Source organism: Micromonospora desertarenae, from assembly GCF_056150265.1.
Window position 1 is genome coordinate 169,351 of sequence record NZ_JAXCFQ010000010.1, and the last position, 55,461, is coordinate 224,811.

Here is a 55,461-nt window from a genome sequence, read left to right on the forward strand (position 1 = left end):
ACCCCGGCACCGGCCCGACCGACCTGGCCCGCCCCGGGCACGTGGTGCCGCTGCGCGCCCGAGAGGGCGGCGTGCTGCGCCGGCCCGGGCACACCGAGGCCGCGGTCGACCTGACCCGGCTGGCCGGCCTGCGCCCGGCCGGCGTGCTCTGCGAGCTGGTCAACGACGACGGCACCATGATGCGGGTGCCGGACCTGGAGAAGTTCTGTGCCGAGCACTCGCTGACCCTGATCACCATCGCCGACCTGATCGCCTACCGGCGGCGCACCGAGAAGCAGGTGGAGCTGGTCGCCGAGGCCCGGATGCCCACCGAGCACGGGGTGTTCCGGGCGCTCGGCTACCGCAGCGAGCACGATCCGGCCGAGCACATCGCGATGGTCTACGGCGACCTCGGCGACGGCCAGGACGTGCTGGTGCGGGTGCACTCCGAGTGCCTCACCGGTGACGTGTTCGGCTCGCTGCGCTGCGACTGCGGGCCGCAGTTGAACGCCGCGCTGGCCCGGGTGGCCGCGGAGGGCCGGGGCGTGGTGCTCTACGTGCGCGGGCACGAGGGGCGGGGCATCGGCCTGCTGCACAAGCTGCAGGCGTACCAGTTGCAGGACCTGGGCCGGGACACCGTCGACGCCAACCTGGACCTCGGCCTGCCGGCCGACGCCCGCGACTACGGCACCGGCGCGCAGATCCTCTACGACCTCGGCGTGCGGTCGATGCGGCTGCTCACCAACAACCCGGCCAAGCGCGCCGGGCTGGAGGGCTACGGGCTGACCATCACCGGACGCGAGGGGCTGCCCATCCGGCCGCACCCGGAGAACGTGCGCTACCTGCGGACCAAGCGGGACCGGATGGGGCACCTGCTCGACGAGTTGGACGAGGTGACCGAGGCGCCGGCGAGCCGGCTGGCCTCGGGCGACGAGATCGGAGCGTAGCGATGGCGGGATTCGGCGAGCCCGGGGTCGGCGTGGTGGACGCGGCCGGGATGACGGTCGGCATGGTCGCCGCCCGCTGGCACGGCGAGCTGACCGACCACATGCTCGACCGGGCGGTGGCCGCCGCCGAGGCGTGCGGGGCACGGCCGGTGGTGGCCCGGGTGGCCGGCTCGGTGGAGCTGCCGGTGGTGGCCCAGGCGCTCGCGCGCCGGTGCGACGTGGTGGTCGCGCTCGGCGTCGTGGTGCGCGGCGCCACGGCCCACTTCGACTACGTCTGCCGCTCGGTCACCGACGGGCTGACCCGGGTGGCGCTGGACGAGGGGAAGCCGGTCGCGCACGGGGTGCTCACCGTGGACACCATCGAGCAGGCCCGGGACCGGGCCGGGCTGCCCGGCTCGGCCGAGGACAAGGGCTGGGCGGCGACCGTCGCCGCGCTCGACGCGGCGCTGGCCATCCGCGGCCTGGCCGCCGGCAACGGGCACCGGGTCGGCTTCGGCGGCTGACCCGGGTGACCCTTGAGTTCGCCGCCCTGCCCGGGCTGCGGATGGCGTACCGGACGTGGGGCCCGCCCGACGGGCGGCCGGTCGTACTGCTGCCCGGTGGCGCCGGCGACGGCGCCAGCTGGGCGCCGGTGGCGGCCCGGCTGTCCGACACCTTCCGGCTGTACGCCCCGGACCCGCGCGGATTCGGCGCGAGCGACCGCCCGGGGCGGTACGGCCTGGCGCTGTACCGCGACGACGTGCTGGCGCTCTGCGACGCGCTCGGCCTGGCGCGACCGGTCCTGGTCGGGCACTCCTCGGGAGCGGTGGTGGCCGCCATGGTCGCCCGGGCCCACCCGACCCGGGTGGCCGCCCTGGTGCTGGCCGAACCCCCGCCGCCGGTGCCGCTCGGGCTGCGGCTGCCCGCCCGGCCGGACCCTCCACCGGATTACGACTGGGCCGCCCGGGAGGCGGTGGTCGCCGAGCTCAACGCGCCCGACCCCGCCGGATGGGACCGGCTCGCCCGGATCACCGCGCCGACCCTGGTGGTCGCCGGCGGCCCGACCAGCCACCTGCCGCAGGATCAGCTCGCCCGGATGGCGGCGCGGCTGCCCGCCGGGCAGCTGGTCACCATCGACGCGGGGCACGCCGTGCCTGCGTCCCGGCCGGCGGCGTTCGCCGCCATCGTACGGGCCTTCCTGGCCGGTCCCGGTGGGTGAGCGGAAGCTGACCCGGCGCACGTGCCCTGGTGGGGCGACTGGAAGAATCGCGGCGTGAAGACGTTCGAGGAGTTGTTCGCCGAGCTGCAGGCCAAGGCCGCCGCCGGCACTCCCGGCTCGGGCACGGTCGCCGCGCTCGAGCGGGGCGTGCACTTCATCGGCAAGAAGGTCGTCGAGGAGGCGGCCGAGTCGTGGATGGCCGCCGAGCACGAGGGCCGGGAACGGGCCGCCGAGGAGATCTCCCAGCTGCTCTACCAGACCCAGGTGCTGATGCTCGCCACCGGTCTCGAGCTCAAGGACGTCTACCGACATCTGTGAGTGCGCCCCGTCGTTGATCCGAATCGACTGCTAGGAGCACTCCGTCATGCTGCGTGTCGCCGTACCCAACAAGGGCACCCTGGCCGAGCCGGCCGCCCAGATGCTGCGCGAGGCGGGCTACCGCCAGCGCACCGACCCGAAGGACCTGGTCTGCCGGGACGAGGCCAACGACCTCGAATTCTTCTACCTGCGCCCGAAGGACATCGCCACCTATGTGGGCTCCGGTGACCTCGACCTCGGCATCACCGGCCGGGACCTGCTGATCGACTCCGGGGCGCCGGCCGAGGAGGTGGTCGACCTGGCCTTCGGCCGGGCCACCTTCCGGTTCGCCGCCCGCCCCGACGACATCGACTCGGTGCAGGAGCTGGGCGGGCACCGGATCGCCACCGCGTACCCGGGCCTGGTCGAGCGGCACCTCGCCGACCTGGGCGTCAAGGCCGACGTGATCCGCCTGGACGGCGCGGTGGAGAACGCCGTCCGGCTCGGCGTCGCCGACGTGGTGGCCGACGTGGTGGAGACCGGCGCCACGCTGCGCCAGGCCGGGCTGGTGGTCTTCGGCGAGCCGCTGCTGCGCTCCTCGGCGGTGCTGGTCCGCCGCGCCGACGCCACCGGGCACCCGCAGGCCGAGCAGCTGCTGCGCCGGCTGCACGGGGTGCTGGTCGCCCGCCGCTACGTGATGCTGGCGTACGACGTGCCGGCCGGGCTGCTCGACCGGGCCAGCTCGCTGACCCCGGGCATCGAGTCGCCGACCGTCTCCCCGCTGCACCGGGAGGGCTGGGTCGCGGTGCAGGCGATGGTGCTCCGCGACGACGTGCACCGGATCATGGACGAGCTGTACGAACTCGGCGCCCGCGCCATCCTGGTCACCAACATCCACGCCTGCCGGCTGTGACCCGGCCGGCGCCGCCGCCCGGGCACGGTCCCGCCGACCCCGCCGGGACGCCGACGGCCGGCGATCCGTCGGCGCCGGTCGGTGTCGGGGCGCCCGCGGGCGGGGCCGTTCCGCCGCAACGCGGTGCGGCGCGCCCGGGGGCGGCGCGGCGACCGATGCCGCCCTGGCTGGCGCTCGCCCTGGTCACCCTGGCCGGCGTCGCCTCGGCGGCGCAGGGAGCGGCCAACGGGGAGTTGGGCACCCGGGTCGGGCACGCGACGCTGGCCGCGGTGGTCAACAACCTCGGCGGCACCCTGCTGGTGGTCCTCGGGCTGGCCGTCCTGCCCACGATGCGGACCGGGTTGGCCGCGCTGTGGCGCCAGCGGCTGCCCTGGTGGTCGTACCTGGGCGGGCTCGGCGGGGCGGCGATCGTGGTGCTCGGCGCGTACCTGGTGCCGGCGCTCGGGGTCGCGGTGTTCACCATCGCGCAGGTCGCCGGGGGCAGCCTCGGCGGGTTGGCGGTGGACCGGGCCGGGCTGGCCCCGGTCGGCCGGCTCGCGCTCACCGGCCCCCGGATCGCCGGCGGGCTGCTCGGGGTGGCGGCGGTGGCGCTGGCCCAGTTCGGCCAGCCGGTCGGGGAGCTGGCCGTCGGCCTCGTCCTGCTCGCCGTCGCCGGGGGCGTCGCCGTGGCGCTCCAGACCGCGCTCAACGGCCGGATCTCCGCCGCCAGCTCGGCCGCCGCCGGGGTGGCCGTCAACTTCGCGGTCGCCACCCCGGCGGTGCTGCTGGTCGCCGCCCTCGCCGGCGCCCTCGCCGGGCCGGATCCCGGCTGGCCCGCCGCCTGGTACCTCTACACCGGCGGGCTGCTCGGGGTGGCCATCGTCGCCGGCCTGGTGATCGGGGTGCGCGCGGCCGGGGTGCTGCGCACCGGGCTGGCCCTGGTGGCCGGCCAGCTCGGCGGGGCGCTGCTGCTGGACGTCCTGCTGCCGGGTGGTCCCGGCGCCCGGCCCGCGGTGCTGGCCGGCGCGGTGCTCACCCTGCTCGCGGTCGTGGTCGCCGGCCGCGCGCCCCGCCGCCCGGCCCGGCCCGACGGCCGCCCGGGCTGACCGGCCACGGCGGGCCCGGTGGCCGCGACCTGGCCCGGGTTCGGCGATCCGGGTCGGGTGGGGTGACCGGGCCGGCGAGCCGCCCGCCGGCATCCGCCCCCGGGGCGGTCGCGGCTGGGGATCCGCGCCGCGTGTGGCGGCGGAGCACCCGCCCGGGGCGGGTGGCAGACTGGTGGGGTGAGCGACACCGAGCTGATCCGTCTCCGGCCCCGCCGCATCCGGCTGGTCTGCTGGACCTCGGCGGCCCTGCTGCTGATCGTCTTCAGTCTGGTGGCCACCTCGCTGAGCGGCCCGACCGGCGACGGCTACGGCACGTTCCAGCGCGGCGACCAGATCGCCATGATCGGTCTCGGCGTGTTCGGTGCGCTCGGCTTCCTGCTCTTCACCCGGCCCCGGGTGGAGGCCGACGCGCGCGGGGTGCGGGTGCGCAACGTCCTCGGCTCGTACGACCTGCCGTGGGAGGTCGTCCGGGGGGTCCGGTTCGACCGGGGCGCCCCCTGGGCCAGCCTGGAGCTGCACGACGACGACCTGGTCCCGATGGTTGCCCTGCAGGCCGCGGACAAGGAACTGGCGGTCGACGGGGTGCGCGCCCTGCGCCGCCTGCACCAGGCCCACCAGACCCGCCTCGCCGAGCGCGCCGCCGGCCGCTGACCCCGCCCCGACGTCCCGGACCTCGCGCCAAGATCCACGCTCGTTCGCTGAAAGAGTGGCTGTTCCGTCCCGGATGACGCCTCGTTCTCCGAACGGGCGGCCCGCCTCCCCGGACGGCGGAGCGGGGCGCGGGGGGAGGGGTGGGGCGTCCGGTTTGGGGGTGGGTCGGCGCAGGGTGTAGTGTTGTCGAGTCGACCAGGCTGTCCGCGCGTGCGCGGGCGGCCATGAAAGTGGAGCGCCTGCTCCCACCCGAGTCGCCGCGACGGTGGCCGGGTCCGGTCCCCGGTTCCGGGCATGTCCCGGTGCCGGATGCGCGATCATGTGATCGTGCCGACCGGTCGAGCGGGCCCTGGCATGCGCCGGGGCCTTCTGCTTTCCGGGTCGGTTCCCACCCGGGAGCCGCGGGGTCGGCAACAGCAGATTCTCGACTCGAGGAGGCCCCATCAGCGTCGAACCACGCGTGAACGAGCAGATCCGGGCACGTGAGGTCCGACTGGTCGGCCCTGAGGGTGAGCAGGTGGGCATCGTCCCGCTGGAGCGCGCCCTTCAGCTGGCCGCGGACGTCGACCTGGACCTGGTCGAGGTTGCGCCGATGGCGCGCCCGCCGGTGTGCAAGCTCATGGACTTCGGCAAGTTCAAGTACGAGAGCGCACTGAAGGCGCGCGAAGCGCGGCGTAACCAGCAGCAGACCGTCATCAAGGAGATGAAGCTCCGGCCGAAGATCGACCCGCACGACTACGAGACCAAGAAGGGTCACGTGGTGCGGTTCCTCAAGGCCGGCGACAAGGTCAAGGTGACGATCATGTTCCGCGGTCGCGAACAGAGCCGCCCGGAGCTGGGCTACCGGCTCCTGCGCCGGCTCGAGTCGGAGATCTCGGAGCTGGGGTACGTCGAGGCCGCGCCGAAGCAGGACGGCCGAAACATGATCATGGTGCTGGCACCGCACCGCGCCACCAAGGCCGCCGCGACGGCGGCCCGCGGCAGCGCGCTTCCGCGGGGCGAGCGGGAATCCGGCGCCCCCGAGGCGGCGCCGCCGGCCGAGGCCGGGCCCGCCGGGACCACCGGCGAGTAACAGGGGAGAAGACGTTCCACATGCCGAAGATGAAGAGCCACACGGGGATGGGCAAGCGGGTCCGGCTGACCGGCAAGGGCAAGGTCGTTGCCCAGCAGGCCGGCCTCCGGCACAACCTGGAGAAGAAGCCCTCCACCCGGACCCGCCGGCTGACCGGCACCGTCGAGCTGGCCAAGGCCGACGTGAAGCGCATCAAGAAGCTGCTCGGCCGCTGACGCGCGCCACCTGACGTAAGAAGGAGTTGAGATGGCACGCGTCAAGCGGGCTGTGAACGCCCAGAAGAAGCGCCGTACCCTGCTGGAGACCGCGAGCGGCTACCGCGGCCAGCGCTCCCGGCTGTACCGCAAGGCCAAGGAGCAGGTGCTGCACTCGATGCAGTACGCCTACCGGGACCGTCGCGACCGCAAGGGCGACTTCCGGCAGCTGTGGATCCAGCGGATCAACGCGGGCGCCCGGGCCAACGGGATGACCTACAACCGCCTGATCCAGGGTCTGAAGCTGGCCGGCGTCGAGGTCGACCGCAAGATCCTCGCCGACCTGGCGGTCAACGACGCCGCCGCGTTCGCGGGGATCGTCGAGGTCGCCCGGGCCGCGGTCGCGGCCGAGGGCACCGGCGGCGCGGCGGCCCAGGCCGCCTGATCCACCGGCAGCTGAGCGAGGCGCCCCGGTCCACGAGACGGGGGCGCCTCGTCCATGCCTGAGGACACCATGCTCTTCACCCCGCGTACGCCCCGGGTGGTGGCCGCCCGCCGGTTGCAGCGCCGCCGGGACCGCGAGGCCACCGGCCGGTTCCTGGCCGAGGGGCCGCAGGCGGTCCGCGAGGCCCTGGCCCGGCCCGGGGTGGTCGCCGAACTGTTCGGCACCCCGGCCGCGCTGGACCGGCACGCCGACCTGGTCGCCCTGGCCACCGGCGGTGGCGTGCCGGTCTCCCCGGTGACCGAGGACGCGCTCACCGGGCTCGCCGAGACCGTCGCCCCGCAAGGGCTGGTGGCGGTCTGCCGGCACCTCGACGTGCCGCTGGACCGGGCGCTGGCCGCGGCGCCCCGGCTGGTCGCCGTGCTCGCCGAGATCCGCGACCCGGGCAACGCCGGCACCGTGCTGCGCACCGCCGACGCCGCCGGGGCGAGCGCGGTGGTCTTCGCCGGCGACGCCGTCGACCCGTACAACGGCAAGTGCGTGCGGGCCTCCGCCGGCAGCCTCTTCCACGTCGACGTGGTCCGCGCGGCCGACCCGCCGGCCGTGGTCGCGGCGCTGCGCGCCGCCGGGCTCACCGTCCTCGCCACCACCGGCTACGGCGCGGACGACCTGGACGACCTCGCCGACGCCGGCCGGCTGGCCGCACCCACCGCGTGGCTCTTCGGCTCGGAGGCGCACGGGCTGCCCGAGGCGCTCACCGCCGCCGCCGACGCCCGGGTGCGGGTGCCGCTGCACGGGCGCGCGGAGAGCCTGAACCTGGCTGCGGCCGCGGCCGTCTGCCTGTACGCTTCAGCGAGAGCACAGCGGCGGCCGTGACCCGGCCGTCCGAGGCACAGATCGCAGGGGAGAGCGTCCGCCCATGAACGCGCCACGGCGTTCGTTTAGCCAGCCCGCCGGTGTCGGCGGGCGGCGGGCCTGACCTGCTCTCCGCGCAACTCCCACCGGCGGGCTGCGGCACAGCCGCGCGTCCGTAGACTCGCTTCGCCGGCCCGTGAGGGCTGGCGCCGCCGTGAGGGAGTGCCCGTACGCCATGAGCTACCGCAACGATCCGTACGACCCGAAGCAGGTCGCCCTGCTCGACCCGGCCGCCCTGGCCGAGGCCGTGGCCGCCGCCGAGAAGGCGTTCGGCGCGGCCGGTGACCCGGACGCGCTGACCGCGCTGCGCCCGGCGCACCTCGGCGACCGGGCCCCGGTGTCCCTGGCCCGCCGGGAGATCGGCGCGTTGCCGCCGGCCGCGAAGGCCGACGCCGGCAAGCGGGTCAACGAGGCCCGCCGCGCCATCGAGACCGCGTACGCCGCCCGCCAGGAGATCCTGGAACGGGAGCAGGCCGAGCGGGTGCTGGTGGAGGAGCGCGTCGACGTGACGCTGCCCTACGACCGGCGTCCCCGCGGCGCCCGGCACCCGATCAGCACGCTGATGGAGCAGATCAGCGACCTGTTCATCGGGATGGGCTACGAGGTGGCCGAGGGGCCCGAGATCGAGCTGGAGTGGACCAACTTCGACGCCCTCAACATCCCGGCCGACCACCCGGCCCGCGGCCTGATGGACACCTTCCACATCGCACCGGCCGGCGGATCCGCCCCGGCGGCCGGCGATCAGGCGGGCTCCGGTCTGGTGCTGCGCACCCACACCTCGCCGGTGCAGGCGCGCACCATGCTGACCCGCCAGCCGCCGATCTACGTGGTGGTGCCCGGCCGGGTCTACCGCACCGACGAACTGGACGCCACCCACGCGCCGGTCTTCCACCAGGTCGAGGGCCTGGTGGTGGACAAGGGCATCACGATGGCGCACCTGCGCGGCACGCTGGACCACTTCGCCCGGGCCATGTTCGGCGAGGGCGCGAAGACCCGCTGGCGCCCGCACTACTTCCCGTTCACCGAGCCGTCCGCCGAGTTCGACGTCTGGTTCCCGGAGCACCGGGACGGGCCGCAGTGGGTCGAGTGGGGCGGCTGCGGCATGGTCAACCCGCGGGTGCTGCGCGCCTGCGGCATCGACCCGGAGGTCTACTCCGGATTCGCGTTCGGCATGGGCATCGACCGGACGGTGATGGTCCGGCACGGGGTCAGCGACATGCGGGACCTGGCCGAGGGCGACGCGCGGTTCACCCGCGCGTACGGGGTCGAGGCGTAGGGCGATGCGGGTACGAGTTACGGAGACGGTGGTCTGAGTCATGCGAGTTTCTGTCAGTTGGCTGCGGGAGTACGTCGACCTCCCCGCCGACCTGCCCACCGGCGACCTGGAGCAGGCCCTGGTCGACCTCGGCATCGAGGTCGAGTCCGTGGTGGACCTGCGGGCGAGCGTCACCGGCCCGCTGGTGGTCGGTGAGGTCCGCGAGATCGAGGAGCTGACCGGCTTCAAGAAGCCGATCCGGTTCTGCCGGGTCGACGTCGGCAACGCCAACGGCACCGGCGAGCCGCAGGAGATCGTCTGCGGGGCGACCAACTTCGCCCCCGGCGACCGGGTCGTGGTGATCCTCCCCGGCGGCGTGCTGCCCGGCGGCTTCGCCATCGGCGCCCGCAAGACCTACGGCCGCAACTCCAACGGCATGATCTGCTCGGCCCGGGAGCTCGGGCTCGGCGACGACCACTCCGGCATCCTGGTGCTGCCGCTGGACAGCCCGGCCAAGCCGGGTGACGACGCGCGGCCCGTGGTGGGGCTCGACGACGTCGTGGTCGAGGTGGAGATCACCCCGGACCGGGGGTACGCGCTGAGCGTGCGCGGCCTGGCCCGGGAGCTGTCGCACGCGCTCGGCGTGCCGTTCCGCGACCCCGGCCTGGCGCCCGCGCCCGGCGGCACCGAGGCGCCGGCGTACCCGGTCCAGGTGCGCGACACGGTCGGCTGCGACCGGTTCGCCGCCCGGATGGTGCGCGGCGTCGACCCGACCGCGCAGAGCCCGGAGTGGATGCAGCGCCGGCTCACCCAGGCCGGCGTGCGGGCCATCTCGCTGGCGGTCGACATCACCAACTACGTGATGCTCGAACTCGGCCAGCCGATGCACGCCTTCGACGCCGACCGGATCACCGGTCCGCTGGTGGTGCGCCGCGCCGAGGCCGGCGAGAAGCTGACCACGCTGGACGGGGTCAACCGGGTGCTCGCCGCCGAGGACATGGTGATCTGCGACGACACCGGTCCGATCTCGCTCGCCGCCGTGATGGGCGGCGAGACCAGCGAGGTGGTGGCCAGCACCACCAACGTGCTCTTCGAGGCGGCCCACTGGGACCCGGTGATGGTCGGCCGTACCGCCCGCCGGCACAAGCTGTTCAGCGAGGCCGCGAAGCGCTGGGAGCGGGGCGTCGACCCGGCGCTGCCGCTGGTCGCCCTGGAGCGGGCGGTCCGGCTGCTCACCGAGCACGGTGGCGGGACCGCCGGTGCGGAGATCCTGGACATCGACCACGTCCGGCCGCCCGCCCCGGTGGTGCTGCCGGTCGACCTGCCCAGCCGGCGGGTCGGCGTGACGTACCCGCCGGCGCGGGTGGTCGCCCTGCTGGAGCAGGTCGGCTGCACGGTCATGCGGGGCACCGACCGGCTGGCCGAGGATCCGGGCGAGGTGGGCGTACCGGCCGGCGACGGGGCGGCGCTGACCGTCACCCCGCCGAGCTGGCGGCCGGACCTGCTGCACCCGGCCGACCTGGTCGAGGAGGTGGTCCGGCTCGACGGGTACGACCGGGTGCCGTCGGTGCTGCCGATGGCGCCCGCCGGCCGTGGGCTGACCTGGCAGCAGCGGCGCCGCCGGGCGGTCTCCCGGTCGCTGGCCGAGCGGGGGTACGTCGAGGTGCTCGCCCACCCGTTCGTCGCCCCCGAGCTGCCCGACCTGCTCGGCCTGCCCGCGGACGACCCGCGGCGGCGCGCGGTGCGGCTGGCCAATCCGCTGTCGGAGGAGGAGCCGCTGCTGCGCACCACGCTGCTCGGGCCGCTGCTCGGCATCGTCAAGCGCAACCTCGGCCGGGGCCTGCGTGACCTGGCGCTCTACGAGATCGGCGCGGTCTTCCAGCCGCGTCCGGGCGCCGGCCGGCCGCCCGCGATGGGGGTGGAGCACCGGCCCACCGAGGCCGAGTTCGCCGCCGCCGACGCGGTGCTGCCGCACCAGCCCCGGCACGTCGCGGTGGTGCTCACCGGTGACGTGGAGCCGGCCGGCTGGTGGGGCGCCGGGCGGGCCGCCGGCTGGGCGGACGCGATCCAGGCCGGCCGGGACGTGCTCGCCGCCGCCGACATCCCGGAGCACCGGATCGAGGTCCGGGCCGCCGAGTACGCCCCGTGGCACCCCGGTCGCTGCGCCGAGCTGCTGGTCGACGGCGAGGTCGTCGGGCACGCCGGTGAGCTGCATCCGGCGGTGGTGGCGGCGCTGGAGCTGCCCCGGCGGACCAGCGCCATGGAGCTGGACCTGGACGCCCTGCCGCCGGCCCCGGTGGCGCCCGCGCCGACCGTGTCCGGCTTCCCGCCGGCACTGATCGACGTGGCGCTGGTGGTCGACGAGTCGGTGCCCGCCGCGCAGGTGCAACGGGCTCTGGTCGAGGGCGCCGGCGAGCTGCTGGAGGGGGTGCGGTTGTTCGACGTGTACGCCTCGGAGCAGCTCGGCGCGGGCCGCAAGTCGCTGGCGTACAAGCTCACCTTCCGCGCCCCGGACCGGACGTTGACCGTGGAGGAGGCGGTGGCCGCCCGGGACGCGGCGGTCGCCCGCGCCGCGGAGCGGTTCGCCGCCGTCCTGCGCGGCGCCTGAGCCGGTGCCGCTGTTCGGCTGGCTCGCGGTGGCCGGCGCGCTCGCGTCGGCCGCCGCCGGGCTGTGGTGGGCGCGCCGGCACCTGCTGCTGGTGTCGGTGGTGGGGCGCAGCATGGAGCCCACGCTGCGGGCCGGTGACCGGGTGCTGGCCCGGCGGGTGCCGATGGAGCGGGTCCGCGCCGGTGACGTGGTCGTGGTGGCCGCACCGGCGGCGATGACCGCCGGCCATCCCGGCCGGCCCGGCGACGCCGGCCCGGGCCTGCTGATCAAGCGGGCGTACGCGGTGCCCGGCGACCCGGTGCCGGTCGACCGGGTGCCGCTGCTGCGCGGGGGCGCCGATCCGGTGGTGCCGCCCGGGCGTCTGGTGGTGCTCGGCGACAACCCGCCGTACAGCTACGACTCGCGCGAGTGCGGTTACATCCCGGCGGCCGACCTGCTCGGCGTGGTGGTGCGGCCGCGGCTGCCGCGGCAGCGGCGCGCCGCGTGACCGGGGTCCGGTCCCGCGGCGCGCCCGACCCCGGTCAGCACAGCGAGGTCATCGTGGTGGCGCCGGCCGAGCAGTAGTAGCCGCACGAGCCGCAGGACGTCTTGCAGGCAAGGTTCTGGCTGCACCGCTTGAAGTAGCACGTCGCGCACACCGCGCACCACGGGTCCGGCGGACAGCCGGCGGCCGCGGTCACCTTCGGCACGAACAGGCCGAGCATGCGCTCGCCCAGGTTTTCCAGCCGACGAAACATCTGATCACCTCCCTCGCCACGTCGGATGTGACGGACCGTACGGCGGTCGGTTACAGCGGGATACATCGTGCGCCCCGGGAGCCGGCCGAGCCGCCGTCGCCGATGTATCCCGGGTGTATCCCCGGCTCCTACCGTGTGCCTGCCCCGATCCGAGCGCAGGGAGGCGCCGATGCGGTACGTCGAGGTCGCAGGCCGGCTGACGCTGGCCCTGGTGTTCCTGGCGGCGGTCGTCGGCAAGGTACGCGGCCGGGCGGCGTTCGCCGAGTTCGCCCGCTCCGTCGACCAGTTCGGGCTGCTGACCAAGGCGGGGGTGGCGGCGGCCGCGTACCTCGCCGTGGCGGCCGAGGCGGCGGTCGTCGGGCTGCTCGCCGTGCCGGCCACGGTGCCGGCCGGCTACGCCGTGGCGACCGGCCTGCTCGGCGTGCTCAGCGCGGCGATCGTGGCGGCCGTCCGCCGGGGTCGCCGGCCGGCGTGCCGCTGCTTCGGCGCCGGTGGGGCACCGCTCGGCGGCCGGCACGTGCTGCGCAACGCGGTGCTGCTGGCGGTCGCCGGTTTCGGCGGGGCGGTGTTCGCGCTGGCGCCGCCGGAGCCGCTGCGCCCGGCCGGGCTGCTGCTCGGTCTGGCCGCGGCGGTGCCGCTCGCCGCCCTGGTGATCCGCTTCGACGACCTCGCCGCGCTGTTCGCCCCCACCCCGACCCGCCGGTCGCCGGCCGCGCCCGCCGCCGGTCGCCGCCGGGGATGAGCCGTCCCGAGTCCGCCGTCCGTCGACCTAGGAGTGCGCCATGTGGTACCTGTCCGTCGCCGTCGTCGTCGCCATCGTCCTCGGCCTGCTGAACCTGGTGCTGATGCTCGGCGTTATCCGCCGGCTGCGCGAGCACACCGAGCTGCTCGGCGACAAGCAGTCCACCCTGCCGGAGTCCATGCTGGAGGCCGGCTCGATCCCCGGCGAGTTCGTCGCCACCGACCTGCGCGGGCGTACCCACACCCGGGACGACCTGCCGCCGATGACCCTGGTGGCGTTCCTCTCGCCCGCCTGCGACCTGTGCGAGGCGCAGATCCCGGACCTGCTGGACCGGGCCCGCGAGATGCCCGGCGGGGCGGAGCACGTCTGGGTGGTGGTGGTCGGCAAGGGCCCGGAGACCGAGCCGTACGCGGCCCGCTTCGCCGACGTGGCGACCGTCTTCATCGAGCCGGGCAACGCCCCGCTGCCGCTCGCCTTCGGGGTCAAGGGTTACCCGGCGTTCGGCCTGCTCGACGAGCGCGGCGTGGTGGCCGCCAACTCGTTCGGCATCGCCCGGTTGGACCTGCCGGTGGCGCGGTGACCGGGCCCCGGCTGTCGCCCCGGCGCGCCGTCCGGCACGCCCGGCAGGCCGCCGGCCTGACCTGGCGGGCGGCGCCCGGGGGCACCTGCGCGGAGCTGCTGCTCGCGGTGGTCGGCGGCCTGGCGCCGGTGCTCGTCGCCGGGTTGACCAAGCTGGTGCTGGACCGGTTGACCACCGGCGGCGGGCCGGCCGTGCCGCTGGCCGTGCTCGGGGTGGGGCTGGCCGCGCTGGCCGCCACCTCGGTGGTGCTGCCGCACCTGCGCCGGTACGTCGAGAACGAGCGGTCCCGGGCGGTCACCCGGCTGGTCCGCCGCCGCCTGTACGCGGCCGTGCAGCGGCTCGGTGGGCTGGCCCGGCTGGAGGACCCGGAGTTCCAGGACCGGTTGCAGGCCGCCCAGCAGACCGGGCACCTCGGCCCCACCCAGTTGACCGGCAACGCGCTGGCCGGGGTGCAGAGCGTGATCCTGGCCGGCGGCTTCCTCGGCGTACTGCTGGTGCTGAGCCCGGTGGTCGGGCTGCTGGTGCTGGTGGCGGCGCTGCCCACGCTATGGATGCAGCTGCGGCTCAACCGGGCCCGCGCGGCGATGGTGCTGCACCTGGAGCACTTCCAGCGGCGCGACCTGTTCTTCGCCCAGCTGCTGGTGGGCCTGCCCGCCGCCAAGGAGGTGCGGCTGTTCGGCCTGGGCCGGTTCTTCGGCGACCGGATGCTCGACGAGCTGCACGGCATGCACCGGGTGGAGCAGCGGCTGGACCGCCGCGAGCTGCGCGCCCAGGCGCTGCTCGGCCTGCTCGGCGCCGGGGTGGCCGGGGTGGGCGTGGTCTACGTCGTCACCCGCGCCGCCGCCGGCGGGCTGACCCCCGGCGACGTCGCGGTCTACCTCGCCGCCGTGCCCGGCGTGCAGGGCGCGCTGGGCAACCTGGTCGGGCAGCTCGGCGCGATCCACCAGGCGCTGCTGCTCTTCGACCACTACGACGAGGTGACGCACGCCGAGCCGGACCTGCCGGTGCCGGCCGCGCCGCGCCCGGTGCCGCCGCTGCGGCGGGGGATCGAGCTGCGCGACGTGTGGTTCCGCTACTCGCCGGAGCATCCGTGGGTGCTGCGCGGGGTGGACCTGTTCCTGCCCGCCGGCTCGACCACCGCGCTGGTCGGGCTCAACGGGGCCGGCAAGAGCACCCTGGTGAAGCTGCTCTGCCGGTTCTACGACCCGGAGCGCGGCACGATCAGCTGGGACGGGGTGGACCTGCGCGAGTTCGACCCGGCGGCGCTGCGGGAGCGGCTGGGCGCGGTGTTCCAGGACTTCATGCCGTACGACCTCAGTGCCGGGGAGAACATCGCGGTCGGCGACCTGGCCGCCCGCGACGACCCGGCCCGGCTGCGGGCCGCCGCCCGGCACGCCGGCATCGACGACGCCCTCACCGCCCTGCCCCGCGGCTACGACACCCTGCTCACCCGGATCTTCTTCGACGGGCCGGACCGGGACGACCCGGGGGCGGGGGTGGTCCTCTCCGGCGGGCAGTGGCAGCGGATCGCGCTGGCCCGCGGCTTCCTCCGGGCCGACCGGGACCTGCTCGTGCTCGACGAGCCCAGCTCCGGGCTGGACGCGGAGGCCGAGCACGACCTGCACGTCCGGCTGCGCCGGCTGCGCGCCGGGCGGACCAGCCTGCTCATCTCGCACCGGTTGAACGCGGTGCGCGACGCCGATCGCATCGTGGTGCTGGCCGACGGCCGGATCGCCGAGTGCGGCGGCCACGACGAGCTGCTCGCCGCCGGTGGCGGCTACGCCCGGCTGTTCACCCTCCAGGCGCGCGGCTACCGCGAGCAGCGCCCGGCCCCGGCCTGACCAGGCCGCCCGCTCGCCCGGCGCGGACCACGCGGAACACCCCCCGTTCCGGGGCCGCACCCGGCGTCGCGACCTCAGCCGCCCGGGCCGGTGGTGCGGCGCTGCCCGGGCACGGCGGGTCCGGGCCGCCCGTCGTCCGGGTCGGGCCGGGCGGCGTCGGGATCCGGTTGCTCGGCCGCGGCGAGTTCGGCGGCGTAGAGCCGGACCAGGTCGCCGATGCGGAACCGGCCGGGCCCGGCCGGCTCGGCGAGCTGCGCGGCCACCAGCCGGTCCAGGGCCCGCGCGGCGTCCTCGGGCGGCTGGCCGGTCAGCGCGGCGGCCAGTTCGGCGGTGACCGGCCCGGGCCGGGCCCGGCCGAGCCGGCGGAACACCGGGGCCGCGGATCCGAGCCGGCGGTAGCTGGCGGTCAGCCGGGGCCGCAGCCCGGTCTCCGCGAGCCGGTAGCGCTCGTCGCGCAGCAGCCGGGCCAGCCGCCCCAGCGACCAGTGCGGTCCCTCGGCGAGCCGGCGGGCGGCGGTACGCAGTGCCAGCGGTAACCCCTCGCAGAGCGCCACCACCGCGCCGGCGGCCTCCGGCTCCTCGTCCACCCGGCGGGCGCCGGCGGCCGCCCGGAGCAGGGCGAGCCCCTCCGGCGGGGGGAGCGGATCGAGCCGCAGCGGCCGGTCCGCCCCGTCGAGCAGCGGGGCGCGGCTGGTCACCAGCAGCGCGCACCCGCCGCGTACCGGCAGCAGGCCGTCGACCTGGGCGGCGTCGGCGGCGTTGTCGAGCACCAGCAGCACCCGCCGGTTGAACAGCAGGGACCGGATCCGGGCCCGGGCCTCGGCGAGGCTGGCCGGGTCCGGCCGGGAGGTGGGGCAGAGCGACCGGAGCACCCGGTTGGCCACCTGGATCGGCGGCAGCGGGGTGTCCGCGACCGAGCCGCCGAGGTCGAGGTGGAGCTGGCCGTCGGGGAAGGCGTCCAGCGCCTCGGCCGCGGCCCGCAGCGCGAGCGCGGACTTGCCGGTGCCCGCCATGCCGTAGACCGACACCGCGACGGGGCGCTCGCCGGCGCCGGCCAGCGCGGCGCCGAGGCGGGCCAGTTCGGCGTGCCGTCCGACGAAGGGCGCGGCGGCGCAGGGCAGCTCGTGCGGCACCGGCGCGGTGGCGGATCCGGTGGACCGGCCGCGGGCCCGCGGGCGGGCGCGGTTGCCGGCCGGCAGCAACCGGGGGTCGTGCCGGCGCACCGAGCGGTACAGCTCGGAAAGCTCGGGGCCGGGGGAGACGCCCAGCTCCCCGGCGAGCGCCCGGCACGCGCTGCGGTACGTCTGCACCGCGGCGGCCTGGTCGCCGGCCCGGCACTGGGCGGTCATCAGCAGCGCCCAGGCCGGCTCCCGCAGCGGGTTCTCGCTCAGGTGCGCGCGGAGCAGGGCCAGCAGCGCGGGGCTGCCCGGGTCGCCCAGCTCCAGCCGGCACGCGGCGTACGCCTCCCGGGCGCCGGCCCGGCGTTCGCGCAGCCGGTCGAACGCGGCCGCCGTCACCGCCCCGTACGCCGGTGGCGGCTCGGTCTCCGACCAGAGCGCCAGCGCCCGCTCGAACAGGTTGGCCGCGACCGCCGGCTCGCCCCGGGCGCGGGCCGCCTGGCCCTCGGTGACCAGCCGCTCGAACTCGGTGGCGTCCAGCTCACCCGGCGCCACCCGGAGCCGGTAACCGCCGCCCTCGGCGTGCAGCCGCACCGGCTCGCCGGGGCCGGTGAGCAGGTGCCGCAGCTGGCTCGCGTGGCTGCGCAGGTTCGCCACCGCCGAGGCGGGCGCCTGCCCGCCCCACAGCTCCTGGCGCAGCCGTTCCACCGGGACCGCCACGCCCGCGTGCAGCAGCAGGGTGACCAGCAGCGCGGTCGGCCGGCCGGCCGGCAACCGCAGTGGGCGGCCGTCGCGGAGCACCCGGACCGGGCCGAGGATCTGGAACGACAGCCCCATGCGACCTCCGCTGTGTGCCCCCGCGGGCCGTCGTCGGCCCCACACCACCGCCGAGGTAATTATGCCAGTCGATGTGTGGCGCCGTGGCGCCGATCTCGGCCGCGCACATCGGCCGAAAGGCCAGCGGCGACGGCATGGTCGGCCACCCGCGACGCACGTCGCAGCCGAGAACCTGCCCGGATTCGACCGAGGCGCGCGGTCGGGGAGGGGCGCCCCGGACCGACGGCGCCACCCCGCCGACCGGCGCTCAGGCGGTGACCACCGCCTCGCCGTCGTGCCGCTGGTCGGCGCCGCCGTCAGGGCGGCGGTCGGCGCCGTCGGCAGCCGCCGGGCGCACGGGGCGGGGGAACCACTCCACGGGCGAGCGCCCGTCGCCGTCGGCCCGGCTGCCGTCCCCGGCGGGCTGCCGGTCGTGGCCCGCCGCCCACACCCCGGCGTCGGTCCGGCCCGCCGCGGGCTCGTCGACCGCCACGGCATCGGCATCCGGGTGCTGGCCCGTCCGTCCGGGGTCCGGCGTGGCTCCCGCGTCCGCGCCGGCCGGCTCGGCGTCGCCGCTGGCCGCCGGTCCGGCCGCCACGGTGGCCGGACCGGCCGGTCCGTCGTGCGCCGGAGTGGCCCGGTCCGCCTCCGCGGTCGCCGCCGGCCCGTGCTCCGTCGCAACCGCCGCCGGCCCGTGGTCCGCCGCGGCCGGCTCCGCGCCGCCGTCACCGGGGCGGGCCGCCACCAGGGGGTACTCCGCGGTCTCGGTGCCGCCCGCGGCCGCCGCCATCACCGCCGCCGCGGCCAGGTCGGCCACCCGCTTCGCCTCGCGGCGCACCCGGGCGCGTACCTCCCGGGCGTGCTGTTCGGCGGCCTCGGCCGCCTGCCGGGCCGCGTCCAGCCGGGCCGTTTCGTCGGTCAGCTCCCGCTGCACCTCGCTGAGCCGCCGCTGCGACTGCACCAGCTCCCGCTCCGCGCCGGCGCAGTCCTGCCGGGCCCGGGCGAGCTGCTGCTGCGCGGTCTCCAGCTCCCCGCGTACCTGAGCCAGCGCCTGCCGTCGCTCGGCGATCTCCTGCTGGACGGCGGCGAGCTGCTCGGCGTGCGCGGCGTCCTGCTCGTCGGCGTGCTCGCGCAGCTCGGTGGTGTACCGCTGGGTCTCGGTGACCAGCGACGCCAGCTCCTCCTCGACCGCCGCGCGCTGGTCGGCCAGCTCCTGCTCGACCGCGGCGCGCCGCTCGGTCAGCTCCCGCTCGACGCCCGCCCGCCACTGGGTCAGCTCCTGCTGGCCGCGGGCCCGGGCCGCCTGGACCTCCTGCTGGATCTGGGTACGGGCGGCCTTGGTCAGCGCCTCGGCGGCGTTGCGGGCCTGCTCGACCTGCTGCGCGCTCTGCTCGCTGAGCCGCTGCGCCTCCTGCATCGCCCGCTGGTGGGCGGCCTCGCCCTCGGCCCGGGCCTGCTCGGCGGCGGCGCGGATCTCGGCCAGCTCCGCCTCGGCGGCCGCCTGCCGTTCCGCGTACGCCTGCTCCTGCTCGGCGCGGTGGGCCGCGGTCTCCTCCTCGAGGGTGCGCATGGCCTCGGCGACCCGCTCCCGGGCCGCGGCCAGCACCGACTCGGCCTCGGCCCGCAGCTCCCCGGCGCGCTGCTCGGCCGCGCCGGTGATCGCCTCGGCCTGCTTCTCGGCCAGCCCGAGGATCTGTTCGACCATCGGCCCGAGGTCGCTGAACGCGGCGCGTTCCGGCTGGGCCGGGCGCTGGCGCAACTCGGTCAGCTCGGCGTGCAGCCGGTGCAGCTGCCCGGTCAGCTCCTGGACCTGGGCGCTGGCCCGGTCCCGCTCGGCGGTCAGCGCCGCCAGCCGGCCGTCGACCTGCTCCAGGTGGCGGTCCACCTGCCGCTTGTCGTAGCCACGCAGCGCGGTCTCGAACCCCGGCCGCCCGGCCGCGTCGTCGCGCCCCGGGTGCGGCTCTTCGCCGTTGGACATGCGCCATCCTCCGTACGATCCCGAGCGTTCCGCCGACGGCTGACCGCCCACCGGCGACGAATGTGGCGCAACGCTACCGCCGCCCGGCCCGGCCCGGCGTCCCGCCCCACCCGACACGGCACGGCATGCCGGGCGTCCCTGAGGGGGCCCGACCGGATGTCACCCAAGTGCCCGATTGTGACCCGCGTCACGTCCCATTTTCATGCAATGGACCGCATGAACTTGCAGCGGGCGATCATCGTTGATAGCGTATCTGCATAGTCATGCGGAGGTGAGTATGGGTATCCGAGTCGCGGTCGCCGGGGCCAGTGGCTACGCCGGCGGCGAGCTGCTCCGCCTGGTGGCCGGGCACCCGGAGTTCGAGCTGGTCGCCGCCACCGCGCACAGCCAGGCCGGGCACCGGGTCGACGCGGTCCACCCGCAGCTGGCCGGGCTCGACCTGGTGCTCGCCGAGACCGACCCGGCCACGCTCGCCGACGCCGACCTGGTCTTCCTGGCCCTGCCGCACGGCGAGTCGGCGGCGCTGGCCAGCCGGCTACCGGAGGAGGTGCGCGTGGTCGACCTCGGCGCCGACCACCGGCTCGCCGACCCGTACGACTGGGCGCAGTACTACGGCGGCACCCACGCCGGCCGCTGGACCTACGGCCTGCCGGAGCTGCCCGGGCAGCGGGCGGCCATCGCCGGCGCGACCCGGGTGGCCAACACCGGCTGCTACGCCGCCGCGATCACGCTGGCGCTGGCCCCGCTGATCGCCGCCGGCGCCGCCGAGCCGGCCGACGTGGTGGTGGTGGCCGCCTCCGGCACCTCGGGCGCCGGCAAGGCGGCCAAGCCGCACCTGCTCGGCAGCGAGGTGATGGGCGACCTGTCGCCCTACCGGGTCGGCACCCACCAGCACGTCCCGGAGATCAAGCAAGCCACCGGCGCCACCAGCCTCTCCTTCACCCCGGTCCTCGCGCCGATGCCGCGCGGCATCCTGGCCACCGTCACCGCCGTGCCGGCCCGCGGCGTCGACCCGCAGGCGGTGCTCGCCGAGGCGTACGCGGACGCGCCGTTCGTGCACGTGCTGCCGGAGGGGCGGTGGCCGCACACCGCGGCCACGCTCGGCTCCAACTCCTGCCATTTGCAGGCCACCGTCGACGTCGACTCCCGCCGGATGGTCGTGGTCAGCGCGCTGGACAACCTCGGCAAGGGCGCCGCCGGCCAGGCCGTGCAGTGCGCCAACCTGATGCTCGGCCTGCCGGAGACCACCGGCCTGTCCGTCTGGGGGGTAGCACCGTGAGCGCGAGGAGTGCAGCGCAGCGGAGCCCCGCAGTCGCGAACGAAGGGATGGTGCCGTGAGCGCGAGGAGTGCAGCGCAGCGGAGCCCCGCAGTCGCGAACGAAGGGATGGCGCCGTGACAGTCACCGTTCCTCGGGGGTTCCGGGCCGCCGGCGTCGCGGCCGGGCTGAAGGCCAGCGGCGCCAGCGACGTGGCGCTGGTGGTCAACGACGGCCCGGACGCCGGCGTGGCCGGGGTGTTCACCGCCAACCGGGTGAAGGCCGCGCCGGTGCTCTGGAGCCAGCAGGTCGTCCGCGGCGGGGTGGTCCGCGCCGTGGTGCTCAACTCCGGCGGCGCCAACGCCTGCACCGGCCACGCCGGTTTCCAGGACACCCACGCCACCGCCGAACACACCGCCGCCGCGCTCAGCGCCGCCAACGCCCGGCTGATGCTGGGCGCCGGGGAGGTAGCGGTCTGCTCCACCGGCCTGATCGGCGAGCGGCTGCCCATGGCCGCGCTGCTCGCCGGGGTGAACAAGGCGGTGCGCGGGCTGTCCCGCGACGGCGGCGCACCGGCCGCCGAGGCGATCATGACCACCGACACCCGGCCGAAGACGGCGGTGGCGCGGGGCAGCGGCTGGACCGTCGGCGGGATGGCCAAGGGCGCCGGCATGCTGGCCCCCGGGCTGGCCACCATGCTCTGCGTGCTGACCACCGACGCGGTGGCCGGGCCGGAGGTGCTCGACGCCGCGCTGCGCGAGGCGTGCCGGGTCACCTTCGACCGGGTCGACTCCGACGGCTGCATGTCCACCAACGACACCGTGCTGCTGCTGGCCAGCGGCGCCAGCGGCATCACGCCCAGCGTCGCCGAGCTGACCGCGGCGGTCACCGCGGCCGCCCACGACCTGGCCCAGCAACTCGTCGCCGACGCCGAGGGCGCCACCAAGCAGATCGCCGTCGACGTGGTCGGCGCGGCCAGCGAGGACGACGCGGTCGAGGTCGGCCGGGCGGTGGCCCGCAACAACCTGGTCAAGACCGCGTTGTTCGGCAACGACCCGAACTGGGGCCGGATCCTCGCCGCCGTCGGCACCACCGCCGCCGCGTTCGAGCCGGACGGCGTGGACGTCGCGGTCAACGAGGTCTGGGTGTGCCGCTCCGGCGCCGCCGCCGAGGACCGGTCGAAGGTCGACCTCACCGGGCGGGACGTCACCATCCGGATCGACCTGCACGCCGGCGACGCCGCGGCCACCATCTGGACCAACGACCTCTCCCACGCGTACGTGCACGAGAACTCGGCCTACTCGACATGAGCCTCACCACCGACCTCACCCGCGCCCAGGCCAAGGCCGCCACGCTGATCGAGGCGCTGCCCTGGCTGGCCCGCTTCTCCGGCTCCACCGTCGTGATCAAGTACGGCGGCAACGCCATGGTCGACCCGGAGCTGCAGCGTGCCTTCGCCGCGGACATGGTCTTCCTCCGCTACGCCGGGCTGAAGCCGGTCGTGGTGCACGGCGGCGGGCCGCAGATCTCCGCCATGCTCGGCCGGCTCGGCATCGACAGCGAGTTCCGCGGCGGCCTGCGGGTCACCACCCCGGAGGCGATGGACGTGGTCCGGATGGTGCTGGTCGGCCAGGTCGGCCGGGAACTGGTCGGCCTGATCAACGCGCACGGCCCGTTCGCGGTCGGCCTCTCCGGCGAGGACGCCGGGCTGTTCACCGCGGTGCGCCGGCCCGCGTACGTCGACGGGGAGCCGGTGGACGTCGGGCAGGTCGGCGACGTGGAGTCGGTCGACGTCTCGGCGGTCACCGACCTGATCGCGGCCGGCCGGATCCCGGTGATCTCCACCGTCGCCCCGGACGCCGACGGGGTGCTGCACAACCTCAACGCCGACACCGCGGCCGCCGCGCTCGCGGTCGCCCTGGCCGCGCGCAAGCTGGTCGTCCTCACCGACGTGCCGGGCCTCTACGCCGACTGGCCGGACACCGACAGCCTGGTCTCCGAGATCACCACCGACGACCTGGCGAAGCTGCTGCCGCGCCTGGAGTCGGGCATGGTCCCCAAGATGGAGGCCTGCCTGCGCGCGGTGCGCCAGGGGGTGCCGGCCGCGCACGTCGTCGACGGCCGGGTCGCCCACTCCACCCTGCTCGAGGTCTTCACCTCGGAAGGGTTCGGCACGATGGTCGTGAGCGCGCCGAGTGCGCGAGCGGAGCGGCCAGGCCCCGCCGTCGCGAACAAGGAAGGTCCGGTCCGGTCATGAGCACGCTCGTCGAGCGCTGGTCGCAGTCCATGATGGACAACTACGCCACCCCGCCGCTGGCCCTGGTCGCCGGCGCCGGCGCGGTCGTGACCGACGACGCCGGCCGGGAGTACGTCGACCTGGTCGGCGGGATCGCGGTGAATGCCCTCGGCCACGCCCACCCGGCCGTGGTGGCCGCCGTGTCCAGGCAGGTGGCGACGCTCGGGCACGTCTCCAACCTCTACGTCGCCGAGCCGCCGGTGGCGCTGGCGGAGCTGCTGCTGGCGCTGGCCGGCCGGCCCGGCCGGGTCTTCTTCGCCAACTCCGGCGCGGAGGCCAACGAGGCGGCGTTCAAGCTCTCCCGGCTCACCGGCCGCACCCACGTGGTGGCCACGACGGGGGGCTTCCACGGCCGGACCATGGGCGCGCTGGCGCTCACCGGCCAGCCGGCCAAGGCCGACCCGTTCCGGCCGCTGCCCGGCGAGGTCAGCCACGTCGACTACGGCGACGCCGCCGCGCTGGAGGCGGCGGTCACCGACGCCACCGCGATGGTCATCCTGGAGCCGATCCAGGGCGAGAACGGCGTGGTCGTCCCCCCGACCGGCTACCTGGCCGCCGCCCGGCGGATCACCGCCCGGCACGGCGCGCTGCTGGTCCTCGACGAGGTGCAGACCGGCATCGGGCGTACCGGGCACTGGTTCGCCCACCAGGCCGAGGGGGTCGAGCCCGACGTGGTCACCCTGGCCAAGGGGCTCGGCGGCGGGCTGCCGCTGGGCGCCTGCCTGGCCTTCGGGCGGGCCGCCGAGCTGCTCCGCCCCGGTTCGCACGGCACCACCTTCGGCGGCAACCCGGTCAGCTGCGCGGCCGCGCTCGCGGTGGTGCGCACCATCGCCGGCGAGGGGCTGCTCGACCACGTCAAGCGGATCGGCGAGCGGCTGCGCCGCGGCATCGAGGGGCTCGGCCACCCGCTGGTGGACGGGGTGCGCGGCGCCGGCCTGCTGCTCGGCGTGGTGCTCACCGCCCCGGTCGCGGCGGTGCTGGCCGAGGCGCTGCGGGAGACCGGCTTCCTGGTCAACCCGGTGCAGCCCGGCGTGGTCCGGCTCGCCCCGCCGCTGATCCTCACCGCCGCCCAGGCCGACGCGTTCCTGGCCGCGCTGCCCGCCGCGCTGGACGCCACCGCGCCCGCCGCCGCCGGCGCGGGTGCCCCGACGGTGGGCGTCCCGACCGCGGTGCCCACCCCTGCGACCCCTGCCACCTCTGCCACCCCCGCCCCGGAGACCACCCCATGAGCCCTCGGCACTTCCTGCGCGACGACGACCTGAGCCCGGCCGAGCAGTCGGCGGTGCTGGAGCTGGCCGCGCGGATGAAGGCGGACCGGTTCGCCTACCGGCCGCTGGCCGGGCCGCGGTCGGTGGCGGTGCTCTTCGACAAGCAGAGCCTGCGTACCCGGATCTCCTTCGACGCCGGCATCGCCGAGCTGGGCGGCCACCCGCTCGTGGTGGACACCCAGGTGACCCACTTCGGCCGGGGCGAGACGCTGGCCGACGCCGGGCGGGTGCTGTCCCGCTACGTCGCGGCGATCGTGCTGCGTACCCACGGCGACGACCGGATCGCCGAGGTGGCCGCGGGGGCGAGCGTGCCGGTGGTCAACGCGCTCACCGACGGCTTCCACCCCTGCCAGCTCCTGGCCGACCTGCTCACCGTCCGGGAGCGGTGCGGCGGCACCGCCGGGCGCACCCTGGCGTACCTCGGCGACGGGGCCAACAACATGGCCCACTCGTACCTGCTGGCCGGGGCGACCGCCGGGATGCACGTACGGGTGGCCGGCCCGGCCGGCTTCGCCCCCGACCCCGCGGTGGTGGCCCGGGCCGCCGAGATCGCCGCCGGCACCGGAGGTTCGGTGAACGTGCTGACCGATCCGATCGAGGCGGTCAAGGGCGTCGACGTGGTCGCCACCGACACCTGGACCTCGATGGGCCAGGAGGACGACGGGCTGGACCGGATCACCCCGTTCCGGCCGTACCAGGTCAACGCCGAGCTGCTCGGCCAGGCCGCGCCGGACGTGATCGTGCTGCACTGCCTGCCCGCGCACCGGGGCGAGGAGATCACCGACGAGGTGCTCGACGGCCCGCGCAGCGCCGTCTTCGACCAGGCGGAGAATCGGCTGCACGCCCAGAAGGCGCTGCTCACGTTCCTCCTCGAGGCCGCGGCCGCGGCTCCGGACGCGGCGGCGCCGGGCGTCACCGCGACCAGGGAGAACCGATGACCGCCCCGCTGACCCGCGCCGCCCGGCACGCCCGCATCGTCGAGCTGATCCGCGACAAGGCGATCCACTCGCAGACCGAACTGGCCGACCTGCTCGCCGGCGACGGCATCCAGGTCACCCAGGCCACCCTCTCCCGGGACCTGAAGGAACTGGGAGCGGTCACCGTCCGCGGCGGCGACGGGCGGGCCGTCTACCTGATCCCCGAGGACGGCCAGCGGCCGCTGCGCGAGGCCGAGGCCGCACCGGCCCGGCTGGTGCGGCTGCTGCGTGAGCTGCTCAACGGGGTCGACTACAGCGGCAACATCGCCGTGCTGCGCACCCCGCCGGGCGCGGCGCACTACCTGGCCAGCGCGTTGGACCGAGCGGGCCTGCCCGAGGTCGTCGGCACCATCGCCGGCGACGACACCATCCTCGTCGTGGCCCGCGAGGCCGTCGGCGGGGCCGCGCTCGGCGAGAAGCTCGCCGGCTGGGCCCGCCGGGAAGAGAACGTTGAAGGGAGCACCACACCATGACCGAGCGGGTCGTCCTGGCGTACTCCGGAGGGCTGGACACCTCCGTCGCCATCCCGTACCTGGCCGAGCAGACCGGCGCCGAGGTGATCGCGGTGGCGGTCGACGTCGGGCAGGGCGGCGAGGACCTCGACGTCATCCGGCAGCGCGCGCTCGACTGCGGCGCGGCGGAGTCCGAGGTGGTCGACGCGCGTGACGAGTTCGCCGCCGAGTACTGCCTGCCGGCGATCCGGGCCAACGCCCTCTACATGGACCGCTACCCGCTGGTCTCCGCGCTGTCCCGGCCGCTGATCGTCAAGCACCTGGTCACCGCCGCCAAGAAGTACGGCGGCACGATCGTGTCGCACGGCTGCACCGGCAAGGGCAACGACCAGGTCCGCTTCGAGGTCGGTCTGGGCGCGCTCGCGCCCGACCTCAAGATCATCGCGCCGGCCCGGGACTTCGCCTGGACCCGGGACAAGGCGATCGCCTTCGCCGAGGAGAAGGGCCTGCCGATCGACGTGTCGGCGAAGTCGCCGTACTCGATCGACCAGAACCTGTGGGGTCGCGCGGTGGAGACCGGCTTCCTGGAGGACATCTGGAACGGCCCGATCGAGGACCTCTACTCGTACACCTCCGACCCGGCGCAGGAGCGCGACCCGGACGAGGTCGTGATCACCTTCGACGCCGGCGTGCCGGTCGCCGTGGACGGCGAGACGGTCACCCCGTACCAGGCGATCCTGGAGCTGAACCGGCGCGCCGGCGCCCAGGGGGTCGGCCGGCTCGACATGGTCGAGGACCGGCTGGTCGGCATCAAGAGCCGCGAGGTGTACGAGGCGCCGGGCGCCATCGCGCTGATCACCGCCCACCAGGAGCTGGAGGCGGTCACCGTCGAGCGCGACCTGGCCCGGTTCAAGCGCAGCGTGGACCAGCGCTGGGGCGAGCTGGTCTACGACGGCCTGTGGTTCTCGCCGCTGAAGCGGTCGCTGGACGCGTTCATCGACGACGCCCAGCAGCACGTCTCCGGCGAGGTGCGGCTCACCCTGCACGGCGGCCGGGCCACCGTGACCGGCCGCCGCTCCGAGGCCAGCCTCTACGACTTCGGCCTGGCCACCTACGACACCGGCGACACCTTCGACCAGTCCCTGGCCAAGGGCTTCGTGCAGCTGTGGGGCCTGCCGAGCAAGATGGCCGCCGCGCGGGACGCCCGGCTGGGTGGCGCCTGATCGTGGGTGCGAGCGCGAGGAGTGAAGGAGCGCGGCGAGTGAGCCCCGCGGTCGGGAGCCAACGGTGAGCGCTGCCACAATGGGTGGGGTGGACGACAAGAGCCTGACCGAGAACAGCGCCGCCACCAACCGCACCAGCCTCTGGGGCGGCCGGTTCGCCGGCGGCCCCGCCGAGGCCCTGGCCCGGCTGTCGGTGAGCGTGCAGTTCGACTGGCGGCTGGCGCCGTACGACATCGCCGGCTCCCGGGCGCACGCCCGGGTCCTGGCCGGCGCCGGCCTGCTCGACCCCGAGGAACTGGGCCGGATCCTGGCGGCTCTGGACGACCTGGAGGCGGCCTGCGCCTCCGGGGAGTTCCGTCCCACCGTCGACGACGAGGACGTGCACACCGCGCTGGAGCGTGGCCTGCTGGAGCGGCTCGGCAGCCTCGGCGGCAAGCTGCGCGCCGGCCGGTCCCGCAACGACCAGGTCGCCACCGACCTGCGGCTCTACCTGCGCGACCACGCCCGTGGCGTGGCCGCCCGGCTGGTCGAGCTGGCCGAGGCGCTGGTCGAGCAGGCCGAGCGGCACGTGGACACCGCCGCCCCGGGGATGACCCACCTCCAGCACGCCCAGCCGGTCACCTTCGGGCACTGGCTGCTCGCCCACGTGCAGCCGTTGCTGCGCGACCTGGAACGGCTGCGCGACTGGGACCACCGGACGGCGGTCAGTCCGCTCGGTGCGGGCGCGCTGGCCGGCTCCGGCCTGCCGCTGGACCCGGTCGCGGTCGCCAAGGAGCTGGGTTTCCGCACCTCGTTCGCCAACTCGATGGACGCGGTGGCCGACCGGGACTTCGTCGCCGAGTTCCTCTTCGTCACCGCGATGATCGGGGTGCACCTGTCCCGCCTCGGCGAGGAGGTGGTGCTCTGGACCTCGCAGGAGTTCGGCTGGGTGGAGCTGGACGACGCCTTCGCCACCGGCTCGTCGATCATGCCGCAGAAGAAGAACGCGGACATCGCCGAGCTGGCCCGGGGCAAGTCCGGTCGGCTGGTCGGCGGGCTGATGAGCGTGCTCACCATGCTCAAGGGCCTGCCGATGAGCTACGACCGGGACATGCAGGAGGACAAGGAGCCCGCCTTCGACGCGGTCGACACCCTCGAACTGCTGCTGCCCGCGCTCGCCGGGATGATCTCCACCATGACGGTCCGGGCGGACCGGCTCGTGGCCGCCGCCCCGGTGGGCTTCTCGTTGGCCACCGAGGTGGCCGACTGGCTGGTGCGCAGGGGCGTGCCGTTCCGCGACGCGCACGAGATCACCGGCCGGCTGGTGGCGCTCTGCGTGGCCCGGGACTGCGCGCTCGACGAGGTCTCCGACGCCGACCTGGCAGCGGTGAGCGAGCACCTCGACCCGTCGGTGCGGGACGTGCTGTCGGTCCGCTCCGCGCTCGCGGCCCGGATCACGCCCGGCTCCACCGGCCCCGGGCCGGTGGCCGACCAGCTGGCCGCCGCCGCGGACCGGCTGGCCGGCTGGCGGGAGTGGGCCGCCGAGCGCGTCGTCCCGCGCTGAGTCGACGTCAGGGAACCGCTGCCCCGGTGCGCGCCGGGGCAGCGGTTTCGCGACCCGCGCCGCGCGGTGCCGGCCCGGTCAGGCCGTCGGCCGCTCCCGCTTCGGCAGCTTCGCCACCACCGCGTCGTACGAGGCGTCGACCGCCTCGATCAGCTCCTCGTCGTCGATCCGGCCGTCCAGCCGCAGCGTGTTCCAGCCGGACCGGCCGATGTAGGGCATCACCCGGGCGTCGTCGGGGTGCCGGTGCAGCCACTCGTCGGCGACCTCGCGGCTCGGGCCGCACTTGACCCCGATCGTCGGCGGGTTGGCCGGCGAACCGAGGAACGCGAAGATCCGGCTGCCCACCTTCACCACCTCGTCGCCCTCCCACGGCTGGTCCAGCCAGGCGCCCGGCTTCGCCAGGCAGTACGCCAGCATCTCCGCCCGCTCCATCGCCCCTCCCGCCGATCGATTCCCGGCACAGTCTGCCCCAGTCTCCCCGAACCGCCAGCGCGCCCGCCGGACGCGCCGCCGCGCCGGTATGTCGCCCAGCCGGGCTCGGTGCGCCGCCGGCCGGCTGCACTGCGGACGATCGGGTCAGTCGCCGGTGGCGGTGCGGGCGGCGAGGCGTTCGAAGCGCTGCTTCGCCGCCTGGGCGCTGCCCAGGCCGAGGCCGTAGGCGATCGCCTGCCAGGTCAGGCCGCGCCCGCGGGCCAGGGTCAGCAGGCCGGCCTCCAGCGCGTCGACCTCGGCGCGCAGGTGGGGGATCAGGGTGAGCGCGGCGGTGAGGTCGCCGTCGTCGACCGGCTCCTCGCCGGGCTCCGGCTCGGCGCCGCCGGCCGCCAGCGAGGTCACCAGCGCGATCGCCTCGTACGGGTCGGGCAGGTACGGGTTGGTGTGCCGGCGGCGGCGGGCGTCGGTGTCGGCGTGCCGCTCGGCGATCCGGTGCAGGGCGGCGTAGGTGCGCTCGGCGCGGGCCCGGCCCGCGTCGGGCGCGGTGAAGAGGTCCTCCGTCATGTCCCGACCTCATCACATCAACGCTCCGTTTTCAACATACTATTTAAGTCGTGGCGGGTGGGCAGCGCCAGGGCGGGCGAGGGCCGGCAGCGGTCCCCGGCGGCCGGCGGGACGGCCGGATAGGGTCGGACCCGTGGTGGCGCACTCCGACCGACGGCCGGCGGACCTCGCCGAGCCGGCGGACCTCGCCGAGCCGGCCGACCGGGCCGAGCCGGCCGGGCTCGCCGACCTCGCCGACCTGCTCGCCGGTCCGGTGCTGCCGGCCGCCCGCGGGCTGCTCGGCTGCCGGCTGACCGCCGGCGGGGTCACCGTCCGGATCACCGAGGTCGAGGCGTACGCGGGCACCGCCGGCGATCCCGCCTCGCACGCCCACCGGGGGCGTACGCCGCGCAACGCGGTCATGTTCGGCCCGGCCGGGCACGCCTACGTCTACTTCACCTACGGCATGCACTAGCACTGATCACGTACGTGCCGACGGTCTGTCTCCCCAGATAGAGACGGCCAGGGCGGGTGCTGGAACACCCGGTCTCCCTGGCCTTGATCGGGAGGAGACCCCGACCCGCCATGAGTGTATCTGTCAAGGCTGCCCTGCTCGCGACCCGTGATCTCGGGAAGAACGAACGTGCCGTGGCTATCGCCATCGCCGCTCACGCCAACAACGAGGGCAACGCCTGGCCCTCTGTCGCCACCCTGGCCGAGTACGCCGGCTGCTCTGAGCGGACCGTGCAGCGGGCTCTCGCCAAGCTGGTGCAGCTCGGCCGCCTGGTCGTGTCCAAGGTCGGCGGTATCGCCACCCGCGTGTACCGGTTGGTGACCGGCGAGGGGGTGACGAACAACGGCCCGGGGGTGACGAATCAGCCGGCGGGGGTGACGAATCAGCCCGCCGGGGGTGACAGCCAGGGTGACACCCGAAGTGTTGAAGACCAAGGGAAGTTGAAGACGGGCGCAAGCGCCCGCGACTGGCGTCGATTCCTTCCCAAGAACAAGAGCAACAACCCCGGGACCAACGGCTACCCGTACCCGGAGCGCAAGGGCGCTGCCCTTCCGATGACCGCCGGTGGCGACCGCTGCCAGAAGCCGGGGCACGTCGGCCAGCCTGCCGGCCGGTGCATCCCCTGCCGCTCTGAGGCGCTGGCAGGTGCCCGATGAACGGCACCGCCGCCTACGTGCTCGGCCTGGTCGTCATCGGCGGCCCGGCCGCGATGCTCGCGCCGTTCGTCATCGCCAGCCGGCTGGTTGACCAGCACGCCGACCAGGTTGCCGACGACATCTCCCACCTCTCTGACGTTCCGACTGTCGCCAACACCCGCCGGGAGCTGAGCCACCGATGACCACCGCCACCGTTCCCAGCGCCTACCCGCGTGCCGTGGTCGACCTGCTCCCCGCCGTCCGGGACCTGGCTGACAGGCTCGGCGAGATTCCGTCGCGCAACCGGATCATGCGCGAGTTCAAGGTGGGCGCCCCCAAGGCTCAGGCTGTCCGGCTGGCCCTGGTCGCCGAGCCCTTCACCATGCCGGGCGAGGCTGAGACCGGGCCCGCATCGGACCCGTGGAAGTACGCCGAGCCTGCCCCGGTCCCGCCGGCCCTGCCGGTCGACACCACCCCGGTTCCGCTGATCCTTCCGGCCGAGAAGTTCACCGGGCCGTCTCCGCTGGTCGAGTACGACGGACACCCGCAGGCCAGCACCGAGGCCATCCCGGGCAAGAGCAAGGTTCGCCAGCTCGCAGCGTGGCCGGTAGTGCTGATCGCGCTTCCCGCGTTCGTCGCTATCTGGTCCGGGTGGGTCGGGCTCGGCGGACTCACCGGGTTCGGGGTGGTCCACCCCCTGCCCGGCATCGCCGACGGGTTCAGCCTCAACACGGCCATCACGCTGCCGATCGGCGTCGAGGTCTACGCCGCCTACGCCCTGCGAGCCTGGCTGTCGGGCCTGGTTCCGCCCCGGGCTCGCCGGTTCGCCAAGTGGTCCGCCATCGGGTCTCTCATGGTTGGCGCCCTCGGCCAGGTGGCCTATCACCTCCTGGTCGCCGCCGGCATCACGTCGGCCCCGTGGTGGATCACTACCCTGGTTGCCTGCTTGCCCGTCGCCGTGCTCGGCATGGCCGCTGCTCTTGCTCACCTGTCGCACGAGGGGAGCGAGCGGTGACCGAGCTTGAGCGGGCTATTCGCCGGCTACGGCGCAAGCACACGGTGCCCCGTGTGGTCTACCGGTACCTGTCCGGCCGTCCTCTCGACGGCCGGCAGGGCTACCCCTACCGGCATCGGGGTCCGGGCCGGCTGGCCGGCTGGCAGCGTCAGGCATACCGCCTCGGTGTGCCGGCTGCCACCGGCCTGGCCGTGGCCTTCCCCGACCCCTCGCTTACTGCGGCCAGCGGCGCCGCCGTGGTTGCCGTCTGGCGCGGCCGGCAACGGCTGGTGCGTCGCCGGTTTCACCGTGAGTACATCGCGCCGACCCTGGCCGCTCTCGCTCCGGCGATGGGCTCGCAGACCGGCGTGCGCCTGCACGTTGATCCGTCGTTAGGCAACCTCACCCCTCGCCTGGCCAAGCCTCTGAGCCCGGCGGAGGAAGCCGTACGCGCCTGGTACGGCGAGCACGTCGAGCCGATCATCCGGTGGCTTCCCGAGCGAGCACAGCGAGCAGCGTGGGCGGTGCAGCGCAAGGCGCAGCCGGTCACGTCCCGGCTGGCTGTGTTCCGCCGGCCGGTTGACGGCGACCGGGGCCCGCGTATCGAGCTGGTTGCCGACATCCCATACCTGCCCAGAGAACAGCGGCAGCTCGTCTCCTCCATCATCGGCAGCAAGATCCCCGTCGCAGACCTGGTCGAGACCTGGCATCAGGTCGGTCCGCGGGTAACCGCCACGTGGACTGTGCGCAAGCGTCCGCCGGTCAGGGTCGGCTACGACCAGGTCGCCGCGTACCTGCCCCGGCTGGCCGAGTGGGAGTTCTATATCGGGCAGGGTGCAGGCGATCGACCCGTGACCCTGTCCCTGCGCGACGACTCCCCGCACATCGCCGTCAGCGCGGGAACGGGCGCCGGCAAGAGCGTGCTCGCCGAGCTGGTCGCCGTGCAGGTCCTCAACCGAGGCGGGCGGGTGGTCATCCTCGACCGCAAGGGCTCGCATCGTTGGGCCCTCAGCCTGGCCGGCGTCGACTACTGCACCAGGCCGGCGCAGATGCATGACGCGCTCGTGCGCCTGGCCGCGCTCGCCGACGAGCGGAACACCCTGGCCATGCACGAGGCCGAAGACTGGGACCCCGGTCCCCGCGTGCTCGTCATCGCCGAGGAGTTGAACGCCACCATCGGGCAGCTCGTCAACTTCTGGGCCGAGGCGCGCGGCAAGGGAGATCCGAAGCGCTCCCCCGCCGTGTCAGCCCCGGCTGACCTGCTGTTCATGGGCCGCAGCGCCAAGGTCAACGTGCTCGCCATCGCGCAGATGCTTACCGCCCGCGCCATCGGCGGACCCGAGGCACGGGAGAACTTCGGCATCCGCTGCCTCGCCCGGTACACGGCGAACAACTGGAAGATGCTGGTCCCCGAGGCGGCCATGCCGCGCGCCTCGCGCACCCTCGGCCGCTGGCAGGTGGTCATCGGCGGGCAGGCCGCCGAGACGCAGGTTGCCTACCTCACCGCGACGGAGGCTCGGCGGCTTGCGTGTCCCCGGTCCCCGAGGACATGCCAGGTCAACGGCCTATCAAGCCCTGCCGGGGACTTCCTGACGCTGCGCCAAGCGGTAGACACCGGAGTGCTCCCCTGGTCCTACGAAGCGGCCAAGAAGCGGCTACAGCGACGCGTCGGCGAGGTGCCCGAGGCGAGGGGCAAGCAAGGGAACGCGGACCTGTACGCGCGACGGGATCTCGACGCCTGGGCTGATATGGGATAGCCCGACGAGGTGGAACCTGCACACGAATCTCCGGCATTACATCGTGGACTTCTCATGCGACGAGTAGTCTCCTCCGCATCGGTAGATGTCCAACGGCGCTGAACTAGACGTCCAACGCCGTTGGACATGAGGAAGACCCCGCCCCAGGTATGCGAGCCGAGAGGCGGAGCCCTTCCCCTGGGCCCAACTGACCGGCTAGGTCAGTTGGGCCCACAACCCCCGGCCAACGTCGCCGCGAGCCAGAGCGCGTAGCCGAGTACCCGCAACGCGGGCACTAGCCACTCGCCGGAACGCTTGGACCGTTCAGCTTCGTCCTGCCGGGTCTTGCCCGGGACTTGACGTCCCTTCTTGCGCACGGACTTCACCGCCCTCTCAGTGGGACGCCGGAGGCAGTTGCCCCTCGGCCGGCCGAAGGGGCACCTGTGCCATCCGAACCACCGACTGACGGTCCATCTGCGCGCTGGGAAGTAACCATAAGGCTTCGTGACCCCGCGCGTGGCAAGTCCGTTACACAGGGGCGAAGTATTTCCATGTCCATCTGGCTGACGCCGGACCGCCTGTCCGTCGGGAGGGCCCGACCGAGGTCCATCATGGCCTGCTAGCCACGTCGACTCCCCGCTGACCTGGAATTTCACGTAGGACGGCCGCTGCATACCGATCAACATCAAGACTGATGCGTCATGACGCCTCGCGCGGCCAGGAGTGGCGCTCAGCACGCAGGAGTCCCGTCTATGAGACTGGGTCAGCACCACAGGCCCAGCACCCGCCACGAACAAGACGAGCGGCTCCGCCCATAACGGGCGGAGCCGCTCAACGTAGACCTGCGGCGACTACTGCTTGGTCCGGGTCCGCCGCAGCAGAACCCAAGCCCCGCCCAGCCGAGTCGGGGGCATCCGACGCCCTCGGACGACGGTGGCTTGGTAGTCACCCCTCAGCGCCTGCCAGATGCCGGAGTAGCGGGCATACTCACCCGGTTGTTGCGTCAGCCGGACCGACGACCGGACCTCCATCCGCCCCGCCGGCCTCCGGCTACTGCCGCGCCACCTCTTACCCATGCCGTGCTCCTCTCGTCGCTACACAACGGAGCACCGTCGACACCCGCCAGGGGACTGGTAGTCCCGAAGCTAAGGTTGGTAAGGTTGAGGCCTACGCCAATAGACTCAACGACCCGACGGCGCCCACCCGGCACCGCCGGGTTGTTGTGTATCCAAGGAGGCTGGTTGCCTCCTGATCGATGTGATTCAACCACATCCACAGGGGACTCGCAACGAGCCTCGCCGGGCAGCGACCACAACATGTAGTAGAAACGCACCTGGTGTATAGCACATGTAGTGGTCTTAGCGATCTTGATGTCTGTGGGGCCGCTCGACTGCGAAGCGGGAAGCCGGCAACTCCGAGCGCCAGGGGAACGCAGGGTTGGAACATGGCTTGCGTTCACTGTAGTGCTTCAGGCCGACATCAGACGCCACGACGCGCCGCGTCCGTCTCGATGGGTTACAGCTGAATCACCTTGACGAAGCGGCGCCAGCCCTCGCTGGGCGACCACCGGAACCCATCCCCGCTCGCCCACGTACTCATCGCCCACACATGTGTCACCTCTGGCGGCAACTGCGGCGGTACGGTCGGCAGCGGCGCTCCGTCCCGGAGCAGGAGATCCACCACCGAGAACGGCGCGGTGGTGAATCCCGGCAGTAGCACGAACAGGTGCCGCTCCTCCATGCCGGATCGCGCGAGCTTATGGAGGTTGTCCATCTGATCAGGCTCCCTCAACCAGTCGCCGACCCAGCTCGCGAGAGCATCTCCGGTACCTGCAACCCAACCGCCAGACTTCTCCCGAGGAAGCTGGATCGTGGGGTAGATGCTTCCCGGGTAGGCCGTTCCACCTTGTCCCGCCGACTCGACACCAAGGTTCTGCAACGATGACGCGAGTGGCTCGGGCAGGCGGGAGCGGCGCACTTCGGTGATGCCGCGCCGTTCAAGATCAGCAAGCAGCCCCGGCAACTCGGCTCGAAGCCTCTTCGCGCGTGCCGTTGGATTCACTGCGACGAACCAGCCGCCCGCCAGCTGCGGGTCGATCCAGCGCTGGCCCGCGTTGATCAGCTTCCACAGGGCGATTGACTCAGCATCCGCTGCTGCGGTCACCTCGACTGCAGCGAAGATCCGTCCACCGCGAGCGATGCTCAGATCGTGCATGCCGCCAACGGAGTTGTCGTCATGCTGCGTAACCTCGCACTCGTCGAGGGCAGCCTGCAGGCACGCTCTAGCCCAACGTTCTTCGACCCGGAGATCCACCATGGCTCCACAATGAATCGCACTGCAGTAAGACGCGACAGGGCGACCGGCGGGGAACCGCAGGAGACGACCGAAATTCAACTGGTGCCCGATAAGCGTCAGTTATGAGTATGCGCAGGCAACCTCATGACCCACCTAGAGTGTCGGACCGCACGCCTAACGTGACTCCTTGACTTGAGGAGACCAACCAGGGGGTGGGGATGGGCAAGGGTAGGTACTACGGATCCGGAGTAGAGAAGGCCCTATTCATGCTCAGTCGTGGAACCTGCTACGAACCGACGTGCAAGGAACGCGTCTTGAAGATGACGAGCAGTGGCACGCCGAGAGTTAACGTGCAGATCGCTCACATTCGAGCACTTGGCAAGGATGAAGCGCGCTACGAAGCGTCCTACCCGAAGGAACAGCTCAACAACTTCGCCAACCTCATCCTGCTCTGCTCGGCGCACCACACAGAGGTTGACTCTGAACTGTGGAAGACGCTGTACCCGAAGAAGGTTCTCCTTGATTGGAAGCTTGATCGTGAGGGCGACCTAACGGTCACCCTGCGAGAGCTGCCCCCGCTCACCGACGATCGACTTCTTCAGGAGATGATGACCAACGCCATCGAGAACATGCGCTTGGAGATTATCCAGGCGATTGATGAGCTGAAGGACCTAAACAAGGAGACGCTTACCCTTCTCAAGGCCCTGGTTAGCGAGTCCTTCAACCGCCCCTACCTGTCCGAGGACGCGATCGCATCGCTTGAGTACTCGGCTCGCATCTTCGCCAACCTTGAAGATCAGACCTACATGTTGCACGACAGCGCTCGCAGCATCAGCAGCCTCCAGGACTACGGGTGGATGCTCGCTGATTCCGCCAGGGACCTTCAGAGAATGCCTGACTTCATCCCCATGCTGCGCGACTCTGCTGATGCTCTGCGGCTTCTTCCAGACCATGTGATCCCACTGCGCGAAGCGGCTGAGATCCTCGCGAATAGCACAACGAGCATCAATAATCTTCACGACGCTGTCACTCTGATCGTCAACACGCGCCTCGATCAGATGGCGTCGGGGATGCAGGAACTGGGGCATGCCGCCGACCGATTCGCAAGTGCTGCCACCTCAGTTTCCGGCCTTCAGGGCACGGCCCGCTCCCTTGAGCGAGTCAGCCAGAGTTTGACCAACTTGGATCGGGTCGCCGACAAGCTCATCGCCTCAGGACAGGTGGGGCAGCAGGGCAGGCCGATGAACTACTTCTGGGGCGGAGTGTCGACATGCGCCGTGTTCGTGATCGCCCTCCTGGCCTTCTGGACCTTCGCCATCAAGTAGGAGCGGGACTCTTAGCCCGCCACCCACGGGCCGGCGTCGGAGATAGGAGAAGCGAAACTTGAAGGGAAGGCCGATGAGCACTACCAAGAGAAGTCGTCGTGAGGAGCGTGCCGCGGCCGAGGAGGCGGCACGCGAGGAGTGGATTCAGCGCCAACTCGCGAAGGCCCCTCCGCTGACCTGGGAGCGGTGGGCAGAGGCCAACGCGATCCTCGGCATCAAGGTCGAGCGCCGCAGCGGTGGCGGCATGAGTCAAGCCCAGCCTGATGGGGCGCAGATTGATACCGTGCCCGACTAAGGACGACGTCGATACCAGGGCGGGCAGAGTGACTATCGCCGAGAAGATCACCTTGGGTGTTGCCATCGCCGGGGCGTTAGGGCTCGGTGCCCTGTTACAGGTGTGGGTCACCCACCTTCTGCAACGGCGCGAGAGACAGATCAACATCGCTGACAAGTCGGTCCAGATCGCTGGGACCCTGATGACCAGGCTGGAAGCAGAGCTGACACGCGCTCAAGAAGCTCTTGTGAAGGCTCAGCAGGAGAGCGCAGAACTGCGAGACGAGCTAGTCAAGAACGTGGCCGCGAGAAGTGAGGACAGTGCGCGCATCGTTGAGCTTCATCAGAAACTTCAGGACGCGCACGTGACGACAGCAAGAAGCGCGATCGACAACCTTCAGGGGACCGTAGTGCGACTCAGGCATGCCGGCCTTCCCGAGGAGTTAGCAGTCGCCCTGGTGCAGGGAGCTGTGGCAGTGACCGGATCAGCCGCTCGGGCCGCGGTCGGCCGGCACAACGCCCTCGGGAAGGTTCGACTGGGGCGCACGGAAGTCGGTTAGCGATGGGATTGGTAGCTCGGATCATCGGAGTCAACCTCGAACTGCGCACCCCTGGGGGTACGACCCCCGTGGGGCTTCCCTCAGCACCGCCCAGTCTTAGCAGCCAAGATCCTGCCACAGTTCCAAGGTCGATCTGAAGGCCAGAGACCGGCCCTGACCTGCGGATATGCTCGCCGCAACGTGCCTGAGACGGCGCCTAATCAGCGCTTCCGCCCGACGGATACAGCAAGGGGCAGGGCCCGCGAGAGACCCTGCCCCTTGCGCTGTAGCTAGGCGGCAGCCCTGCTGATCAGGACGAACGTCGCCTTGGCCTTCGCGACTTCCTTGATCCGCCTGGCCTTGTCCCCCGGGACCAGCTCGACGCCAGTGACCTTCGCGCTCTCTACTCGGCCGACACCGGAGACGAAGACACCCTTCTGCTCGGCGACCGCCTCCCTGGTCCGGTCCGCGAGCACTTCAGGACCGTAGTAGCCGCTCACCTCGAAGTCGGCCTGGACGGTACGCCGGAGCAGGTCGCCGTCACGAGTCTGGCTGACCAGGTCATGCGACGGAACGTAGACGTGGACGTTGTTGACGGTCGCCCCTTCGCCCGCGTTCATCCCGGTCATCATGTTGCCGACCCACCGGTCACGAACCGTGCGCTGGCCACCGGCGATCACCATCGCCCTGGAGACGTTGAAGGCCACCTCGGCGATCTTGTCGTTACTCGGCTTCTCCGGCGAGATGACGGGGACCTCCGGCTTGACGTCGCTCAGCTTGATCCGAAGCTGGCAACCGCTGTTGTGCTGGCTGAGGTTCGCCTCTACGCGGGCGATGCCCTTCTGATCGATCAGCCGGGCGAGCGCGTTGCGCGCCATGCTGCCGTCGAAGGGAGCGCCCTCCGGCACCACGACGGACATGTGAACGTTGCCGGCGAGGATGCCCGTCGAGAGGTCCGCTTGCGTCGCTTCGCTCTGGAACAGGTACACGGCCGGCACAGACGGCTCCGCCGGAGGCTGCGACACGACGGAGATCGGGAAGCCGAACAGGCCGAACTCGAAGACGTTCTCCTTGACGATCCCGTGAAGCCACTGCGCCAGCGTCGGGTGAGCCTGCGCCTCCGCGAGATCGGCCGCCCGCTCGGCAGCCTGACGGGCCTTACGGGCGGCACCGATCAGGAGGTTCGCCCGCTCGACGGCGAGATCAGCGGTAGCCAGTTCGAGAGCGGTGACGCCGTCGTCGCCCTGCTGAAGCCGCTGCTTGAGGGCGATCCCGGCATCCTCGACCTGGGCGAGTTCGTCTTCCCGCTTCGCGAGCAGGGAGTGAGCGTCGGCGAGCTGAGCCCGAGCCTGGGCGAGGGTGTCGACGGGATCGGGGGTGTTGTTCTTCTTGGCGCTAGCCACGGTGGGTTGAACCTTCTTCCTGGTGAGGGATGGAACGGAGGCAGCGACCCGGTGTCGCTGCCTCTTGATCGCCCTGTACGCGCCGCTGCCGGCGGTAGACCGCGGAGCGGGGTAGCAGGGAAGGCGAGGGCTGGTTGTCAGGCCAGAGAGGCGGAGACAGACCAGCGGTGCACGACGGTGGCGAGCCCGTCATCAGACAGCCGAGGGAGAACCGGGGCGACGGCACGCAGCTTCAGCTCGGTGCCCGGCAGGGCATCCATGAGCTGGGGCAGCACCCTGCCGGTCCGCTTGTCGACCAGGTACCACGGCGAGAGCGTCAGCGGTTCGTCGTCTCGGAAGGTGATGACCAGGAGCTTCCCGACCAGCCGACCCGACCGGACCCACACGCGCTCGGCGCTACGGACGCAGATGGCCGGACGTTCCGCCGGCGGACGGATCGTTGCTTCGGCGTAGCGACGGCGACGCCAGCAGTGTCGACGTAGCCGACGCGCAGGACTTCAGCCAGGAGCACCGGCAGGATCTCTTCGCTGTGTTCGCCAGCGCGAGCACCGGCAGGAGTGACGTACACGGGTGAGGTCTGTTCCTTCCTTGGGCATGACGGGTTAGCCGGACCTCCGGGCCGGCCTCTACTGCTTGTTGTTGATGGGCAGGGTTGGATGGGCCCCTCCGGGGCCCTCTTCTCTTCGCCGGTGCCAGGTAGCCCGCTGAGGCGGACCAGGTCAGCACGAACCTGGAGCCTGATCGGGAGGTTCTTCACCTCGCCGGTTGGCTCCCTAATTAGATAGAGAGGGATTCTGTGTTCTCGCTGGTCAGGTAGGGTTCCTGTACACGTGAGACGTGTATCGGGTACACCCCTAACGTGAACTCAAGTCGCTCGACGAGCGGGCGCCCCATGCGTCTTGCAAGTGCTGGTCCCGAGCCCCGCCCTCTGGAAGTGATGCCCGGACAAGACCAGGCAGCGAACACGCGAGGAAGGGGCTAACAGCCCTAACCCCCTGGCTCTCTCGATCGCGTTGGAGACGCTCTGCCGCGTCGGATGCTTGCCATCCTTGGCGAGGATCTCCGCCAGCCTGCCCTCAGCGAACTCGGCGTGTCCGATCCGGTTGGCCCAGCCCAGGGCTGCGAAGTGCAGCCGATAAGCCAGGGAGTGCCGTTGGTCCTTCGCCATCCGCTGGTACTCGACCTGAGAGACCGCGCCCCACGGGCGGCCCCCGAAGTTGATGCTTCTACTCAAGAGCGGCCAACCCGCGCGAAGGCCTCGCTGGTGTCGTGATCGCGTATCGCGCTGTGACCCCTCCTTCGACTGCTTGACGAGGCTGGGGCACATGCCGTGCTCCCTCCTCTGCGGTTGGTGGGGCCGCCTCCTGGCGGCATGTCCTTAACTAACCGCAAGCAGTCTCAGCCTGTCAAGCCCGGACTGTCAGACCCAGACTTGACGTACATGCTCCTGTGCTGCGACGATCCATCCATGACCAGCAAGCAGGTGATCGAGCGGACCCGAGCAGAGGCAGGCTGGACGATCACAGCCCGGTGGAACCTGGATGAGGGGCAGCCGACGTCCCTAGGGCCGAGTGAGGTGCTACTCAAGCTCAACACTGACGCGGACCCGAAGACGCGCAAGCGGGGCATGACCTCCGGAATCATGCGTCGGATCGAGCGACACTTGATCGAGTTGCAGGATGAGGTGCGCGGCAAGCAGGAAGCGCGCAGCCTGTCCGGCATCAGCGCCCGCGCCATGGCTGAGGCCATCGACGCCATGCCGGATTCACCACGCCACGGTCCCGACCTGTACTACCGGGGACTGCTCGCAATGTTCGAGCGCCTTGAGGAGGCAGGCGTGAGTGACCCGATCAATTACTTGGCAGAAGGGCTGAAGGTTCCCAAGAACACCGTACGGACCCAGCTTGCAACCGCCCGACGTAGGCAGCGGGAAGCCTGACCGCCGAAGCTGCCTACAGCCGCCCGCGCTCTATGTCTTGCCGGCCCTCGCTACCGGGAGCCGGCCAGCCGGCCACGGCGGTATGCAGACACCGTCGGATCACCGACCAGCCAGTGACGCCACGGCCAGTCATGCGCTCGACTAACGCCAACCCTCGGCCCGGAGGCGACAGGTCCGACCGGGTCGGTAGGTGGGCCGAGGGTGAGCGGACCGCCGTCGAGCAGGTTGCTGCCGTTGTGCTCGCGCGTCAGCGCCAGAGCTTGACCGACACAGCCGGGGCCGCGAGCGAGGGAGCGTTCAGCTACCCGCTCGCCTCGCCGGCCCTGTGCCAGGTCAACGCCCTCGACCACTCTGCCGGCACGCAGCAGGACAGCCGACGCCTCACCCTCCGGGCCTGTCACCACGTTGGCGCACCAGTGAAGGCCGTGAGACAGGTAGACGTAGAGCCGACCAGCCGGACCGAACATCACCGCGTTGCGGGCGGTCTCGCCACGCCAGGCATGCGAGGCGGGATCAACCTCGCCCGCGTACGCCTCAACCTCGGTCAGCTCGATGGTGACCGGCCCGTCAGGTGAGTGATGGGTGAGCGTCCAGCCGATCAGCGCCGGGGCAACCAGGGGAGCAGGCTGCGACAGGATGGCGAGCAGGTTAGGCGACAACGGGTGCACCCTCCTGAGTCTCCACCGCAGGGGTCCGCCAGGTGATCTGAACATCTTCACCCCGAGGTAGCCGAGCACCTCGCTGGCGAGGCATCAGCTGGATCGATTCGCACGCGGTCTCGATGATCGAGCGCACCCGCTCGGTCTCCATCCGGTCGATGGCATCCCACACCGCCTCGGTGTCCGCCAGGTCGACAGCGACTCTGGCTGTCGCGATCTCGGCGAGGCGATTCCGGATCTCGGCAAGCCGGCTGTCTGCCGCAGCGGTACCGGCGGCGAGCGCCGCCTGGTCGACGGTCCCGGCGACGAACATCTCAGCCAGCGACGCCTTCCGGGCGAGTAGGGCGGACTCTTCTACGCGCAGTTGCGTCGACTCCTGCTCGGCTTCGTGGTCGACGGGCTGAGTGTCCCACTGGTCCGCCTGGTTGATCAGCATCCGCAACACATAGGAGTCGAGCCAGTCGGCAGGGATCGTGACGCACCGACCCTCACGGCAGGTGTAGATCCGGTACCGCTCGCCTGCTTGGTTCTGCTTCGACCAGCCCTGTGACGCCTTCCCGCCGCACCTGGAGCAGGTCGCCACGCCAACCAGCAGCCCCTTGCGCTTGCCACCCCCGCCCGTGTTGCGGAGAGGGTCGGTGAGCAGGCGAACGGTCGCCCGGTACACATCCTCCGGAACGATCGGTTCCCACCCGGCAGAAGTGCCTACCTCTGCGCCGTTGTACGTGAGGATGCCACCGTTCCGTTCGCACATCAGGACATGCCGCAGGTTCGACGAACGCCAGCGGTTGCCCTTGGGTGTGAGGATGCCGGCAGCGTTCCACCGGTCGGCGATGGAGTAGACAGACTGCCCGGTTAAGACATCGGCGTACGCCTGCCGCAGCGCGTCAGCCTCCCCCTGCCGGTGGTCTCCGTTGCGCTCGAACCCGAACGGTCGAGCGGTCCACCAGGGTCGACCCGACTGCACCCGCTGGTGCTGTGCTGCCTTCTGTCGGGCCGACTTGATCTCCACTTCCTGCCGGGCTGCGCTGCCGAGGATGCGAGCGAGGAACCGACCGTTGGGGGTCGACAGGTCAAGCTCACCCGAGACGGTCGCCAGGGTCACCCCGGTCCGCTCGGTGAGGTCGACCAGGTCCTCAAGGTCTCGCAGGTTCCGGTACATCCGGTCGACCTGCCAGGCGACGACAACGTCAACGGCGCCCGAGGTGATCAGGTCAAGTACCTGTCGCCAGCCGGGGCGAGCCTTGCGGGTGGATGCCGACACCGAGTTGTCCAGGATGACCTGTGTGACTTGCCAGCCTCGCTGCTCGCACAACTCCCGGCACGCCTGTTCCTGCCGGGCTACGCCGAGACCCTCGCCGGTAGCGTCCAGCGAGATCCGGCAGTACACGACCGCTCTCTTGCCCATCGTGCTATCCTACATGCTCACGGACAGACCTACGGCATGCACTGGTGCATGAACGTGGTGACCGGGCCGGCCGGAGAGGCGGCGGCGGTGCTGCTGCGCGCCGGGGAGGTGGTCGACGGGCTGGACGTGGCCCGGGCCCGGCGCCCCGCGGTACGCCGCGACGTCGACCTGGCCCGCGGGCCGGCCCGGCTCTGCGCGGCGCTCGGCATCGACCGCTCGGCCTACGGCACCCACCTGCTCGGTGACGGGCCGGTCCGGCTGCGCCCGGCCGGCGCCCCGGTGCCGGCCGACGCGGTGGCCGCCGGGCCGCGGGTCGGCGTCACCGGCGCGCACGACCTGCCCTGGCGGTTCTGGATCGCCGGCGACCCGACGGTGAGCGCCTACCGCCGGCACGTGCCGCGCACCCGCCGCTGACCCGCGGGGCCCTCGTCGCCGGCGCGCTCTGGCGATTCTGTCGGTGGGTGTGGTCATAATCACGCCGCACGCGCTCGCCGAGGAGACGGAGGACAGGGGCGATGGCCACACTGCTCGCGATCGGAACGGCGAAGGGGCTCTTCCTCGCCACCAGCACGGATGGGCGGCGCAGCTGGGAGGTGAGCGGCCCGCACTTCCCGATGACCGGGGTCTACGCGGTCGCCATCGACACCCGGCGGGCCACGCCCCGGCTGCTGGCCGGCACCACCAGCTCGCACTTCGGCCCGAGCGTCGCCACCAGCGACGACCTCGGCGCCTCCTGGCACGAGCCGGAGGAGGCCCCGGTGGCCTTCCCGGCCGACACCGGCGCCACCCTGGGGCGGGTCTGGCAGCTCGTCCCGGCCGGCGCCGACCAGCCCGACGTGGTCTGGGCCGGCACCGAGCCGTCCGCGCTGTTCCGCTCCGACGACGGCGGGATCACCTACCAACTGGTCCGCGCGCTCTGGGACCACCCGCACCGGGAGCAGTGGGGCGCGGGCTTCGGCGGCCAGGCGGTGCACACCGTGCTGCCGCACCCCGCCGACGCCGACCGGCTGCTGGTGGCGATGTCGACCGGCGGCGTCTACCGCTCGACCGACGGTGGCGCCAACTGGGCGCCGGGCAACACCGGCATCCGGGCCTACTTCCTGCCCGACGAGTGGCCCGAGTTCGGCCAGTGCGTGCACAAGGTCGCCCGCGACGCCGGCAGCCCCGAGCGGCTCTACGCGCAGAACCACCACGGCGTCTACCGCTCCGACGACGACGGGCGCACCTGGTCGTCGATCGCCGACGGCCTGCCCAGCGACTTCGGCTTCCCGATCGTCAGCCTGCCCGGCCGCCCCGACTCGGTCTTCACCTTTCCGCTCACCGCCGACAGCGAGCGCTTCCCGGTCGACCGGCGGTGCCGGGTCTTCCGCTCGTCCGACGCGGGCGCCAGTTGGCAGCCGGCGAGCGCCGGGTTGCCGGAGGGCCCGTTCTATCCGGCGGTGCTGCGCGACGCGATGTGCGCCGACGACGCCACCCCGGGCGGCGTCTACTTCGGCACCCGCTCCGGCGAGGTCTACGCCAGCCGCGACGAGGGCGACTCCTGGTCCCGGGTGGTCGCGCACCTGCCCGACGTGCTCTGCGTCCGGGCCGCGGCGGTGTGACGTGGTGACCGTGCTGGTCCCCGGCCCGCTGCGTGGCGAGGCCGGGGGCGCGAGCCGGCTGACCGTCGCGGCCTCGGGCACCCTGCGGGCCGTCCTCGACGACCTGGCCGGCTCCTGGCCGCGGCTGGCCCGGCGGATCCGCGACGAGCGGGGCGAGCTGCGCCGCTACGTCAACGTCTACGTCGACGGGGAGGACTGCCGGCACCTCGGCGGGCTGGACGCGCCGGTGCCCGAGACCGCCGAGGTGCAGGTGCTGCCCTCGGTCGCCGGCGGCTGACCCCGCCGGGCGCGCCCCGGCGCTGGTCGCCGGGGCGGCGCCGCCGGGGTCAGCCGAACCGGTAGTCCAGCCGGTAGGTGTGCCCGCCGTCCGGCCCGACCACGATCTGCCCGCCGCCGCGCAACCCGCGCAGCTCCTCGGTGGCCGAGTCGGGCACCACCGTCCAGGACAGCCCCGCCCCGGTCTCGGTGTCGCTGCCGGCGGTGTGGTGCAGCACGAAGCTGCCCCGGCGCCCGGCCAGGGTGCCGGTGAACCGTTCGAACCCCACGTACGCGGCGGAGGACTCGACCGGCGGGCGGCACATCAGGATCCGGGTCACGCTCGTGCCGACCAGGTCGCCGGTGAACGACTTGGTGATCTGGGCCGCGGCGAGCGTGGTTCCCCCGGCCTCGTCGTACGGTTCCTCGTCCCAGCTGTCCAGGGTGAAGCCGCCCTCGGCGTGTCCGCTCATGCGAGCATCCTGCCCGGCAAGGCTGACATCTTCCGTCAGGTACGCCCCGGCTCTTCGGCGCGGGTGCGCCCGCCCGGCCGGGGCGGTCGGCCGGCGAGTTCCGCCGGGCCTTCCTCACCGCGGTGCCCGAGGACCTGGTGCCGGAGGGGGTCGAGGACCCCCGGCGCTGGCCGACCCGTTCGTCCGCTCGGTGATCGCCGAACCGACCGTGGCGAAGCTGCCGGCCATCACGCGGTTCCTGGCCCACCGGGTCGCCGAGGACGCCGGTGTCCACCAGGACGCCGCCGTGCGGGCGGCCCTGGAACTCCTCGACGGGCGGGCGGCCGGCCACCGCGTGCCGGCCGACGAGCCGCTACGGCAGCGGCTCCAGGCGCGCGCCGACGAGTGGCAGGCGGCGTCCCGGGTCGGGCCGGACCCCGAGGCGTTCCGCCGGATGCACGCGGTGCTCGGCGTGACGGGCGCCACCGCCGGCCGTGCCGCCGGCGGAATAGTTGACTCGTCAAATATGTTGTGGGGTGCGTCCGGGCGCCACGCCGGCCCCGGCGGACAACGCGAGGAGCTGGTCATGCAGTTCGGAGTCTTCACCGTCGGCGACGTCACGGTCGACCCGACCAACGGTCGCGAGCCGACCGAGCATGAGCGGATCAAGGCGATGGTGACCATCGCGCTCAAGGCCGAGGAGGTCGGGCTCGACGTCTTCGCCACCGGCGAGCACCACAACCCGCCGTTCGTGCCCTCGTCGCCCACCACCATGTTGGGCTACATCGCGGCCCGGACGTCCCGCCTGCTGCTCTCCACCGCCACCACCCTGATCACCACCAACGACCCGGTGAAGATCGCCGAGGACTACGCGATGCTCCAGCACCTGGCCGACGGCCGGGTGGACCTGATGATGGGCCGGGGCAACACCGGCCCGGTCTACCCGTGGTTCGGGCAGGACATCCGCAACGGCATCCCGCTGGCGATCGAGAACTACGACCTGCTGCGCCGGCTCTGGCGCGAGGACGTGGTGGACTGGAAGGGCCGCTTCCGCACCCCGCTGCAGTCGTTCACCGCCACGCCGCGCCCGCTCGACGGGGTGCCGCCGTTCGTCTGGCACGGCTCGATCCGCAGCCCGGAGATCGCCGAGCAGGCCGCGTACTACGGGGACGGGTTCTTCGCCAACCACATCTTCTGGCCCAAGGAGCACACCCAGCGGATGGTCGGGCTCTACCGGCAGCGCTTCGAGCACTACGGCCACGGCTCCGCCGACCAGGCCATCGTCGGGCTCGGCGGGCAGGTGTTCATGCGCCGCAACTCCCAGGACGCGGTCCGCGAGTTCCGGCCGTACTTCGACAACGCCCCGGTCTACGGGCACGGCCCGTCGCTGGAGGAGTTCACCGCGCAGACCCCGCTCACCGTGGGCAGCCCGCAGCAGGTCATCGACCGGACCCTGGGCTTCCGCGACTACGTCGGGGACTACCAGCGGCAGCTCTTCCTGGTCGACCACGCCGGCCTGCCGCTGAAGACCGTGCTGGAGCAGCTCGACATCCTCGGTGAGGAGGTGGTCCCGGTGCTGCGCAAGGAGTTCGACTCGCTGCGCCCGGCGCACGTGCCCGAGGCGCCGACGCACGCCGCGCTGGTCGCCGCGGCCGGCGGCGCCAAGGACGGCACCGTGCACGCCGTCGACGACGTGACGGGCAAGGCGCCCGGGGCCGCCCGATGAGCCGCACCCTCGCCGTCGTCTCGGCCGGCCTCAGCCAGCCGTCGTCCACCCGGCTCCTCGCCGACCAGCTCGCCGCGGCCACCCGCGACGGGCTGGTCGCCCGGGGCGAGGTGGTCGAGGTGCACCCGATCGAGCTCCGCGAGCACGCCCACGACGTGGTGAACCACCTGCTCACCGGCTTCCCGTCGGAGTCGCTGCGGGCGGCGCTGGACACGGTCACCGGCGCCGACGGGATCATCGCCGTCACGCCGATCTTCAACGCGTCGTACAACGGGCTGTTCAAGTCGTTCTTCGACCTGGTCGACGCCGAGGCCCTGGCCGACCGGCCGGTGCTGGTGGCCGCGACCGGCGGCACGGCCCGGCACTCGCTCGCCCTGGAGCACGCGCTGCGACCGCTGTTCGCCTACCTGCACGCAGTGGTGGTGCCGACGGCGGTCTTCGCCGCGCCGGAGGACTGGTCCGGCGGCACCGCCGACGGGGCGCTGCGGCGCCGGATCGACCGGGCCGCCGGCGAACTGGCCGAACAGATCCACCGGCGGCCGGCGTCCACCGGCCCGGCCGACCCGTTCGCCCTCACCACCAGTTTCGAGGACCTGCTCCGCGGCGCCGACGGCTGACCGGCGCCCACCGACCCCGCGGGCCACGCCGTCCCGGACGGCGTGGCCCGCCGCCGGGTCAGGGGCGCACCGGCCGGGACCGCCGGTCAGCGGGCGTGGCCGTAGGGGTGGGCGACCAGCACCGGGCAGTGCGCGTGCTGCACCAGGGCCTGGCTGACCGACCCGAGCAGCATCCCGGTGAACCCGCCGCGACCCCGCGAGCCGACCACCACCAGGGCGGCCTCCCGGCTCGCGTCGACCAGCGCCGGCCCCGGCCCGGCCGCCCGCAGCACGCGCTCCTCGACCGCCACCCCCGGGTGGCTGCCGCGCACCGACGCGGCGGCGGTGGCCAGCAGACCAGCCGGCTCGCCCTGCGCGTCCCCCTCCGCCGGGGCCACGTGCGCCAGCACCAGCCCGGTCCGCCGGCGCGCCGCCTCGTCGGCGGCGTAGCCGACGGCCAGCTCCGCTGACTCCGAACCGTCCACCCCGACCAGCACCGGCCCGGTCGTCCGCACCGGCTGCTCCGCCGGCCGGACGACCAGCACCGGGCAGTGCGCGTGCGCGGCGACCTGGCCGCCGACCGAGCCGAGCAGCAGTCCGGCGAAACCCCCGTGGCCGCGGCTGCCCACCACCACCAGGTCCGCCCGCTTGGACTCCTCGACCAGCGTGGCCCCGGGCCCGCCGGCGACCTGGCGTACCTCCACGGTCAGCCCCGGCCAGCGCTCGGCCAGGTCGGCGGCGGCCTGCGCCAGCATCTTCTGCGCCGCCTCGGTCGGCGCCGGGATGCCCAGGTCGTACGGGTTGAGCGGCACGCCGTACCCGAGCGGGTGCAGGTAGCCGTGCACCAGGTGCAGCGGCCGGCCCCGGCCCACCGCCGCGTGTGCGGCGTGCTCCGCCGCCACCAGGCTCGCCGGGGATCCGTCCACTCCCACCACGACGGGTCGGTTCATCTGCCCTCCAGGTCGTCGATCAGGTCATTGTCCGGGCGCGGCCCGCGGCCCACCGGGGTTTCCCCGGACCCACCCCGGGCGCGCCACCGCGCCGGCCGGAGGGACCGGCCGGCGCGGCGCGCGGGGGTCAGGAACCGTCGGCGGTACGCCGGCGCCGCACGATCGCCACCGGCGAGTGCGCGTGGTGCAGCACCGCGTGGCTGACCGAGCCGAGCAGCAGCCCGGTCAGGGCGCCCCGGCCGTACGCCCCGACGACCACCAGCTGCGCGGTCTTCGACTCCTCGACCAGCGCCCGGGCCGGGGAACCCCGGACCAGCCGGCGCCGCACCGGCACGTCCGGGTAACGCTCGGACCAGCCGGCCAACGACTCGGCGAGGACGCGCTCCTCCTCGTCGCCGAACGCCTCGACGTCGTAGACCAGGGGCAGGATCTCGCCCGGGCCGACCGGCGTCGGGTAGAGCCAGGCGTGCACCGCGACCAGCGGCACACCGCGCCGGGACGCCTCCTCGAACGCGAACCCGACCGCCTCGGTGGACACGTCGGAACCGTCCACGCCCACCACCACCGGGCCGTCGGCCCGGGGCTCGCCCCGGACCACCAGCACCGGGCTCTGCGCCCGGGCGGAGACCTGCACGGTGACCGACCCGATCAGCAGGCCGGCGAAACCGCCGAGCCCACGGTGGCCGAGCACCACCAGGGCGGCGTCGCGGGACTCGTCCAGCAGCACCGGGGTGGCCGAGCCGTCGACCACGGCCCCGCTGACCCGTACCTCCGGGGCGACCTTGGCGGCCTCGGCCATCGCCTCGGCGACGTAGCGCTCCGCCTGGTTGCGCAGCCCGCCGTCGGCCGGTCCACCCGCCACCGGTCCCAGCGGGGTGTTCATCAGCGGCCAGATGAACGCGTGCACGATCCGCAGCGGTCGCTGCCGGTACTCCGCCTCCCGCGCGGCCACCCGCACCGCGTCCAGGGCGGCGGCGGAACCGTCCACACCCACCACGACGGGGGCACCGGATTCGATGGTCATGCCGTCCTCCTTCGTTCGGCTCCAGTCTGCCGGGACCCGCGGCGCCGAGGTCAGTGCCGGTGGTCCCGTCCACCGGGCCGTTGGTCCCGGCGCAGGTCGGCGGCCGGCCGACCGGGGGTCACCGGAGCGCACTCGCCCCGACGTCCGTCGGCCGGTGCCGGCATCCTCTCCCGGCCGCCCGAAAGTGTGGCGGGGCCGCGCCCCGACGGGTGATCCCCGACACCTGGACGGACCATTGCCGCCAGCCGGGTCGGTGCCCCGCACGACGATCCGCACGGTTTCGGTTGTCGGTAACTGGACTTTGTGCCGGGAAACGCGAAACTGTCCTGGCGAAGGGGTGGCCAGATCACCCATCCTCGGATTGGCCGGTCACCCACCCGCGCTTCCTGGACCGACCATTTCTGGCTGCGCTTCATTGCGCGTACCGCTGCTATTCAACAGCCGACGAGAGCTGCCCGGCGGACGGCTGGTCGACGAGCGATGGAGGCTGCGTGAACTCGGTGGAGGTTGCCCCGGCCGTCGACGCCGCCGCGGTTGCGGGCCACCGGGTGCCGACGTCGGCCGGTCCGGCCCGGCCGCGCCGCGGCGGCTGGCAGTCCCGTTACGTCGCCACCCTGTGCCTGGTCGACCTGGCGGTGGGACTGGTTTCGGCGGGGGCGGCCATGCTCCTCCGGTTCGGCCAGGAAACGGCCGAGCCGGGCAACCGCGGCCATCTGTGGCTCACCATTACGCTGCCATTCGCCTGGATGCTCGTCCTGACCCTCAACCGAGCGTACGAAACGCGTTATCTGTTCGTCGGGAATGACGAGTACGCGCGGGTGTTCCGGTCCGGTCTGGCACTGATTGCCGCGCTGGCCGTCGTTTCGCTCGCGTTCGATTTCCGGCTCGCCCGCGGCTACGTGGTGGTGGCGATGCCGTTGACCACCGTGGCCGGCGTCGCGATGCGGTACCTCGTCCGGCAGCGCCTGCACCGCTCGTGGGCGCACGGTGAACGGCTGCACCGGGTCATCCTGGTCGGGCACGAGGTCGCGGTCGCCGAGCTGGCCGGGAGGCTGCGCCGCGAGCGGTACCACGGCCTGGGGGTGGTCGGCGCCTGCCTGCCGTACGGAGCGACCGATCCGCCACGGCCGGTCGCCGGCCCGCTGCCGCCGGTGCTCGGCACGTTCGCGGACGTGGCGAGCGCCGTCACGCGGACCGGAGCGGACACCGTCGTGGTGCTGTCCTGCCCCGAGATGGCCGGGGCCGCGCTGCGCCGGCTCGGCTGGCAACTGGAACGCGACGAGGTCGCCCTCATCGTGGCCAGCAGTCTGGTCGACGTGACCGGGGACCGCACCACCATCCGTCCGGTCGACGGGCTGCCGATGCTGCACGTCGAGCACCCCCGGCTCAAGGGCGGCCCGCGGTTCGTCAAGGCGGTCACCGACCGCGTCTCGGCGCTGCTGCTGCTGGTGTCCGCCGCCCCGCTGCTGCTCGCGATCGCGCTGCTGATCCGGCTGAGCCCGGGCGCCGGTGGTCCGGCGATCTTCCGCCAGGAGCGGGTCGGCCGCAACGGCCGGCTGTTCGTCATCTACAAGTTCCGGACCATGTACCTGGACGCCGAGGAGCGGCTGGCGGACCTGCTGCACCGCAACGACACCGACGGGGAGCTGTTCAAGATGCGGGACGACCCGCGGGTGACCCCGGTGGGGCGCTGGCTGCGCCGGCTGTCGCTGGACGAGCTGCCGCAGCTCGTCAACGTGCTCCGCGGGGACATGTCGCTGGTCGGGCCGCGGCCGCCGCTGCCCCGGGAGGTGGCCAACTACCCGCCGGACATGCGCCGGCGCCTGGTGGTCAAGCCCGGCCTGACCGGGCTGTGGCAGGTGTCCGGCCGGTCCGACCTGTCGTGGGAGGAGTCCATCCGGCTGGACCTGTCCTACGTGGAGAACTGGTCGTTGACCATGGACCTGGCCATCCTGGTCCGCACGCTGAGCGCCGTCCTACGCAGCTCCGGCGCGTACTGAGCACGACCGGCGGCGGCGCGAATGCGGACGGTCGGCCGACTGCCCCCGGCCGCCGACACCGGTTGAATGACTTCCCGATCCCCGTCCGCCCGGCCCAGGAGAGCCATGACCGACCAGCGCGTGATCAACATTCTGTTCCACGGGATCGGCACGCCGCGCCGGGAGCTGGAGCCGGGGGAGGACCGCTACTGGGTCACCGTCGACCGGTTCCACGCGATCCTCGACGAGGTCGTCTCGTGGCCGGCGGCCCGGCTCAGCTTCGACGACGGCAACGCCTCCGACCTGGAGGTGGGGCTGCCGGCGCTGCTCGAACGGCAGGCGAGCGCCACCTTCTTCCCCATCGCCGGGCGGCTGGGCGCCCCGGGCAGCGTGGACGCCGACGGCGTCCGGGAACTGCGGCGGCACGGCATGCCGGTGGGCAGCCACGGCATGTGGCACCGCCCCTGGCGCGGTCTCACCCCGCGGCAGGCGACCGAGGAGTTGTACACCGCCCGGGACCGGATCGCCGAGGTCACCGGCGATCCGGTCGACCAGGCCGCCTGCCCCCTCGGCCGGTACGACCGGGCCGTGCTGTCCCGGTTGAGGGCGGCCGGCTACACCCGGGTGTTCACCAGCGACCGGCGTCCGGCCCGGGCCGGCGCGTGGTTGCAACCGCGCTACAGCGTCCGGGCCGAGGACACCCCCCAGAGCCTGCGCGACATCGTCTTCGGGCAGGGGCTGCTCGGCCGGGCCCGCGCCAGCACGGTCGGGCTGGTCAAGCGCTGGCGTTAGGGGGCGCGCCGGACGGCGCCCGAGAACGCGCGCGCCGGGCGGCCGCCGCGGACCCGTCCGCCGGACGGTGCCTCAGGGCGGCGTGTCGGCCGTGACCCGCCGCTCGTCGCCGGGCGGGCCGGGCACCTCCCGCAGCGACGCCGGGCGCAGCAGGGCGGCCGCCGCCGCCCGGCTGGTCGGGCTGCCCAGCGCGGCCCGGCTGAGCTCCCGCACCAGGATCGCCGCCCAGTACGCGGCGGTGGCCGCCGGCCCGTGCCGGCGCCGGTAGAGGCGCACCTTGTTCAGCGTCAGCAACCGCCACAGCCACGGCGCCGCCCGCGAGTCACCGCCGATGTGGGTGGCCCGGGCGGCGGGGGCCAGCCGGGTGGTGAAGCCGGCGTCGCGGGCCCGCAGGGCGAAGTCCGTCTCCTCGGAGTAGAGGAAGAAGGATTCGTCCCACGGCGCGCACGCCGCCCAGCAGCGGCCGCCGACGAGCATGGCGGAGCCGACGGCCCAGTCCGACGACGACTCCCGCCGGTAGCTGGCGGGGTCGGTGACCACCTCGCCGAGCAGCCGGAAGCGGCCGGCCCGTTCGGCGCCGAGGACCGCGTCACCGAGCGCGCGCAGCACGGTGGGCTCGCGGCGCAGGGTGTGCTCGGGCTGGCCGTCGGCCATGGTCACCAGCGGCACCACGATGCCGTCGTCGCCCCGGTGCAGCAGGTCGAGCAGGATCCGGCCGCAGCCCGGCGCGAGCCGGACGTCCGGGTTGAGCACGAGGACCGCGGTGAACGGGTCCGCCGCCGTCACCGCCGCGTTGATGCCGGCCGCGTAGCCGGCGTTGCGGCCGGTCTGCACGATCCGCGCCGCGGGCATCAGCCGCCGGACGGTGTCCACGGTGCCGTCCGACGAGGCGTTGTCGGCCACCGTCAGGTGCCAGCGCACGCCGGCGAGGCCGGGGCCGAGGGAGTCCAGCAGGCCCGGTACGACGGCGGCGCTGTGGTGGGTGACGACGACGACGGCGACGACGTCGCCGGATCCGGTTGCCGGGGCGGTGGCCACGTGCGGTGCGCTCCTCGTGCGGTTCGGCGGGCTCAGGCGGGCACCGCGGAGCGGCGGTAGGTCCGGTAGACGGCGGCGAGATCGGCGCGCAGCCCGTCCGGGTGGTACTCCGAGTGGATCCGCTCGGCGGCCGCCCGTCCGGCGGCGACGAGGGCCGCCGGCTCCGCCTCGTAGCGCCGCAGCGCCTGCTCGACGGCGACGGCGTAGCCCAGCAGGTCACCCTCGGCGACCGGCGCGCAGTACCGGGGGTCGAAGAAGTCCCGCCCACCGAGGCCGGTGAAGCCGACGACGTAGGCGCCGCTCGCCATCGCCTCGGCCGGCGGGAGGCCGAAGCCCTCGCGCTCACTGAAGCTGAGGAAGACCGCGCAACCGCGCAGCGCCTCGGCGGTCCGCGCCTCGGTCAGCCCGTCGATCGGCACGAGCTCCCACCCGGCCAGGACGCCGCGGGCGCGCAGGATGTGCAGCAGCTGCTCCTGCTCGGCGGCGCGGCGGCGGGGCATGTGGCCGATCCGCCGCCCGGCCGGGCGGGCCGGCGGGTGGAACACCCGCTCGTCGACCACCACCCGGGTCAGGTGCACGTCGAGGTCGGCGAAGGCGTGGCGGAGCAGCGCGACGTTGTCCCGGGAGACGGTGAGCAGCGCCTCGATGCCCGGACAGGTCCGGTACGGGGCGCCCGCCGCGGTGCCCTCGAACGGCACCTCGGCGAAGGTGTGGTACGCGTTCTGGTTGAAGACCAGCTTGCGGGCGGGCGCCGGCAACCGGCGCAGCCCCGGACCGAAGTACTCGGGCACCACCAGGAGATCGTCCGGGCCGAGCGTCACCTCCCCGGCGGCGGCGACCCGGGTCCGGTTGGCGAACCAGTCGGCCCGGAAGCCCGGCGCGGAGTGCAGCACGGCGGCCGGCACCCCCGACTCGTTGAGCAGGTCCACGTGCCGGTAGAGGTTGCGGATGCCGCCGCTGGGCTTGTTGTCGTCGGGGCTGAGGTAGTAGACGAGCCCCGGTCCGCGGTGGCTCGCGTCGTACCGCAGCGGCGGGGGAGTGCGCCGGCGCAGTTCGCGCGCCCGGCCGAGCCGCCGGAGCCGGTCCCGCCCGGCCCGCTTCGCCCCGCCGATCACGACGAGTGGCGCGGCGAGGCGACCGGCACCGCCCGGTCGGCCGGCTGGGTGGCCGCCGTGGCCAGCGGCAGCGGCACCACCCGGCGCCAGACGTCGAGGTAGGCGGCGGCCTGGTGTTCCCAGGCCAGCACCGAGGTGAACCGCTCCCGGGCGATCGCCCGCATCCGCGCCAGCCGGCTCGGGTCGTCGAGCAGTTCGTCGAGCGCCTCGGCGAACTCGTCGCCGCTGCCGGTGGCGACGTAGCGCCCGGCGTCGCCGGCGGTGCGGCGGGTCTCCAGCAGGTCGACCGCGACCACCGGCAGGCCCCGGGCCATGTACTCCACCGTCTTGGCCATGGTGGACAGGTTCGTCATGTCGCTGAAGATGTCCGGCTGGATGCCCAGCGTGGCGTCGCGCAGCAGGGCGTCGACCTCCGGAGCCTGGAGCCAGCCGGTGAACCGGACCAGGTCGCCGAGCCCCCGCTCGTCGACCATCGACCGCAGCTCCGGCAGGCACTCGCCGTCGCCGGCGATGACCATCTCCCAGCCGTCGCGGCCACGCCGGGCGGCGAGCCGCTCGGCCGCCAGGACGGCCCGGTCCACGTGGTCCTGCTCGTTGATGACTCCGACGTAGACGATCCGCCGGGTGGCGGGGTCGGTGCCGGTGGGGGCGGCGATCTCGCCGGCGGCCGGCCCGTTGCGGACGACCGTCACCCGCCCGGGCGGGCACCCGCCCCGGGTGAGCGCGATCTGCCGGTACGACTCGTTGGTGGCGACCACCTGGCTGGCGAACCGCATGGAGAGCCGCTCGAACCAGGTGAGCAGGCGGGTGACGACGGGTCGTGGCGCGCCGGTCTTGCAGGCGTACAGCTCCGGG

The 55,461-nt window shown here is 73.4% G+C and carries 55 protein-coding genes and 2 pseudogenes (2 of these 57 cut by a window edge); 41 read left to right on the top strand and 16 right to left on the bottom strand.

The annotated features are described in order from the left end of the window. The 14 genes from SM577_RS21320 to SM577_RS21385 form a co-directional block, all read left to right on the top strand. Window positions 1-926, top strand: partial view of a bifunctional 3,4-dihydroxy-2-butanone-4-phosphate synthase/GTP cyclohydrolase II gene (locus tag SM577_RS21320; protein WP_302921177.1) — the 3' portion only. The gene continues 343 nt to the left of window position 1, outside the view; 926 of the gene's 1,269 nt are visible here — the last part of the coding sequence; its start codon lies beyond the left edge, outside the window; the stop codon is at window positions 924-926. A gap of 2 nt (window positions 927-928) precedes the next feature. Further along, entirely contained in the window at window positions 929-1,429 is a 501-nt protein-coding gene (ribH, locus tag SM577_RS21325; protein WP_474587794.1) for a 6,7-dimethyl-8-ribityllumazine synthase, read from the top strand. Between the two features lie 5 nt (window positions 1,430-1,434). After that, window positions 1,435-2,124, top strand: a complete 690-nt coding sequence (locus SM577_RS21330) for an alpha/beta fold hydrolase (protein ID WP_474587795.1) — start codon at window positions 1,435-1,437, stop codon at window positions 2,122-2,124. Between the two features lie 54 nt (window positions 2,125-2,178). Beyond that, window positions 2,179-2,442 carry a phosphoribosyl-ATP diphosphatase gene (locus tag SM577_RS21335; RefSeq protein ID WP_120331238.1) on the top strand — a complete coding sequence of 88 codons (264 nt, stop codon included), beginning with the start codon at window positions 2,179-2,181 and terminating at the stop codon, window positions 2,440-2,442. A 46-nt stretch (window positions 2,443-2,488) separates the two neighbouring features. After that, the gene (hisG, locus tag SM577_RS21340) at window positions 2,489-3,334 is read left to right on the top strand and encodes an ATP phosphoribosyltransferase (protein ID WP_302921180.1); all 846 of its coding nucleotides are present in this window, start codon (window positions 2,489-2,491) and stop codon (window positions 3,332-3,334) included. A 155-nt stretch (window positions 3,335-3,489) separates the two neighbouring features. Further along, a complete protein-coding gene (locus SM577_RS21345) occupies window positions 3,490-4,419 on the top strand; it encodes a DMT family transporter (RefSeq protein ID WP_474587796.1) in 930 nt (309 codons plus the stop codon). Between the two features lie 177 nt (window positions 4,420-4,596). Next, entirely contained in the window at window positions 4,597-5,070 is a 474-nt protein-coding gene (locus SM577_RS21350; protein ID WP_302921182.1) for a PH domain-containing protein, read from the top strand. 460 nt (window positions 5,071-5,530) lie between these two features. Beyond that, the gene (gene infC / locus SM577_RS21355; RefSeq protein WP_088994774.1) at window positions 5,531-6,142 is read left to right on the top strand and encodes a translation initiation factor IF-3; all 612 of its coding nucleotides are present in this window, start codon (window positions 5,531-5,533) and stop codon (window positions 6,140-6,142) included. A 20-nt stretch (window positions 6,143-6,162) separates the two neighbouring features. Beyond that, complete coding sequence (gene rpmI / locus SM577_RS21360) at window positions 6,163-6,357, top strand: 50S ribosomal protein L35 (RefSeq protein ID WP_088994773.1); 195 nt, start codon at window positions 6,163-6,165, stop codon at window positions 6,355-6,357. A gap of 31 nt (window positions 6,358-6,388) precedes the next feature. Continuing rightward, window positions 6,389-6,781, top strand: a complete 393-nt coding sequence (gene rplT, locus SM577_RS21365; RefSeq protein ID WP_088994772.1) for a 50S ribosomal protein L20 — start codon at window positions 6,389-6,391, stop codon at window positions 6,779-6,781. Between the two features lie 54 nt (window positions 6,782-6,835). Then, entirely contained in the window at window positions 6,836-7,654 is an 819-nt protein-coding gene (locus tag SM577_RS21370; protein ID WP_302921183.1) for a TrmH family RNA methyltransferase, read from the top strand. Window positions 7,655-7,868: 214 nt separating this feature from the next. After that, complete coding sequence (pheS, locus tag SM577_RS21375) at window positions 7,869-8,969, top strand: phenylalanine--tRNA ligase subunit alpha (RefSeq protein WP_474587797.1); 1,101 nt, start codon at window positions 7,869-7,871, stop codon at window positions 8,967-8,969. Between the two features lie 40 nt (window positions 8,970-9,009). After that, a complete protein-coding gene (gene pheT / locus SM577_RS21380) occupies window positions 9,010-11,556 on the top strand; it encodes a phenylalanine--tRNA ligase subunit beta (RefSeq protein ID WP_474587798.1) in 2,547 nt (848 codons plus the stop codon). 4 nt (window positions 11,557-11,560) lie between these two features. Continuing rightward, window positions 11,561-12,043 carry a S26 family signal peptidase gene (locus SM577_RS21385; protein WP_474587799.1) on the top strand — a complete coding sequence of 161 codons (483 nt, stop codon included), beginning with the start codon at window positions 11,561-11,563 and terminating at the stop codon, window positions 12,041-12,043. Window positions 12,044-12,077: 34 nt separating this feature from the next. On the opposite strand, the gene SM577_RS21390 is transcribed toward SM577_RS21385, so the two are convergent. Next, the gene (locus SM577_RS21390; protein ID WP_302921187.1) at window positions 12,078-12,293 is read right to left on the bottom strand and encodes a hypothetical protein; all 216 of its coding nucleotides are present in this window, start codon (window positions 12,291-12,293) and stop codon (window positions 12,078-12,080) included. 169 nt (window positions 12,294-12,462) lie between these two features. On the opposite strand from SM577_RS21390, the gene SM577_RS21395 reads away from it, so the two are divergent. From SM577_RS21395 to SM577_RS21405, 3 genes are read left to right on the top strand one after another with little or no spacing between them, the layout of a single operon-like run. After that, window positions 12,463-13,035: a MauE/DoxX family redox-associated membrane protein gene (locus SM577_RS21395; RefSeq protein ID WP_474587800.1), complete on the top strand. Its 573-nt coding sequence runs from the start codon at window positions 12,463-12,465 to the stop codon at window positions 13,033-13,035. A 40-nt stretch (window positions 13,036-13,075) separates the two neighbouring features. Next, window positions 13,076-13,615 carry a TlpA family protein disulfide reductase gene (locus tag SM577_RS21400; RefSeq protein WP_302921189.1) on the top strand — a complete coding sequence of 180 codons (540 nt, stop codon included), beginning with the start codon at window positions 13,076-13,078 and terminating at the stop codon, window positions 13,613-13,615. Beyond that, window positions 13,612-15,456, top strand: a complete 1,845-nt coding sequence (locus SM577_RS21405) for an ABC transporter ATP-binding protein (RefSeq protein ID WP_474587801.1) — start codon at window positions 13,612-13,614, stop codon at window positions 15,454-15,456. Before SM577_RS21400 ends, SM577_RS21405 begins: the two co-directional genes overlap by 4 nt. Window positions 15,457-15,530: 74 nt before the next feature. Here the strand turns inward: SM577_RS21405 and SM577_RS21410 are convergent, their stop codons facing one another. Both SM577_RS21410 and SM577_RS21415 read right to left on the bottom strand, forming a co-directional pair. Continuing rightward, the gene (locus SM577_RS21410) at window positions 15,531-17,411 is read right to left on the bottom strand and encodes an AfsR/SARP family transcriptional regulator (protein ID WP_474587802.1); all 1,881 of its coding nucleotides are present in this window, start codon (window positions 17,409-17,411) and stop codon (window positions 15,531-15,533) included. A gap of 247 nt (window positions 17,412-17,658) precedes the next feature. Then, window positions 17,659-19,368, bottom strand: coding sequence for a DivIVA domain-containing protein (locus tag SM577_RS21415; RefSeq protein ID WP_474587803.1), 1,710 nt, complete (start codon window positions 19,366-19,368; stop codon window positions 17,659-17,661). 277 nt (window positions 19,369-19,645) lie between these two features. Here SM577_RS21415 and argC point away from each other — a divergent pair, with 277 nt between their 5' ends. The 8 genes from argC to argH all read left to right on the top strand — a co-directional run bounded on the left by argC (window position 19,646) and on the right by argH (window position 28,383). Then, window positions 19,646-20,647, top strand: a complete 1,002-nt coding sequence (argC, locus tag SM577_RS21420) for an N-acetyl-gamma-glutamyl-phosphate reductase (protein ID WP_302921193.1) — start codon at window positions 19,646-19,648, stop codon at window positions 20,645-20,647. Between the two features lie 114 nt (window positions 20,648-20,761). After that, window positions 20,762-21,934 carry a bifunctional glutamate N-acetyltransferase/amino-acid acetyltransferase ArgJ gene (gene argJ / locus SM577_RS21425; RefSeq protein ID WP_302921194.1) on the top strand — a complete coding sequence of 391 codons (1,173 nt, stop codon included), beginning with the start codon at window positions 20,762-20,764 and terminating at the stop codon, window positions 21,932-21,934. Beyond that, on the top strand, window positions 21,931-22,881 hold the full coding sequence (gene argB / locus SM577_RS21430; RefSeq protein WP_302921195.1) for an acetylglutamate kinase: 951 nt from the start codon (window positions 21,931-21,933) through the stop codon (window positions 22,879-22,881). The genes argJ and argB overlap by 4 nt, the downstream gene beginning before the upstream one ends. Next, the gene (locus SM577_RS21435; protein ID WP_474587804.1) at window positions 22,878-24,149 is read left to right on the top strand and encodes an acetylornithine transaminase; all 1,272 of its coding nucleotides are present in this window, start codon (window positions 22,878-22,880) and stop codon (window positions 24,147-24,149) included. The genes argB and SM577_RS21435 overlap by 4 nt, the downstream gene beginning before the upstream one ends. Beyond that, window positions 24,146-25,126, top strand: a complete 981-nt coding sequence (argF, locus tag SM577_RS21440) for an ornithine carbamoyltransferase (protein ID WP_474582008.1) — start codon at window positions 24,146-24,148, stop codon at window positions 25,124-25,126. Before SM577_RS21435 ends, argF begins: the two co-directional genes overlap by 4 nt. Continuing rightward, window positions 25,123-25,638, top strand: coding sequence for an arginine repressor (locus tag SM577_RS21445; protein ID WP_474587805.1), 516 nt, complete (start codon window positions 25,123-25,125; stop codon window positions 25,636-25,638). Before argF ends, SM577_RS21445 begins: the two co-directional genes overlap by 4 nt. Next, window positions 25,635-26,840: an argininosuccinate synthase gene (locus SM577_RS21450; RefSeq protein WP_302921199.1), complete on the top strand. Its 1,206-nt coding sequence runs from the start codon at window positions 25,635-25,637 to the stop codon at window positions 26,838-26,840. Before SM577_RS21445 ends, SM577_RS21450 begins: the two co-directional genes overlap by 4 nt. A gap of 79 nt (window positions 26,841-26,919) precedes the next feature. Further along, window positions 26,920-28,383 carry an argininosuccinate lyase gene (gene argH, locus SM577_RS21455; RefSeq protein ID WP_302921463.1) on the top strand — a complete coding sequence of 488 codons (1,464 nt, stop codon included), beginning with the start codon at window positions 26,920-26,922 and terminating at the stop codon, window positions 28,381-28,383. Between the two features lie 78 nt (window positions 28,384-28,461). Here the strand turns inward: argH and SM577_RS21460 are convergent, their stop codons facing one another. Both SM577_RS21460 and SM577_RS21465 read right to left on the bottom strand, forming a co-directional pair. Beyond that, entirely contained in the window at window positions 28,462-28,815 is a 354-nt protein-coding gene (locus tag SM577_RS21460; protein ID WP_088994752.1) for an MmcQ/YjbR family DNA-binding protein, read from the bottom strand. A 144-nt stretch (window positions 28,816-28,959) separates the two neighbouring features. Further along, window positions 28,960-29,379 (bottom strand): DNA-binding protein, encoded by a 420-nt coding sequence (locus SM577_RS21465; protein WP_302921200.1) that lies wholly within the window; start codon window positions 29,377-29,379, stop codon window positions 28,960-28,962. Window positions 29,380-29,617: 238 nt separating this feature from the next. Between SM577_RS21465 and SM577_RS21470 the strand changes: the two are divergent. From SM577_RS21470 to SM577_RS21490, 5 genes and pseudogenes are all read left to right on the top strand, one after another. Next, window positions 29,618-29,830: pseudogene (locus SM577_RS21470) on the top strand (DNA-3-methyladenine glycosylase); the annotation flags it as partial. Between the two features lie 113 nt (window positions 29,831-29,943). Continuing rightward, the gene (locus SM577_RS21475) at window positions 29,944-30,528 is read left to right on the top strand and encodes a helix-turn-helix domain-containing protein (RefSeq protein ID WP_474587806.1); all 585 of its coding nucleotides are present in this window, start codon (window positions 29,944-29,946) and stop codon (window positions 30,526-30,528) included. Beyond that, the gene (locus tag SM577_RS21480) at window positions 30,525-30,710 is read left to right on the top strand and encodes a hypothetical protein (protein WP_474587807.1); all 186 of its coding nucleotides are present in this window, start codon (window positions 30,525-30,527) and stop codon (window positions 30,708-30,710) included. Before SM577_RS21475 ends, SM577_RS21480 begins: the two co-directional genes overlap by 4 nt. Beyond that, window positions 30,707-31,522 carry an ABC transporter permease gene (locus SM577_RS21485; protein WP_474587808.1) on the top strand — a complete coding sequence of 272 codons (816 nt, stop codon included), beginning with the start codon at window positions 30,707-30,709 and terminating at the stop codon, window positions 31,520-31,522. The genes SM577_RS21480 and SM577_RS21485 overlap by 4 nt, the downstream gene beginning before the upstream one ends. Continuing rightward, window positions 31,519-33,258 carry a type IV secretory system conjugative DNA transfer family protein gene (locus SM577_RS21490; protein WP_474587809.1) on the top strand — a complete coding sequence of 580 codons (1,740 nt, stop codon included), beginning with the start codon at window positions 31,519-31,521 and terminating at the stop codon, window positions 33,256-33,258. The genes SM577_RS21485 and SM577_RS21490 overlap by 4 nt, the downstream gene beginning before the upstream one ends. Window positions 33,259-34,752: 1,494 nt before the next feature. Here the strand turns inward: SM577_RS21490 and SM577_RS21495 are convergent. Further along, window positions 34,753-35,553 (bottom strand): hypothetical protein, encoded by an 801-nt coding sequence (locus SM577_RS21495; RefSeq protein ID WP_474587810.1) that lies wholly within the window; start codon window positions 35,551-35,553, stop codon window positions 34,753-34,755. 293 nt (window positions 35,554-35,846) lie between these two features. Here SM577_RS21495 and SM577_RS21500 point away from each other — a divergent pair, with 293 nt between their 5' ends. From SM577_RS21500 to SM577_RS21510, 3 genes are all read left to right on the top strand, one after another. After that, window positions 35,847-36,857 carry a hypothetical protein gene (locus tag SM577_RS21500; RefSeq protein WP_474587811.1) on the top strand — a complete coding sequence of 337 codons (1,011 nt, stop codon included), beginning with the start codon at window positions 35,847-35,849 and terminating at the stop codon, window positions 36,855-36,857. Window positions 36,858-36,930: 73 nt separating this feature from the next. Then, window positions 36,931-37,152 (top strand): hypothetical protein, encoded by a 222-nt coding sequence (locus SM577_RS21505; RefSeq protein ID WP_474587812.1) that lies wholly within the window; start codon window positions 36,931-36,933, stop codon window positions 37,150-37,152. A 28-nt stretch (window positions 37,153-37,180) separates the two neighbouring features. After that, the gene (locus SM577_RS21510; RefSeq protein WP_474587813.1) at window positions 37,181-37,690 is read left to right on the top strand and encodes a hypothetical protein; all 510 of its coding nucleotides are present in this window, start codon (window positions 37,181-37,183) and stop codon (window positions 37,688-37,690) included. 269 nt (window positions 37,691-37,959) lie between these two features. Here SM577_RS21510 and SM577_RS21515 read toward each other — a convergent pair whose 3' ends face one another. Then, window positions 37,960-39,072 carry a hypothetical protein gene (locus SM577_RS21515; RefSeq protein WP_474587814.1) on the bottom strand — a complete coding sequence of 371 codons (1,113 nt, stop codon included), beginning with the start codon at window positions 39,070-39,072 and terminating at the stop codon, window positions 37,960-37,962. 137 nt (window positions 39,073-39,209) lie between these two features. Further along, window positions 39,210-39,458: a hypothetical protein gene (locus SM577_RS21520; protein WP_474587815.1), complete on the bottom strand. Its 249-nt coding sequence runs from the start codon at window positions 39,456-39,458 to the stop codon at window positions 39,210-39,212. A 1,082-nt stretch (window positions 39,459-40,540) separates the two neighbouring features. On the opposite strand from SM577_RS21520, the gene SM577_RS21525 reads away from it, so the two are divergent. Beyond that, window positions 40,541-41,011 (top strand): hypothetical protein, encoded by a 471-nt coding sequence (locus SM577_RS21525; RefSeq protein WP_474587816.1) that lies wholly within the window; start codon window positions 40,541-40,543, stop codon window positions 41,009-41,011. 50 nt (window positions 41,012-41,061) lie between these two features. Here SM577_RS21525 and SM577_RS21530 read toward each other — a convergent pair whose 3' ends face one another. Together SM577_RS21530 and SM577_RS21535 are read right to left on the bottom strand one after the other, a co-directional pair. After that, on the bottom strand, window positions 41,062-41,670 hold the full coding sequence (locus SM577_RS21530; protein WP_474587817.1) for a DNA-3-methyladenine glycosylase: 609 nt from the start codon (window positions 41,668-41,670) through the stop codon (window positions 41,062-41,064). Further along, entirely contained in the window at window positions 41,660-43,078 is a 1,419-nt protein-coding gene (locus SM577_RS21535; RefSeq protein WP_474587818.1) for a recombinase family protein, read from the bottom strand. The genes SM577_RS21530 and SM577_RS21535 overlap by 11 nt, the downstream gene beginning before the upstream one ends. 27 nt (window positions 43,079-43,105) lie before the next feature. On the opposite strand from SM577_RS21535, the pseudogene SM577_RS21540 reads away from it, so the two are divergent. From SM577_RS21540 to SM577_RS21550, 3 genes and pseudogenes are all read left to right on the top strand, one after another. Beyond that, window positions 43,106-43,492, top strand: a pseudogene (locus SM577_RS21540) (DNA-3-methyladenine glycosylase); the annotation flags it as partial. Between the two features lie 101 nt (window positions 43,493-43,593). Next, window positions 43,594-44,679, top strand: coding sequence for a WD40/YVTN/BNR-like repeat-containing protein (locus SM577_RS21545; RefSeq protein ID WP_302921201.1), 1,086 nt, complete (start codon window positions 43,594-43,596; stop codon window positions 44,677-44,679). Between the two features lie 4 nt (window positions 44,680-44,683). Next, entirely contained in the window at window positions 44,684-44,956 is a 273-nt protein-coding gene (locus SM577_RS21550) for a MoaD/ThiS family protein (protein WP_474582010.1), read from the top strand. 49 nt (window positions 44,957-45,005) lie between these two features. Here SM577_RS21550 and SM577_RS21555 read toward each other — a convergent pair whose 3' ends face one another. Next, window positions 45,006-45,407 (bottom strand): DUF3224 domain-containing protein, encoded by a 402-nt coding sequence (locus tag SM577_RS21555; protein WP_474587819.1) that lies wholly within the window; start codon window positions 45,405-45,407, stop codon window positions 45,006-45,008. Window positions 45,408-45,972: 565 nt separating this feature from the next. On the opposite strand from SM577_RS21555, the gene SM577_RS21560 reads away from it, so the two are divergent. Both SM577_RS21560 and SM577_RS21565 read left to right on the top strand, forming a co-directional pair. Beyond that, window positions 45,973-47,112, top strand: coding sequence for an LLM class flavin-dependent oxidoreductase (locus tag SM577_RS21560; RefSeq protein ID WP_302921465.1), 1,140 nt, complete (start codon window positions 45,973-45,975; stop codon window positions 47,110-47,112). After that, entirely contained in the window at window positions 47,109-47,729 is a 621-nt protein-coding gene (locus SM577_RS21565; protein WP_474582012.1) for an FMN reductase, read from the top strand. The genes SM577_RS21560 and SM577_RS21565 overlap by 4 nt, the downstream gene beginning before the upstream one ends. A gap of 86 nt (window positions 47,730-47,815) precedes the next feature. Here the strand turns inward: SM577_RS21565 and SM577_RS21570 are convergent, their stop codons facing one another. Both SM577_RS21570 and SM577_RS21575 read right to left on the bottom strand, forming a co-directional pair. Then, window positions 47,816-48,658, bottom strand: coding sequence for a universal stress protein (locus SM577_RS21570; protein ID WP_474587820.1), 843 nt, complete (start codon window positions 48,656-48,658; stop codon window positions 47,816-47,818). Window positions 48,659-48,785: 127 nt separating this feature from the next. Further along, entirely contained in the window at window positions 48,786-49,682 is an 897-nt protein-coding gene (locus tag SM577_RS21575; RefSeq protein ID WP_474587821.1) for a universal stress protein, read from the bottom strand. Between the two features lie 491 nt (window positions 49,683-50,173). Here SM577_RS21575 and SM577_RS21580 point away from each other — a divergent pair, with 491 nt between their 5' ends. Further along, window positions 50,174-51,682, top strand: coding sequence for a sugar transferase (locus tag SM577_RS21580; protein ID WP_474582015.1), 1,509 nt, complete (start codon window positions 50,174-50,176; stop codon window positions 51,680-51,682). 105 nt (window positions 51,683-51,787) lie between these two features. After that, complete coding sequence (locus tag SM577_RS21585) at window positions 51,788-52,453, top strand: polysaccharide deacetylase family protein (RefSeq protein WP_302921207.1); 666 nt, start codon at window positions 51,788-51,790, stop codon at window positions 52,451-52,453. Window positions 52,454-52,525: 72 nt separating this feature from the next. Here SM577_RS21585 and SM577_RS21590 read toward each other — a convergent pair whose 3' ends face one another. The 3 genes in view from SM577_RS21590 to SM577_RS21600 are tightly spaced (at most 32 nt apart) and all read right to left on the bottom strand, a layout consistent with a single transcriptional unit that may run on beyond the window. Beyond that, window positions 52,526-53,491, bottom strand: coding sequence for a glycosyltransferase (locus tag SM577_RS21590; RefSeq protein ID WP_474582016.1), 966 nt, complete (start codon window positions 53,489-53,491; stop codon window positions 52,526-52,528). A gap of 32 nt (window positions 53,492-53,523) precedes the next feature. Next, entirely contained in the window at window positions 53,524-54,606 is a 1,083-nt protein-coding gene (locus SM577_RS21595) for a glycosyltransferase family protein (protein WP_474587822.1), read from the bottom strand. Beyond that, window positions 54,603-55,461: the 3' portion of a glycosyltransferase family 4 protein gene (locus tag SM577_RS21600; protein ID WP_302921212.1), read on the bottom strand. 446 nt of this gene lie beyond the right edge of the window; 859 of the gene's 1,305 nt are visible here — the last part of the coding sequence; the start codon falls outside the window, past its right edge; it ends in the stop codon at window positions 54,603-54,605. The genes SM577_RS21595 and SM577_RS21600 overlap by 4 nt, the downstream gene beginning before the upstream one ends.

What these genes read in the sequence shown, in the direction of transcription:
- SM577_RS21535 (WP_474587818.1), bottom strand. Translation starts at nt 43,078, where the DNA reads ATGGGCAAGAGAGCGGTCGTGTACTGCCGGATCTCGCTGGACGCTACC.
- SM577_RS21415 (WP_474587803.1), bottom strand. Translation starts at nt 19,368, where the DNA reads ATGTCCAACGGCGAAGAGCCGCACCCGGGGCGCGACGACGCGGCCGGG.
- SM577_RS21545 (WP_302921201.1), top strand. Translation starts at nt 43,594, where the DNA reads ATGGCCACACTGCTCGCGATCGGAACGGCGAAGGGGCTCTTCCTCGCC.
- SM577_RS21495 (WP_474587810.1), bottom strand. Translation starts at nt 35,553, where the DNA reads ATGGTGGATCTCCGGGTCGAAGAACGTTGGGCTAGAGCGTGCCTGCAG.
- SM577_RS21395 (WP_474587800.1), top strand. Translation starts at nt 12,463, where the DNA reads ATGCGGTACGTCGAGGTCGCAGGCCGGCTGACGCTGGCCCTGGTGTTC.
- SM577_RS21525 (WP_474587816.1), top strand. Translation starts at nt 40,541, where the DNA reads ATGACCAGCAAGCAGGTGATCGAGCGGACCCGAGCAGAGGCAGGCTGG.
- SM577_RS21435 (WP_474587804.1), top strand. Translation starts at nt 22,878, where the DNA reads ATGAGCACGCTCGTCGAGCGCTGGTCGCAGTCCATGATGGACAACTAC.
- SM577_RS21450 (WP_302921199.1), top strand. Translation starts at nt 25,635, where the DNA reads ATGACCGAGCGGGTCGTCCTGGCGTACTCCGGAGGGCTGGACACCTCC.
- SM577_RS21445 (WP_474587805.1), top strand. Translation starts at nt 25,123, where the DNA reads ATGACCGCCCCGCTGACCCGCGCCGCCCGGCACGCCCGCATCGTCGAG.
- SM577_RS21370 (WP_302921183.1), top strand. Translation starts at nt 6,836, where the DNA reads ATGCCTGAGGACACCATGCTCTTCACCCCGCGTACGCCCCGGGTGGTG.
- argB (WP_302921195.1), top strand. Translation starts at nt 21,931, where the DNA reads ATGAGCCTCACCACCGACCTCACCCGCGCCCAGGCCAAGGCCGCCACG.
- SM577_RS21465 (WP_302921200.1), bottom strand. Translation starts at nt 29,379, where the DNA reads ATGACGGAGGACCTCTTCACCGCGCCCGACGCGGGCCGGGCCCGCGCC.
- SM577_RS21410 (WP_474587802.1), bottom strand. Translation starts at nt 17,411, where the DNA reads ATGGGGCTGTCGTTCCAGATCCTCGGCCCGGTCCGGGTGCTCCGCGAC.
- SM577_RS21475 (WP_474587806.1), top strand. Translation starts at nt 29,944, where the DNA reads ATGAGTGTATCTGTCAAGGCTGCCCTGCTCGCGACCCGTGATCTCGGG.
- SM577_RS21480 (WP_474587807.1), top strand. Translation starts at nt 30,525, where the DNA reads ATGAACGGCACCGCCGCCTACGTGCTCGGCCTGGTCGTCATCGGCGGC.
- rplT (WP_088994772.1), top strand. Translation starts at nt 6,389, where the DNA reads ATGGCACGCGTCAAGCGGGCTGTGAACGCCCAGAAGAAGCGCCGTACC.
- SM577_RS21400 (WP_302921189.1), top strand. Translation starts at nt 13,076, where the DNA reads ATGTGGTACCTGTCCGTCGCCGTCGTCGTCGCCATCGTCCTCGGCCTG.
- argH (WP_302921463.1), top strand. Translation starts at nt 26,920, where the DNA reads ATGGGTGGGGTGGACGACAAGAGCCTGACCGAGAACAGCGCCGCCACC.
- hisG (WP_302921180.1), top strand. Translation starts at nt 2,489, where the DNA reads ATGCTGCGTGTCGCCGTACCCAACAAGGGCACCCTGGCCGAGCCGGCC.
- SM577_RS21460 (WP_088994752.1), bottom strand. Translation starts at nt 28,815, where the DNA reads ATGGAGCGGGCGGAGATGCTGGCGTACTGCCTGGCGAAGCCGGGCGCC.
- SM577_RS21345 (WP_474587796.1), top strand. Translation starts at nt 3,490, where the DNA reads ATGCCGCCCTGGCTGGCGCTCGCCCTGGTCACCCTGGCCGGCGTCGCC.
- SM577_RS21565 (WP_474582012.1), top strand. Translation starts at nt 47,109, where the DNA reads ATGAGCCGCACCCTCGCCGTCGTCTCGGCCGGCCTCAGCCAGCCGTCG.
- argC (WP_302921193.1), top strand. Translation starts at nt 19,646, where the DNA reads ATGGGTATCCGAGTCGCGGTCGCCGGGGCCAGTGGCTACGCCGGCGGC.
- SM577_RS21575 (WP_474587821.1), bottom strand. Translation starts at nt 49,682, where the DNA reads ATGACCATCGAATCCGGTGCCCCCGTCGTGGTGGGTGTGGACGGTTCC.
- SM577_RS21560 (WP_302921465.1), top strand. Translation starts at nt 45,973, where the DNA reads ATGCAGTTCGGAGTCTTCACCGTCGGCGACGTCACGGTCGACCCGACC.
- SM577_RS21390 (WP_302921187.1), bottom strand. Translation starts at nt 12,293, where the DNA reads ATGTTTCGTCGGCTGGAAAACCTGGGCGAGCGCATGCTCGGCCTGTTC.
- ribH (WP_474587794.1), top strand. Translation starts at nt 929, where the DNA reads ATGGCGGGATTCGGCGAGCCCGGGGTCGGCGTGGTGGACGCGGCCGGG.
- pheT (WP_474587798.1), top strand. Translation starts at nt 9,010, where the DNA reads ATGCGAGTTTCTGTCAGTTGGCTGCGGGAGTACGTCGACCTCCCCGCC.
- SM577_RS21585 (WP_302921207.1), top strand. Translation starts at nt 51,788, where the DNA reads ATGACCGACCAGCGCGTGATCAACATTCTGTTCCACGGGATCGGCACG.
- pheS (WP_474587797.1), top strand. Translation starts at nt 7,869, where the DNA reads ATGAGCTACCGCAACGATCCGTACGACCCGAAGCAGGTCGCCCTGCTC.
- SM577_RS21505 (WP_474587812.1), top strand. Translation starts at nt 36,931, where the DNA reads ATGAGCACTACCAAGAGAAGTCGTCGTGAGGAGCGTGCCGCGGCCGAG.
- rpmI (WP_088994773.1), top strand. Translation starts at nt 6,163, where the DNA reads ATGCCGAAGATGAAGAGCCACACGGGGATGGGCAAGCGGGTCCGGCTG.
- SM577_RS21485 (WP_474587808.1), top strand. Translation starts at nt 30,707, where the DNA reads ATGACCACCGCCACCGTTCCCAGCGCCTACCCGCGTGCCGTGGTCGAC.
- SM577_RS21570 (WP_474587820.1), bottom strand. Translation starts at nt 48,658, where the DNA reads ATGAACCGACCCGTCGTGGTGGGAGTGGACGGATCCCCGGCGAGCCTG.
- argF (WP_474582008.1), top strand. Translation starts at nt 24,146, where the DNA reads ATGAGCCCTCGGCACTTCCTGCGCGACGACGACCTGAGCCCGGCCGAG.
- SM577_RS21555 (WP_474587819.1), bottom strand. Translation starts at nt 45,407, where the DNA reads ATGAGCGGACACGCCGAGGGCGGCTTCACCCTGGACAGCTGGGACGAG.